42 protein-coding genes, 1 tRNA gene and 2 pseudogenes are annotated in these 55066 nt (G+C 61.6%); 21 read left to right on the top strand and 24 right to left on the bottom strand.

What is annotated here, in order from left to right:
• Positions 1 to 604: 604 nt before the first annotated feature.
• From AC1DS6_RS35800 to AC1DS6_RS35760, 9 genes are all read left to right on the top strand, one after another.
• Positions 605 to 1222: a GbsR/MarR family transcriptional regulator gene (locus tag AC1DS6_RS35800; RefSeq protein WP_441633862.1), complete on the top strand. Its 618-nt coding sequence runs from the start codon at positions 605 to 607 to the stop codon at positions 1220 to 1222.
• A gap of 4 nt (positions 1223 to 1226) precedes the next feature.
• Positions 1227 to 2606, top strand: coding sequence for a cytochrome ubiquinol oxidase subunit I (locus tag AC1DS6_RS35795; RefSeq protein ID WP_441633860.1), 1380 nt, complete (start codon positions 1227 to 1229; stop codon positions 2604 to 2606).
• Positions 2603 to 3625: a cytochrome d ubiquinol oxidase subunit II gene (locus AC1DS6_RS35790; RefSeq protein WP_441633858.1), complete on the top strand. Its 1023-nt coding sequence runs from the start codon at positions 2603 to 2605 to the stop codon at positions 3623 to 3625. The genes AC1DS6_RS35795 and AC1DS6_RS35790 overlap by 4 nt, the downstream gene beginning before the upstream one ends.
• Positions 3626 to 3716: 91 nt before the next feature.
• Entirely contained in the window at positions 3717 to 4649 is a 933-nt protein-coding gene (locus AC1DS6_RS35785) for an oxygenase MpaB family protein (protein WP_441633872.1), read from the top strand.
• Positions 4650 to 4698: 49 nt separating this feature from the next.
• Complete coding sequence (locus AC1DS6_RS35780; RefSeq protein ID WP_441633856.1) at positions 4699 to 5352, top strand: 3'-5' exonuclease; 654 nt, start codon at positions 4699 to 4701, stop codon at positions 5350 to 5352.
• 239 nt (positions 5353 to 5591) lie between these two features.
• Positions 5592 to 6326: a YdcF family protein gene (locus AC1DS6_RS35775; protein ID WP_441633854.1), complete on the top strand. Its 735-nt coding sequence runs from the start codon at positions 5592 to 5594 to the stop codon at positions 6324 to 6326.
• Between the two features lie 315 nt (positions 6327 to 6641).
• Positions 6642 to 7772, top strand: a complete 1131-nt coding sequence (locus AC1DS6_RS35770; protein WP_477104270.1) for an FAD-dependent monooxygenase — start codon at positions 6642 to 6644, stop codon at positions 7770 to 7772.
• A 38-nt stretch (positions 7773 to 7810) separates the two neighbouring features.
• The gene (locus tag AC1DS6_RS35765; protein WP_477104269.1) at positions 7811 to 8659 is read left to right on the top strand and encodes an IclR family transcriptional regulator; all 849 of its coding nucleotides are present in this window, start codon (positions 7811 to 7813) and stop codon (positions 8657 to 8659) included.
• An 18-nt stretch (positions 8660 to 8677) separates the two neighbouring features.
• Positions 8678 to 9496 carry a DODA-type extradiol aromatic ring-opening family dioxygenase gene (locus AC1DS6_RS35760; protein WP_441633848.1) on the top strand — a complete coding sequence of 273 codons (819 nt, stop codon included), beginning with the start codon at positions 8678 to 8680 and terminating at the stop codon, positions 9494 to 9496.
• 113 nt (positions 9497 to 9609) lie between these two features.
• Here AC1DS6_RS35760 and AC1DS6_RS35755 read toward each other — a convergent pair.
• Positions 9610 to 9684: transfer RNA gene (locus AC1DS6_RS35755), tRNA-Thr, on the bottom strand.
• Positions 9685 to 10062: 378 nt separating this feature from the next.
• On the opposite strand from AC1DS6_RS35755, the gene AC1DS6_RS35750 reads away from it, so the two are divergent.
• Genes AC1DS6_RS35750 through AC1DS6_RS35735 form a run of 4 tightly spaced genes read left to right on the top strand, consistent with a single transcriptional unit; the run spans position 10063 to position 15118 of the window.
• Positions 10063 to 10806: a DUF3348 domain-containing protein gene (locus tag AC1DS6_RS35750; RefSeq protein WP_441633846.1), complete on the top strand. Its 744-nt coding sequence runs from the start codon at positions 10063 to 10065 to the stop codon at positions 10804 to 10806.
• Between the two features lie 10 nt (positions 10807 to 10816).
• Entirely contained in the window at positions 10817 to 13807 is a 2991-nt protein-coding gene (locus AC1DS6_RS35745) for a DUF802 domain-containing protein (protein ID WP_477104268.1), read from the top strand.
• On the top strand, positions 13804 to 14451 hold the full coding sequence (locus AC1DS6_RS35740) for an OmpA family protein (RefSeq protein ID WP_477104267.1): 648 nt from the start codon (positions 13804 to 13806) through the stop codon (positions 14449 to 14451). The genes AC1DS6_RS35745 and AC1DS6_RS35740 overlap by 4 nt, the downstream gene beginning before the upstream one ends.
• Complete coding sequence (locus tag AC1DS6_RS35735; RefSeq protein WP_477104266.1) at positions 14444 to 15118, top strand: DUF2894 domain-containing protein; 675 nt, start codon at positions 14444 to 14446, stop codon at positions 15116 to 15118. Before AC1DS6_RS35740 ends, AC1DS6_RS35735 begins: the two co-directional genes overlap by 8 nt.
• 175 nt (positions 15119 to 15293) lie before the next feature.
• On the opposite strand, the gene AC1DS6_RS35730 is transcribed toward AC1DS6_RS35735, so the two are convergent.
• Together AC1DS6_RS35730 and AC1DS6_RS35725 are read right to left on the bottom strand one after the other, a co-directional pair.
• On the bottom strand, positions 15294 to 15629 hold the full coding sequence (locus AC1DS6_RS35730) for a PIN domain-containing protein (protein WP_477104265.1): 336 nt from the start codon (positions 15627 to 15629) through the stop codon (positions 15294 to 15296).
• A gap of 195 nt (positions 15630 to 15824) precedes the next feature.
• Complete coding sequence (locus tag AC1DS6_RS35725) at positions 15825 to 17417, bottom strand: AcrVA2 family anti-CRISPR protein (protein ID WP_477104264.1); 1593 nt, start codon at positions 17415 to 17417, stop codon at positions 15825 to 15827.
• Between the two features lie 974 nt (positions 17418 to 18391).
• On the opposite strand from AC1DS6_RS35725, the gene AC1DS6_RS35720 reads away from it, so the two are divergent.
• Positions 18392 to 18889: a DUF2628 domain-containing protein gene (locus tag AC1DS6_RS35720; protein WP_477104263.1), complete on the top strand. Its 498-nt coding sequence runs from the start codon at positions 18392 to 18394 to the stop codon at positions 18887 to 18889.
• Positions 18890 to 18920: 31 nt separating this feature from the next.
• On the opposite strand, the gene AC1DS6_RS35715 is transcribed toward AC1DS6_RS35720, so the two are convergent.
• Complete coding sequence (locus AC1DS6_RS35715; RefSeq protein WP_477104262.1) at positions 18921 to 20480, bottom strand: amidohydrolase family protein; 1560 nt, start codon at positions 20478 to 20480, stop codon at positions 18921 to 18923.
• Positions 20481 to 20733: 253 nt separating this feature from the next.
• Between AC1DS6_RS35715 and AC1DS6_RS35710 the strand changes: the two are divergent.
• Positions 20734 to 21063 (top strand): annotated as a pseudogene (locus AC1DS6_RS35710) (MarR family winged helix-turn-helix transcriptional regulator).
• Between the two features lie 74 nt (positions 21064 to 21137).
• On the opposite strand, the gene AC1DS6_RS35705 reads toward AC1DS6_RS35710, so the two are convergent.
• Entirely contained in the window at positions 21138 to 22577 is a 1440-nt protein-coding gene (locus AC1DS6_RS35705; protein WP_477104261.1) for a purine-cytosine permease family protein, read from the bottom strand.
• A gap of 267 nt (positions 22578 to 22844) precedes the next feature.
• The gene (locus AC1DS6_RS35700) at positions 22845 to 23573 is read right to left on the bottom strand and encodes a cysteine hydrolase family protein (RefSeq protein ID WP_477104260.1); all 729 of its coding nucleotides are present in this window, start codon (positions 23571 to 23573) and stop codon (positions 22845 to 22847) included.
• A 682-nt stretch (positions 23574 to 24255) separates the two neighbouring features.
• Here AC1DS6_RS35700 and AC1DS6_RS35695 point away from each other — a divergent pair.
• From AC1DS6_RS35695 to AC1DS6_RS35675, 5 genes are all read left to right on the top strand, one after another.
• Positions 24256 to 25560 (top strand): amidohydrolase, encoded by a 1305-nt coding sequence (locus AC1DS6_RS35695; RefSeq protein ID WP_477104272.1) that lies wholly within the window; start codon positions 24256 to 24258, stop codon positions 25558 to 25560.
• 1338 nt (positions 25561 to 26898) lie between these two features.
• Positions 26899 to 27600, top strand: coding sequence for a fimbrial protein (locus tag AC1DS6_RS35690; RefSeq protein WP_477104259.1), 702 nt, complete (start codon positions 26899 to 26901; stop codon positions 27598 to 27600).
• A gap of 362 nt (positions 27601 to 27962) precedes the next feature.
• Complete coding sequence (locus AC1DS6_RS35685; protein WP_477104258.1) at positions 27963 to 28265, top strand: hypothetical protein; 303 nt, start codon at positions 27963 to 27965, stop codon at positions 28263 to 28265.
• 770 nt (positions 28266 to 29035) lie between these two features.
• Complete coding sequence (locus AC1DS6_RS35680) at positions 29036 to 30178, top strand: hypothetical protein (protein WP_477104257.1); 1143 nt, start codon at positions 29036 to 29038, stop codon at positions 30176 to 30178.
• Entirely contained in the window at positions 30175 to 30897 is a 723-nt protein-coding gene (locus AC1DS6_RS35675) for a response regulator transcription factor (RefSeq protein WP_477104256.1), read from the top strand. Before AC1DS6_RS35680 ends, AC1DS6_RS35675 begins: the two co-directional genes overlap by 4 nt.
• A gap of 929 nt (positions 30898 to 31826) precedes the next feature.
• Here AC1DS6_RS35675 and AC1DS6_RS35670 read toward each other — a convergent pair.
• From AC1DS6_RS35670 to AC1DS6_RS35605, 14 genes are all read right to left on the bottom strand, one after another.
• Complete coding sequence (locus AC1DS6_RS35670; RefSeq protein ID WP_477104255.1) at positions 31827 to 32195, bottom strand: hypothetical protein; 369 nt, start codon at positions 32193 to 32195, stop codon at positions 31827 to 31829.
• Positions 32196 to 32207: 12 nt separating this feature from the next.
• Positions 32208 to 33509, bottom strand: coding sequence for a capsule biosynthesis protein (locus AC1DS6_RS35665; protein ID WP_477104254.1), 1302 nt, complete (start codon positions 33507 to 33509; stop codon positions 32208 to 32210).
• Positions 33506 to 34582: a capsular polysaccharide export protein, LipB/KpsS family gene (locus tag AC1DS6_RS35660; protein WP_477104253.1), complete on the bottom strand. Its 1077-nt coding sequence runs from the start codon at positions 34580 to 34582 to the stop codon at positions 33506 to 33508. Before AC1DS6_RS35660 ends, AC1DS6_RS35665 begins: the two co-directional genes overlap by 4 nt.
• A complete protein-coding gene (locus tag AC1DS6_RS35655; protein ID WP_477104252.1) occupies positions 34575 to 35759 on the bottom strand; it encodes a glycosyltransferase family 4 protein in 1185 nt (394 codons plus the stop codon). The genes AC1DS6_RS35660 and AC1DS6_RS35655 overlap by 8 nt, the downstream gene beginning before the upstream one ends.
• Before the next feature lie 28 nt (positions 35760 to 35787).
• Positions 35788 to 36996, bottom strand: a complete 1209-nt coding sequence (locus AC1DS6_RS35650; protein WP_477104251.1) for a polysaccharide biosynthesis/export family protein — start codon at positions 36994 to 36996, stop codon at positions 35788 to 35790.
• A gap of 96 nt (positions 36997 to 37092) precedes the next feature.
• Positions 37093 to 38379 carry a glycoside hydrolase family 99 protein gene (locus AC1DS6_RS35645; RefSeq protein WP_477104250.1) on the bottom strand — a complete coding sequence of 429 codons (1287 nt, stop codon included), beginning with the start codon at positions 38377 to 38379 and terminating at the stop codon, positions 37093 to 37095.
• Between the two features lie 34 nt (positions 38380 to 38413).
• Positions 38414 to 39292 (bottom strand): DUF1796 family putative cysteine peptidase, encoded by an 879-nt coding sequence (locus tag AC1DS6_RS35640; protein WP_477104249.1) that lies wholly within the window; start codon positions 39290 to 39292, stop codon positions 38414 to 38416.
• A 47-nt stretch (positions 39293 to 39339) separates the two neighbouring features.
• Entirely contained in the window at positions 39340 to 41265 is a 1926-nt protein-coding gene (locus AC1DS6_RS35635) for a polysaccharide pyruvyl transferase family protein (protein WP_477104248.1), read from the bottom strand.
• Positions 41262 to 42893: a glycosyltransferase family 4 protein gene (locus AC1DS6_RS35630; protein ID WP_477104247.1), complete on the bottom strand. Its 1632-nt coding sequence runs from the start codon at positions 42891 to 42893 to the stop codon at positions 41262 to 41264. Before AC1DS6_RS35630 ends, AC1DS6_RS35635 begins: the two co-directional genes overlap by 4 nt.
• A 19-nt stretch (positions 42894 to 42912) precedes the next feature.
• The gene (locus AC1DS6_RS35625; RefSeq protein WP_477104246.1) at positions 42913 to 43563 is read right to left on the bottom strand and encodes an ABC transporter ATP-binding protein; all 651 of its coding nucleotides are present in this window, start codon (positions 43561 to 43563) and stop codon (positions 42913 to 42915) included.
• A complete protein-coding gene (locus AC1DS6_RS35620; protein ID WP_477104245.1) occupies positions 43560 to 44357 on the bottom strand; it encodes an ABC transporter permease in 798 nt (265 codons plus the stop codon). The genes AC1DS6_RS35625 and AC1DS6_RS35620 overlap by 4 nt, the downstream gene beginning before the upstream one ends.
• A gap of 5 nt (positions 44358 to 44362) precedes the next feature.
• The gene (locus AC1DS6_RS35615) at positions 44363 to 45520 is read right to left on the bottom strand and encodes a KpsE/RkpR family capsule polysaccharide export protein (protein WP_477104244.1); all 1158 of its coding nucleotides are present in this window, start codon (positions 45518 to 45520) and stop codon (positions 44363 to 44365) included.
• Positions 45520 to 46944 carry a mannose-1-phosphate guanylyltransferase/mannose-6-phosphate isomerase gene (locus tag AC1DS6_RS35610; RefSeq protein ID WP_477104243.1) on the bottom strand — a complete coding sequence of 475 codons (1425 nt, stop codon included), beginning with the start codon at positions 46942 to 46944 and terminating at the stop codon, positions 45520 to 45522. Before AC1DS6_RS35610 ends, AC1DS6_RS35615 begins: the two co-directional genes overlap by 1 nt.
• 677 nt (positions 46945 to 47621) lie before the next feature.
• A complete protein-coding gene (locus AC1DS6_RS35605) occupies positions 47622 to 48281 on the bottom strand; it encodes a LuxR C-terminal-related transcriptional regulator (protein ID WP_477104242.1) in 660 nt (219 codons plus the stop codon).
• A 479-nt stretch (positions 48282 to 48760) separates the two neighbouring features.
• Here AC1DS6_RS35605 and AC1DS6_RS35600 point away from each other — a divergent pair.
• A pseudogene (locus AC1DS6_RS35600) lies at positions 48761 to 48967 on the top strand (Ig domain-containing protein); the annotation flags it as partial.
• A 474-nt stretch (positions 48968 to 49441) separates the two neighbouring features.
• Here the strand turns inward: AC1DS6_RS35600 and AC1DS6_RS35595 are convergent.
• The 4 genes from AC1DS6_RS35595 to AC1DS6_RS35580 all read right to left on the bottom strand — a co-directional run.
• Entirely contained in the window at positions 49442 to 50086 is a 645-nt protein-coding gene (locus tag AC1DS6_RS35595; RefSeq protein WP_477104271.1) for a response regulator, read from the bottom strand.
• A gap of 325 nt (positions 50087 to 50411) precedes the next feature.
• The gene (locus AC1DS6_RS35590; protein WP_477104241.1) at positions 50412 to 53732 is read right to left on the bottom strand and encodes an ATP-binding protein; all 3321 of its coding nucleotides are present in this window, start codon (positions 53730 to 53732) and stop codon (positions 50412 to 50414) included.
• A 124-nt stretch (positions 53733 to 53856) separates the two neighbouring features.
• Positions 53857 to 54723 carry an EAL domain-containing protein gene (locus tag AC1DS6_RS35585; RefSeq protein ID WP_477104240.1) on the bottom strand — a complete coding sequence of 289 codons (867 nt, stop codon included), beginning with the start codon at positions 54721 to 54723 and terminating at the stop codon, positions 53857 to 53859.
• A gap of 218 nt (positions 54724 to 54941) precedes the next feature.
• Positions 54942 to 55066 (bottom strand): IS4 family transposase (locus tag AC1DS6_RS35580; protein WP_477104196.1); only part of this gene is annotated, 125 nt, incomplete at its 5' end.

The raw sequence follows: 55066 nt of genomic DNA, 5'->3' as shown, positions 1-55066 counted from the left end.
ACTGGCTACATCCGTGATTTGCACCCCGGACATAACCAACATGTTTTACTGTGCGAGCACTTTATAACTTGTAAGCTAAAAGACCGAAGTCTTCCGCATCCGCTATCAAGCGCCCACACTTATCGGTTGTTTGTTTGTTAAAGAACTAGYYGCGGYTCGCTTTGCTTACCGCGTCGCTGCGTTTGCWGCAGCAGAGAAACGAGATTATGAAGAACTTTTCAAACTTAATCAAGCATTTTGCGAAATTTCTTTTTCCCGGAAACTTCGCTGACTTCGCCTGATTACTCTCGTTAATCCCCGCAACCATTTTCTGCCRCTCRGTTTGCAGCGGTGTTTCCTGCTGCGGGGGACCGAATACTAAGGGTTTCCCACTAAGCTTGCAAGCTTTTTCTGGGAAATTCGTACAGTGTTCCCGCAGCCACTCAAGCGAATTGAGTGGCCTGGGGCCAGCCCGGCTACGGAACTCAGACAATCACGCTTTGAGCCGCTTGCAGCGAACCCCAAGTCTGGGCAGCGACACCTTGCCGCACCCCTAGAACCCGGCCACGTTCTCCCGTTTCATACTAAACTTTCAAAACTTTCTAAAAATTCAAAACAGACAAGCATGCATCTCTCGCCCCTGATCCAGCGCTTCGTGCTCCATTTCGGCGAAATGGGCAGCCGCTGGGGTATCAACCGTACAGTCGGACAGATCTACGCCCTGCTGTTCACCGCCTCCCGCCCGCTCAATGCCGACGAGATCGCCGAAGCGCTGGGCTTTTCGCGCTCCAATGTCAGCATCGGCCTGAAGGAGCTGGAGTCGTGGAACCTGGTGAAACTGTCGCATCAGCCAGGAGATCGCCGCGAGTATTTCTCGGCGCCTGACGATGTCTGGGCCATCTTCCGCACGCTGGCCGAGGAACGCCGCCGGCGCGAGATCGATCCGACCCTGTCGATGCTGCGCGAAGTCCAGCTGGAAACCCCGTCCGACCCCAACGACCGCCATGCGCAGGAGCGAATGAAGGAGATGTACCAGCTGATCCTGCTGGTAACGAGCTGGTTCGGCGATATCCAGAAGCTCGACGTGGCCACGCTGGAAAAGCTGATGAAGCTCGGCTCCAAGGTCAACAAGTTGCTGGAAGCGAAAGAAAAATTCAGCATCGCCCTCGGCGGCAAGCCTCGCGCCGATACCGCCCCAGCCAGCGTCGTGAAGGCCAAGCCGACCCGCACCCGGAAGGAGTAGTTCCATGTTCTCGTCGCTCGACCCGGTGGTGCTGGCGCGCGTGCAGTTTGCCGCCAACATCACTTTCCATATCCTGTTTCCCACCATCAGCATCGCCCTGACCTGGGTGCTGCTGTTCTTCAAGCTGCGCTTCAACAAGACCGGCGACGACCGCTGGATGGCCGCCTACCGCTTCTGGGTGAAGATCTTCGCCCTGACCTTTGCGCTGGGGGTGGTCAGCGGCATCACCATGAGTTTCCAGTTCGGCACCAACTGGCCGGGCTATATGGAAACCGTGGGCAATGTGGCCGGGCCGCTGCTGGCCTATGAGGTGCTGACGGCATTCTTTCTGGAGGCCACCTTCCTCGGCATCATGCTGTTCGGCATGCGCCGCGTCAGCAACCGCACGCATACCATCGCCACGCTGCTGGTGGCGGGCGGCACCACCTTGTCGGCCTTCTGGATCCTGGCGCTGAACTCGTGGATGCAAACCCCGGCGGGCTTCGAGATGATCGATGGCCGCGCCCACGTGACGAGCTGGCTGGCGGTGATCTTCAACCCGTCCTTCCCTTACCGTTTCGTCCATATGCTGCTGGCCTCGGGCCTGACCGTGGCTTTCCTGCTGGCTGGCATCTCGGCCTACCGCTGGCTGCGCGGCGACCGCGCGCCGGATGTGCTGTCGTCGCTGCGCACCGGCGTGACCATCGCTGCGGTGCTGATCCCGCTGCAGATCGTGGCGGGCGACCTGCATGGACTTAACACCTTGCACCACCAGCCAGCCAAGATCGCCGCTATGGAAGGCATCTGGAAAACCGAGAAAGGCGCGCCGGCCGTGCTGTTCGGCCTGCCCAATGCAACCACGCGGAACAACGATTTCGAGATCGCCATTCCCAAGCTGGCTTCGATCTACCTGACCCATAGCGCGGATGGCGAGGTCAAAGGCATCGACGCCTTTGGCGACAGGCATCCGCCGGTGGCGCCGCTATTCTTCGCCTTCCGCATCATGGTGGGCGTGGGCCTGCTGATGCTGGCGGTGTCGTGGGTGGCGGCGTGGCAACTGCGCCGTGGCGGCCAGCCCGCGCCGTGGATGGCGCGGGCGCTGGTGGCCATGACCTTCTCCGGCTGGGTGGCCCTGGTGGCCGGCTGGTACGTCACCGAGATCGGCCGCCAGCCTTACCTGGTGTACGGCGTGCTGACCACCGCGCAGGCGGCCTCCAAGGTGCCGGCAGCCATGATCGGCGCCACGCTGGCGATGTATCTCGCGCTCTACCTGGCCCTGATCGCCGCCTATATCTCGGTGGTCTTCTACCTGGCCCGCAAAGCGGGGACCGACGCCAATGCAGGCAAGCCCGGGATCGAACCCCTTCAAGCCGTGGTGCCTGGCGAATTGCGGAGCGCAGAATGAACGACCTGACCCAACCCGCCGGCTGGATGCCGCTGGTATTCCTGGCCCTGATGGGCCTCTCGATGCTGATCTACGTGATCCTGGACGGCTACGACCTGGGCGTTGGCGTGCTGCTGCGCCGCGCGGACGATGCCGACAAGGACACCATGATCGCCTCGATCGGCCCCTTCTGGGACGCCAACGAAACCTGGCTGGTGCTCGGCGTAGGCCTGCTGCTCACGGCGTTCCCCATCGCCCACGGCGCGATCCTGACCCAGCTCTACCTGCCGGTGGCGCTGATGCTGGCGGGGCTGATCATCCGCGGCGTGGCGTTCGACTTCCGCGTGAAGGCGCGCGCCCACCATAAGCCGTGGTGGAACCGCGCGTTCTACGCGGGTTCGCTGCTGGCTGCCTTCTCGCAAGGCCTGATGCTCGGCCTCTATATCACCGGCTTCCAGTACGGCTGGCTCGACATTGCCTTCGCGGTGGTGGTGGGGCTGTGCCTGGTGGCGGGCTACTGCCTGCTGGGCGCGGGCTGGCTGATCATGAAGACCAGCGGCAGCCTGCAGCGGCGCGCCATGTACTGGGCGCGCCGCAGCCTGTGGCTGACCGGCATCGGCGTGGCGGCGATCTCGCTGGTCACGCCGATGGTGAGCCAGCGCATCTTCGACAAATGGTTCTCGCTGCCCAACATCATCCTGCTGGCGCCGATCCCGCTGGTCACGGTGGCACTGTTCGTCATCATCGACCGCCTGCTGCGGCGCATGCCGGCCATGCACGACCGCGGCAACGACCGCTGGTGCTGGGTGCCGTTCGCCGGCACCGCGGTAATCTTCCTGATGGCGTTCAACGGCCTGGCGTACAGCATCTTCCCCTATCTGGTGGTGGACAAGATCGATATCTGGCAAGCTGCGAGCGCACCGGAATCGCTCGGCGTCATCCTGGCCGGCGCGGCGGTCGTGCTGCCCACCATCCTGGGTTACACGCTCTACGCCTACCGTGTTTTCTGGGGCAAGGCGACGGACCTGCATTACTACTGAGCCGTGTGTCATCATTAGGGTCGAATCGACACGCAATCACCAGGCTTTTATGAGCGGCTCGCAAGGCCATCCCCCCGGCATTCCCCCCTCCATGTCCCCGCCCGGCGGCCCTCACCGGCGGCTGCTCGACCGCCTGCGCGCCCGGGCGGGCGCGCAGGTGAGGGGTCTGACCCGGAGCAACTCCGGCCTCAGCCTCGACTATGACAACCCGCCCGGCGACCCCGGCCTGTTCGGCCCGGACGCGGTCTGCTGGCGGGTGCACGCCGATTTTCCGGCGATGCTGGCGGGCGGCGTCAGCGCCCTGCTGATGCAGACCATGCATCCGCTGGCGCTGGCCGGCGTGTGGGATCACTCCACCTTCCGCACCGATATGCAGGGCCGGCTGGGACGCACCGCGCAGTTCATCGCCGGCACCACCTACGGCAGCCGCGCCGATGCGCTGGCGCTCATTGACCGCGTCAGGCGCATTCACGCCGCGGTCAAGGGCACCGCCCCGGACGGACGGCCCTACGCGGCGGACGATCCGGCGCTGCTGACCTGGGTCCATGTGGCCGAGGTGTCGAGCTTCCTGACCGCATACCTGCGCTATGTCGGCCCGCTCTCGCTTGCCGAGCAGGACCGCTATTACGAGGAAGAGGCACGTATCGCCGAACTGCTGGGCGCTACCGAAATACCCCGCAGCACGGCAGCCATCGCCGCTTACCTGGAGCGCATGCGCCCGCAACTGGTCGTGAGCGAGCGCAGCCGCGAAGTGGTAAGGCTGGTGATGGCCATGCCGGTGGCCAGCCCGCTGCTGGTGCCGGCTGTACGCATCATGGCCGACGCGGGCATTGCACTGCTGCCGCACTGGGCCCAGCGCGAGCTTGGCCTGCATGGCGCCACCGCGATCCGCCGGCCGGTTTCGCTGGCCGGCATGCGAGTGCTGGCCCCCACCTTGCGCTGGGCGCTCGGCAGCGGACTGGCGGCGCGCGCGCGGCGGCGGGCGGCAAAGCCCGCGCCCGCGACGCTGACACAGTCGTCCTGAGCTAGTGGCCTGGACGGGCAATGAACTAACAAAGATCAAGAGAAACAGTATGCAGACCATTGCGGTTCTGGATTTTGAGACGACGGGACTGTCACCCAATCAAGGCGACCGGGCTACCGAGATTGCTGTCATTCTGTTGCGTGACGGGCAAATCGTCGACCGCTATCAAAGTTTGATGAACGCGGGCAGGCGCATCCCCTCGCAGGTCGTGAACCTCACCGGCATCACGAACGACATGATTGCATCGGCACCTGCCGCGTCGAAGGTGATGCGAGAAGCGGCCCAGTTCGTCGGCAAGCATCCCGTGGTGGCCCACAACGCGGGTTTCGACCGGAGGTTTTGGCAAGCCGAGCTTGCGCACCTGGGCATGTCGTCCGATCAGTCCTTCGCCTGCACCATGCTCGTTTCGCGGCGCGTCTACCCGCACGCGCAAAACCACAGGTTGTCGACGCTGGTCGACATGCTGCGATTGCCGAAGTCCGGGCGTGCCCACCGTGCGATGGCCGATGCCCAGATGACCTGCCACCTCTGGCACCGTCTGCAGCACGATATCGCCCAGACTTACGGCATGAGCCGTGTGGACTACGAACTCATCACCCGCGTACAGCTCACCAGCAGCGCCAAGGTGCCGGCGTTCCTGCGTTCGCTGGGCGAGGGCCAGGCGCGAGGCGATGTGAGCGGGACCCCGGAAGGAAACCAGTGACTGGCACTGTGCCAAGACATCGCAAGCGAGGGTGCTGGTGCGGCTAGCGGCCGCCGGGTCGTTGATTCTGATCTTCGCAGGGATCCCGCTCGCCAACGCCCTGCACGCGCCCCTGCCCCATTGCGCCTTCAACAAAGAAGGCATGCAACTAACCATTTGCCTGGATGAAAGTGACACGCGCAACATTGTCGACTAGCGCTGCCTGGCGGCGCACCTGCCTTGCACTACCTGGCGCACTGATGATTGGCGATGCCTTCGCGCTGATGCTGATGGGACTGTTCAACTTCGGTGTCGTCCTGCCTCTGGCGATCGGCGCGGCCTTTCTCATGCTGTCATGGCGCTGGGAGACAGTGGCGCAATGGCGCACGGCCAGCCGGCGGCGCCGATGGATCTGGGGGATAGGCCGGGCGGCGTTTGCCGCGTGGCTGGTGACATTGGGGATGTTCTTCTATTTCATAAGCGCCGGCATTTCCGAATCCACGGACGCGGGATCGCCCCCCAAAGCCATCCTCATACTGGGCTCTGGCACACCACATTGCGCCGCATCGCCTACCCTGGCTGCGCGGCTGGACGAAGGCCTGGCGCTGGCACGGCAATGGCCAGCGGCGCGAGTGGTGGTGAGCGGCGGCCAGGACTTCGGACTGCGGTGCAGCGAGGCGGATGTCATGGCGGACTACCTGACCACGCATGGCCTGGCGCCGGACCGCCTGATCCGGGAAGACCGGAGTACCAGCACGGAGGAAAACCTGCTCTTCAGCCGCCGGTTGCTGGAGCAACAAGGCGTGAGCGCCGGCGACCCGCTAGTGCTGGTGACCAGTGATTTTCACCTGATACGCGCGAAGCGGATTGCGCATAAGGCCGGGTTCCGGACCGTGTCAGGCGCAGGGGCCGCTACGCCACTCTATTTGCGATACAACGCCTGGTTGCGCGAGTATTTTGCGTTTATCAGTGGTTGGATATTGCGGGAATACTAGCCCCCCAAAAGAAGGCACGCCGCGCCGGCACGCAAAGAGACTGCGCAGTTCAACCTCGTGGGTTGAACTCGCGCACCCGCCGCCTTCAGGCGGACCCACGCACCCGCAGGTTTTCTCCTTCCCTTGAGGCCGCAATGCGGCCTCTTCCTTCGTTCGCCCCCGCGTAAACCCTCGGGTTGACATCCCCTTGCCGCCTTTATATTCTTTTATGAACATTACGTTCATATTTGAACATATCTACCGGCAAGCGCAGCCGCTATGCAGCGAGGCGCACCCCCGGGTACATACCAAGGCGACCCCAAAGGAACAAGCACCATGGCTTCAAGGAAAATTGGCATCAACGGCGCCGGCATCGGCGGCCTCGCCGCGGCGATCGCGCTGCGCAAGCTCGGGCAGGATGTCGTGGTGTTCGAGCAGGCCGCGCGCTTTGCGCGGGTCGGCGCGGACATCAACCTCACGCCCAACGCGGTGCGCGCGCTGGATGGCCTGGGCGTGGGCGAAGCGCTGCGCGAGACCGCCGCGCGGCCTACCCACCGCATCAGCCGGGCGTGGAATACCGGCGAGGAAACCTCGCGCCTGGCCATGTCCGACGAGGCGGAGATCCGCTATGGCGCGCCGCAGCTCACCATGCACCGCGGCGACCTGATGACCGCGCTGGAGCGCGCCCTGCCCGCTGCATGCGTCAGGCTCGGCAAGAAGGCGACGGGACTCGAACGGCATGAGGCCGGCGCAACCTTGCGCTTCGCCGACGGCACGCAGGAAGACGTGGATGTGCTGATCGGCGCCGACGGCATCCATTCGGCGGTGCGCACGTCGCTGTTCGGGGCGGAGCATCCGGTCTTCACCGGCGTGGTGGCCTACCGCGCGGTGGTGCCGGCCGAGCGCCTTGCCTCCGTGCCGAACCTGCAAGCCTTTACCAAGTGGTGGGGCCCCGAGGCAACCTCGCAGATCGTGACCTTCCCGCTCAACCGCGGCCGCGAGATCTTTGTCTTCGCCACGGTGGCGCAGGAAGCCTGGCGCAACGAATCCTGGACCACGCCGGGCCGCGTGGAAGACGTGCGCGAGGCCTATGCCGGCTTCCATGCCGAAGCCCGCGCGCTGCTCGATGCCTGCGACGACGTGCTGATCTCCGCGCTGTACGTGCGCGACCCGCTGCCCGCCTGGTCCGCCGGCACGGTCACGCTGCTGGGCGACGCCTGCCACCCGATGATGCCCTTCATGGCGCAAGGCGCCGGCATGGCCATCGAGGACGGCGTGGTACTGGCCCGCTGCCTGGCCGAGGCCGACGGCAAGGACATCCCGGCCGCGCTCGCGCGCTACCAGGCCGCGCGCCACGAGCGCACCAGCCGCATCCAGATCGGCTCGCGCAGCAACGCCTGGCTCAAGGAAGGCGGCAATGCGGACTGGGTGTACGATTACAACGCCTGGCAGGTGCCGCTCAACTAAGCCGTGCGGTACACCGCCACCCCGCCCAACCGGAACCGATGAGCAAGAACCCCAAGCTGAGCCAGCCCGCACCCGCCGCAAACGAGGCCGCCGATGGCGGCGATGACGACAAGACGCAACTGGTCAGCCCGGTGATCCGCGCCCTGCGGCTGCTGCGCTTTATTGCCGAGGGCGGGTCCACCGCCAACCTGAGCGAGGTGGGCCGGCGCATCGACGTGAACCGCGTAACGGTGATGCGCCTGCTTGCCACGCTGGAGCACGAGGGCATGGTGGAGCGGCTGCCGCAGGGCGGCCACCAGGCCGGCTTCGATCTCGTCAAGCTGGCGGCCAAGGTGCTGGCGTCCAAGGACCTCACCGTGTTCGCGCGCAGTGTGCTGGCGGGACTAAGCCAGTCGCTGCAACTGTCGGCATACCTTGGCGTGCTGGATGGCGGTGACGTGCTTTACCTGTTGCGCGACATGCCGCAGACCACGCTGGTCAGCAACATCCAGGTCGGCAGCCGGGTGCCGGCCCACCTCACCACGCCGGGGCGCATGCTGATCGCCGGCCTGCCGGAAGATGCACTGCGCGAGCGCCTGGGTGAAGAACCGCTGGCCATCGTCACCAGGCAGAGCCCGGCCACCTACGCGCGGCTGGGCGACATCCTTGCCGCCGACCGCGAGCGCGGTTGCGCATGGAGCTTCTCCGCGTTCGAGGCCGGCATCGACTCCTGCGCGGCGCCGGTATTCGATGCCAGCGGCGCCACCGTTGCCGCCATCAGCGTGGCCGGCCCGGAACTCCGCTTCGAGCGGGATACCACGCTGCGCGAGCGCGTCGAACGCGAGGTCAAGCGCGCCGCGCGCGAACTGTCCGGCCTGCTTGGCTACGTTGCCGAGCGGCGCCGCTGAGTCACCAGGAGAGCCAAGATGACAACGCCAGCACTTCCCACATTTTTCATCTCGCACGGCGGCGGGCCCTGGCCCTGGATGGAAGAACAAATGGGTGGCCGTTACGACAGACTCAAGACCGCCCTGCAGCAGATGCCGCAATTGGCGGGCGCGGCGCCCAAGGCAGTACTGATGATTTCGGCGCACTGGGAAGAGCCGGACTTCACGATCATGGCCAATCCGAACCCGCCCATGATCTATGACTACTACGGCTTCCCGGACTACACCTACCAGATCCGGTACGCGGCACCAGGCGCGCCGCAACTCGCCGGGCGCGTACTCGGCCTGCTGGAAAGTGCGGGCATTGCCGCCCGGCTCGATCCGCTGCGCGGCTTTGACCACGGCATGTATGCGCCGATGGCCGTCATCTATCCCGGCGCGGAGATGCCGACCGTGCAACTCTCGCTCAAGCGCGGGCTCGACCCGCTCGCGCACCTGGCGCTCGGGCGGGCGCTGGCGCCGCTGCGGCGCGAGGGCATCCTTATCGTCGGCAGCGGGCTGAGCTACCACAACCTGCGCGCGTTCGGCCCCGCGGGGAAGGAGGCGTCGGCAGCATTCGATGCATGGCTTCAGCAAGCACTCACGGCAACAACCCCGGAACAACGCGCCGCGGCGCTGACGGCCTGGGAGAACGCGCCCGCGGCTCGCCAGGCACATCCGCGGGAAGAGCATCTGCTGCCGCTAATGGTGGCGGTCGGCGCGGCCGAAGACGACACAGCCACACGGGTCTATCACGAGGACAACTTCGCCGGCGGCATCACGGTGTCCAGCTTCATGTTCGGGGGAATGCGTCAGTAGGGCCTGGCACGACGGAATGCGGCGCGGGAACTGACCGATGGAGTGAACCTGACTAGAGCGGCCTGTACGATGGCCGCTAGCCGCGGGGAGTGAATTCGGGGAATGAAAACGGATGGTGCCCATGGGCAGGATCGAACTGCCGACCTCTCCCTTACCAAGGGAGTGCTCTACCACTGAGCCACATGGGCAGTTACTGATCGCAAACTGCAACGACTTGCTCTTTTGCCTGATGCAACGGAGCGGGATACGAGACCGGTATTGTCGCCATAACCCATTGATTCTTAAGGAATTTTTCAGCCTCCCGCCGAATCAATGGACTGCATTATGGACTAATCACCCCTGCTCGGCAACCCCCTGACAAGCGAAAGTTTCCATGGTATTGCGTTCGCAAAGCCTGGCCCGCAAACGGGCGATCATGCCATCGAGCGTGTGGAGCCTGACCCGGTTCGCTTCGCGATTGCCGATGACACCATGTGGCTCTGGCTGCTTGTTAGCGCTTCAATGCGAAAGGAAGTGGGTTCAGCTGCCGCCGGCGTGTAAACTAGCGGGTTTTTGACTCCGCCGGTATGGTGCAAGTGTCACAGCGCACAAGTTTCAGCGGCCCGACGCTCATTCGTTTGCTTGCGCGCCTGACGGACGTCGATGTTCCCGAATCCAGACAATCGCTCTCGGACCGGCTGAGCCAATGGCTCGGCTGGGCCGACGCCATCGAGCTGTCCACGGCCCTGAGCGGCAATCCGCCGGCTGTGGCACCCGGCGCGCGAGCCTTCGGCAGCGCCGAGGAGCGCGATTGCGCACGTGTCCGAACCGCGTTGGCGGATGCCATCGCCGGCGACAGCGCACTCGCCCCCGCCAGGCGGCGCGGACAAGCGCAGCCGCCCGCGCAGGCGGATGCGGTGGATGCGGTAGTGGATTACGCGGTTTATCGTCAGCGTTACCTCTCTCTGCAGCAGGCGATGGAAACGGGCATCGGCAATCTGCGCGGCCGCCTGCGGGCGATGCTGGCCGCCAGTACGCCCGCCATGTCCCGGCTTGCGGTGCTGGATGCCGCCATGGAGCGGGCACTGAGCGCGCGCGAGCGGAGTCTGCTTGCCGCCGTGCCCGCGCTGCTCGAAGGGCACTTCGAGCGTTTGCGCCAGGCCGGGCAGGCGGCGTTGGCCGACGCCCAGGTCCCGGGAGAGCCCGCGGCGGTCACGCCCGGCGCATGGCTGGATGTGTTCCGCAAGGACATGCGGAGCGTGTTGCTTGCCGAACTGGACATTCGTTTTCAACCGGTCGAAGGGCTTCTTGCGGCCCTTCGCTCAAGCTAACCAGGACGCCATGTCCAGATATCTTCTTAATTTCGCCGTCTTTGTGGTGGGTCTGGCCGTCGTGTGCTGGATCGGCGCCGGCTACGCCGGCTCGAACACCTTGGCGCTGGCCGTCACGATGCTGGTCGGCGCCTGCTACCTGGCAGGCGCGCTTGAACTGCGACGCTACCACCAGGCCACTTCCACCCTGGCGCGGGCCGTGGCCGGCCTGTCCGAGCCTCCAGCCAGGCTGGCTGCATGGCTGGAGCAATTGCATCCCAGCCTGCGCAATGCGACGCGCCTGCGCATCGAGGGTGAGCGCGTGGGCCTGCCGGGGCCGGCGCTGACGCCGTATCTTGTGGGCTTGCTGGTGCTGCTGGGCATGCTCGGCACTTTCCTGGGCATGGTGGTCACCCTGAGGGGCACCGGGATGGCGCTGGAAAGCGCAACGGACTTGCAGGCCATCCGCGCTTCGCTGGCCGCGCCGGTCAAGGGTCTGGGATTTGCATTCGGCACCTCGATCGCGGGCGTGGCCACATCCGCCATGCTGGGGCTGCTGTCCACGCTGAGCCGGCGCGAGCGGCTCCAGGCGGCGCAGATGCTGGACGAGAAGATCGCGACGACATTGCGCGTCTACTCGCTGACCCATCAGCGCGAGGAATCCTTCAAGCTCCTGCAGCGGCAGGCCGAGGCAATGCCCAGCCTGGTCGACCGGCTGCAGGCCATGATGGCGGCCATGGAGCAGCACAGCCAAACCTTGCACGAGCGGCAGATCGCCAGCCAGGACGCCTTTCACGGCAAGACCGAGGCCGCGTACACCCGCCTGGCTTCCTCGGTGGAGCAGTCCATGAAGGAAAGCATCGCCGAGAGCTCCCGCGCCGCCGGTGCGGCGCTTCAGCCGGCCGTGGAAGCTTTGATGTCGAGCATCGCGCGGGAGACGGCCTCGTTGAACGACACCGTCACGCAAGCCGTGCAGCGGCAGCTCGACGGGCTGTCGGCCGGGTTCGAGTCCGCGACCACTACCGTGGCGGACATCTGGAACAAGGCGCTGGCGGGGCACCAGCGATCGAGCGAGGCGCTGACGCAGGACTTGCGCACCGCGCTCGATCAGTTCGCCGGCACCTTTGAGCAACGCTCGGCGGGCCTGCTGGAAGGCGTCGCCACCCGCCTGGAAGCCACGGCGGGCAGCATGTCGGAAGCGTGGAACAGCGCGCTGTCCCGGCACGAGCACATCAGCGGGAAACTGGCGGGCGACAATCAAAGCGCCCTGGCGGCGGCCGCGGCGACCTTGGAACAGCAATCGGCGTCGCTGGTGCGCACGGTGGGCCAGTCGCACGCGGACCTGCAGGCGGAACTGGCATCGCGGGACCAGCAGCGGCTGGCGGCCTGGGCCGAAACGCTCGGCTCGATGGCCGCTACGTTGCGCCACGAGTGGGAGCAGGCGGGCGCGCACAACGCGAGCCGGCAGCAGGAAATCTGCGACACGCTGGCGCAAACCGTGCGCGACATCTCGGCCCAGACGCAAGCGCACGCCAGCAACACGGTCGCCGAAATCGACCGGCTCGTGCAAGCCGCGTCCGCGGCCCCCAAGCTGCTGGAAAGCGTCTCCGCGCGCCTGGAAGCCGCGACGGGCGGCGTGTCGGAAGCGTGGAGCAACGCGCTGGCCCAGCACGAGCGCGTCAGCGAGAAACTGGCGGACAACAATCAACAGGCCCTGGCGGCCGCCGCGGCGACCATCGAGCAGCACTCGGCTTCACTGCTGCACACGGTGAACCAGTCGCATGTGGACTTGCAGGCGGAACTGGCAGCGCGGGACCAGCAGCGGCTGGCGGCCTGGACCGAAACGCTCGGTTCGATGGCCGCTGCGCTGCGCCGCGAGTGGGAGCAGGCGGGCACGCACAACGCGAGCCGGCAGCAGGAGATTTGCGACACGCTGGCGCAAACCGCGCGCGACATCTCGGCTCAGACGCACGCACACGCCAACAGCACGCTCACCGAAATCGACCGCCTCGTGCAAGCCGCGTCCGCGGCCCCCAAGCTGCTGGAAGGCGTCTCCGCGCGCCTGGAAGCCGCAACGGGCAGCGTGTCGGAAGCATGGCGCAACGCGCTCTCCCAGCACGAACGCATCAGCGAAAAACTGGCGGGCGACAACCAACACGCGCTGGCGGCGGCCGCGGCTACCCTCGAGCAGCACTCGGCGTCGCTGGTGCGCGCGGTGGGCCAGTCGCACGCGGACCTGCAGGCGGAACTGGCATCGCGGGACCAGCAGCGGCTGGCGGCCTGGACCGAGACGCTCGGTGCGGTGGCTGCCACGCTGCACAAGGAGTGGGAGCTGGCGGGCACGCACAACGCGAGCCGGCAGCAGGAAATCTGCGACACGCTGGCGCAGACCGCGCGCGACATCTCGGCCCAGACGCAGGCGAACGCCAGCGACACCATTGCCGAAATCTCCCGGCTCGTGCAAGCCGCTTCGGAAGCCCCCAAGGCCGCGGCCGACGTCATCGGCGAACTGCGCCAGAAGCTCTCCGACAGCATGGTCCGCGACAACACCATGCTGGAAGAGCGCGGTCGCCTGCTGGAAACGCTGGCAACCCTGCTCGGTGCCGTAAATCATGCCTCCACCGAACAGCGCACGGCTGTCGACGCGCTGGTCGGCACGACGGCGGATCTGCTGGACCGTGTCGGCACCCGGTTCACCGACAAGGTCGAGGCTGAAACCGGGAAGCTGGAAGCCGTCGCGGCACAAGTCACCGGCAGTGCCGTCGAGGTGGCAAGTCTGGGCGAAGCATTCGGTATGGCCGTGCAGTTGTTCGGCGAGTCGAACGACAAGCTGGTGGCCCACCTGCAGCGCATCGAAGCCGCGCTGGACAAGTCCGTCGTGCGTAGTGACGAACAGCTTGCGTATTACGTGGCACAGGCCAGGGAAGTCATCGACCTGAGCATGATGTCGCAGAAGCAGATCGTCGAAAACCTGCAACAGCTCGCCGGCCAGGGGGCGCTCGCCGGCGCCGAAGCGGCATGAGCGAGGACCTCGACGCCGGCGTGGAGCCGACAGCGCCGATATGGGCCGTCTTCGGCGACCTGATGTCGGTGCTGCTGGGCGCCTTCGTCCTGATCCTGGTGGGCGTCATCGGTGTGCAGCTCGAACTCTCGACCAAGCTGGAAGAGGAGGTCAGGCAACGGCAGGAGGAGACGCATCGCCGCGAGGCCCTGGAGAAGGCGCTGGCAGTGCCGCTAGCGGCGGGCCGGGTGACGCTCGTCAACGGACGCATCGGCATCAGCGGCAGCGTATTGTTTGCCCTCAACTCCGATCAGTTGCAGCCTGAAGGCCGGGAAGTGCTGAAGAGCCTGGCCGCGCCCCTGTCTGCTTACCTGCAGGCCCGCGAGGAGATCCTGATGGTGAGCGGCTTTACCGACGACCAGCAGGTGCGGGAAGCCAACCGCCGCTTTGCCGACAACTGGGAGCTGTCAGCGCAGCGCGCATTGACGGTAACCCGTGCGTTGATCGATGCAGGCATCCCATCCTCCTCGGTATTCGCGGCCGCGTTCGGCTCCGAACAGCCCGTGACCACGAATGCCGACGACCAGGGACGGGCCAAGAACCGGCGCGTGGAAATAGCGCCGATCGCCAGACCATCCACCGCAACGGTGAAGCGCCGTGAGTAGTGGCGGGACACACGACGGCGGGACGCGCGACGCCCAGGCAATGCTCGACGCATGGCGCGAGCGAGGCGCCGACCGCCTGGATCCTGTCCGCTTCCGTTTCATCGAGGCGCTGGCGCGGCGGTCGGCCGGCCATGGCGGCGATGCGCGACGCATCCTGGACGACAGGCTGTCCAAACTGCTCAAGGCCTATGCCGACGATCTTGAAAGCACCGCAAGCAAGGCCGGCGATGCGGGCAACGCGGCATCACCATGCGAGCCGGCTCGCGGGCCGCTTGCCGGACTGATCGAATACATCGCCAGCCATGCGCCGGCGGATCGCGGCATCCCCGCAGCAATTCACGCCACGCCCCGCAGCGTCTCCTATCCCGAACCGGCGGTGCTCGATTACTTCAGGGAGACCTGGTCCAGGGTCAGTACCGACCGGCAATTGCGGCAGTCGCTGGAGCAGGTGCCCGACAATGCCGGCCCGCTCAACTCGAACCGCCTGGTGCATCGATCCCTCTCACTGATGCACGAACTGTCGCCCGGCTATCTCCGCCAGTTTCTGTCGTATGTCGATGCCTTGTCGTGGATGGAGCAGATGAACGGCGGCGGTGCCTTGGCGGGAATTAAAGAGCCGCCTCGCGCCGGGAGTTCGAGGAAGAGCGCTCGCGGCAGGCCGCGCTAGTGCCGTGGGGCGGATCGATACCGCGTGGACAGCGTATGGGAAGCGTCTCGGACGAGACGCGTGAAGGAGCCGTGCACAGGGATGCGGTTGCCCCCGACAAAAGAACCGACGATCCTACCCTGATAGCTGAAGGCTCCCTTGGAGCCGACAGGCATTCGCACATGCCGCGCAACGCTCATGCGAACGGGTTTCTCAACGTCAGACTGTCCTCAAGGATCGAACCATGGTGCATATCCTCGGAATATAGCGTCTGGCACCCCTCGATCGAGGCAGCGGCCACGTTGCGGGCGTCGTAGAACGCCAGACCCTGACGCTCGGCCACGCGCAGCGCCAGCTCGTGCACCTCCACGGTCAGGGGCATCACGTGGCACAAGCTCTTCACCACATCCAGGAACTGCCCCACCTCATCCCAGTCCATGCCTAGCTTGCGTAGGCAGACATTCGTGACTTCATTCAGTACCTGCACGCTGATGACCGGCTTGCTACGCATCAGCGCTTCCGAACGAGCCATTTGGCTACTTGCTTTGCCCCTCCTGGATATACATTTTTATTGTATATCTACAAAAATGAGCGCAACCCGGTTGAATCAAGGCCATGTTGGATCCCGGTCTGTTCGACGGTGATCGGAGCCTAGCCGCACTTTGGGCTATGTCAGCCCTAAGTGCGGCACGTCGATTTCTGCGTTGGTCGCTACGGGGCAGCACGCCTATCCGTCGTCGCTCGGCGACTCCGCGGCGGTGAGCCCCAGGCGATCAGCGCGCACGATGGTCGGCCCAATGAAGATCAGTTTGCGCTGAGTGCTATGGACCCCGTGGGGCTGCATCTTGAAGTGGGGCCGCCGCCAATGGGGCGAGATCTCTCTCGGCCCCGTGTCAGCGGGCGCCGATGCATCGGCCTCGATATCCAGCAGGGCCGGCCCTACCACGTACCTGTCGTAGAGCTCCTCGATCTCCTGAAGGCGTTGCGCCCGCTTGCGTTTCCCAAGGCCTGTGAAGTTTCTTGGCGCAAGGGTGTAGGCCTGATTGGGCACCACCTGGGCATCGCGGACCGTCAGATACAGCAACATCTTGATCGCGTAATCCAGCGTATGGCGCCAATGCTGGCGTCTTTCCTCCATCCCTCCGTCTGCGACGAGGAAAGCATCGGTCATCGCATGCCGGACAAATGCTTCATCCAGCAGCTCGCTAATGGTCCGCTCCGGGCGGTCGAGCGGAAGCTCCAGCATTTCCAGTACGTCCGCACCGTCCGCACGCGACCACGTCAGACAACTCACGCTGCGCGGGTTCCGAAACAGGACAATGGCCTCGCTCTCGCCGATGCGCATCCAACGGCTCGACTCTGGGGTGATGCAAATGGTATCCGCCGGCATCGCCAAAGCGCCGATCGGCACATCGTCTGCCACAAAAGCAGAATCCAGCAGGCGGTGCAATGCCGCACTCGGCTCATAGAACACGCCGCCGCGCACATCAAACGCTTGCCAAACCACGCTGGTCAATGCGGTCGAGACCGCCGCGTCGACAGGCCTTCCGCGGTTACCTTTCGGCAGTGTCGCCCGAACAAACTCAGCGACATTGGAACCTATCTGGGTGATGGAGCGCGTCTTCAGTAACTCCGTAAAGTTCATCCCGACCGCCAGCGCATCGACTTCATTGCGTACCGCCTGCCATGCGGCCAGGGCTCCCGTGACGCGATATCTCACGTACGCCGTTAGCCGCGCATAGTCCTTGTGGGTGGCCTGCCCCGTCTTTACCAATGCGTCGAGCAGGAGCTGCCGTATCAATAGCCGCTGGTGCAGCCATCGGCGCCGATGATTGGGCTGCTCGCGCAGAGGTTGCCGCCTGCGATGCCTGGCGTAGTGCTCTGCATCCGCTCCGTCATACTGCACGCGAATCGACATGGCGCCCGGCGGTAGCTGCGCGCGGTCGTCCCAGCCCAACTCAAGCTGGATGCCATAGTCCAGCGTAAACAACTGGCGGCCTCGCGGCGTCGGTGCAGACAGCCATTTGACCAACTCGGGCCTCAACAGGCGCCACAGGTCTTCGAAGTACTGCAGCCTCTCGCCGTCGTCCCAGGGCTCCAGCGTTCCCGTAGACACCGACACCGTCGCACCCGGCACGATCGCTACGCATCGAACCGGCTTGCCGCCTAGCGCCAGTGAAGCATCCAACGCCAATTCCAGCGCATCCTGCGAGCTGTACTCCCGGCCGGTCACCTCGACATGGCCGCCCTTGTAGAACCGGATCGGGGCTCCGTGCGCATCGATCCAACGTGATGACTGAATAGCTAACAACCAATCCATGGCAACACTCTCCGCTCTAACGACGTTCCGTGCGAGCGCAAATCCTGGGCCACGCGCGCGTGAATCTTTCATGGTATCGGCGGGTTGCGCCCTGCGATATGAGACATGTCCGAATCAGCGTGCGAAAGTACTTCTATGGACAGTGGCGGTCGTCATCACAGAGAAGTACGTGAATCTTGTCCTCTACGACGGCAAGCCACGCGGTGCAGCCACGCGTCCCACCTTGCATGCGGCAATGCCTACCTTGTTCGTCCGTTCTGGCAGTCATACTGCGGGGCAAGCACCCTGCATCCGGGGCAATAGAACGCCGAGTGCAATACAACAGCATTGAAAAAATCGTCGCGATCGATCTCATGGAACACGGCGACCCCATCTACGCGGGAATGACCCAGGTCGAGCTCATGTCGTCGGCGCCCAAGCTTGCAGAGCAAATGCCTGCTGATTGTGCACCGCATCAACAGATGCTCACTGAGCCCCGAGAATCCCTATCCGTACTCTGCGGACGCAAGCTGGCTTTGGCGATGTTTGGCCATTCTCTGCATGACGCACGCGGTATACGCCATCCACCTCTTGATGAGGTGGATGGCACGGCGAGTGTCTGCTCTGTTTTCGCTGAATGTGGCTGCTCTGCTTTTTTCTACAGACATGCTTGTGATGGTAACCGGCCTGGCGTCCTTGACGGCCGGCTTGATGGTCGAAAGGCATGCCTTGAATCTAGTCAATGCCTATGTCGGAACATCCGTAGAAGTCGACGCGGTGATGAAGGGTGCTGTGCAAGAGTGTGTTCGGCACCTCGCTAAGCGAGGTTAAACAGGTGAATCCCTCGCGCGGTCTCCGTACTCTGCACGGACGATTCAAGGGCGTGGCTGGCGTCTCCACGTCTTGTCGGGGTAGCCGTTCAACAATCTCAGTGACAGGCGGCCCGACCGGAGGGCAGCCAGTCTCCACCACGCCACACGCGCCTTCTGCTCACCATGCGTAGCTATTCCATCCATCGACACGCGAAAGGTCACCTGGTTGCAGTCGGGGACGGCTGGAGCTGGCCGGCCTTCCTGTATGGCATCTTTTGGGCGCTGTACCAGAGGAACTGGGTTGTGGCTGGCTGTTGTATGGCGCTGCTCCTGGCGTGCGCGGTGCTGGAGCCGCTGAGTCCCTGGTTCGCCAGTTGGTTAAATTTCTGGTTCTCCAGCGTCGGATTCATGATCGCCGTCGCCCTGGGGATAACGGGCAATGCACTGCGACAGCAGACAACTTCAGTGCATGGGCTACAAGAGAATCCGCAACAACGTGGAAGCCGACACAGTGAAAGGTGCGCTGCCTGCGTTCCAAATCGCGCAGGAAGCTCAAAGGGAGAACCGGCGCCGGGCCGCGAACGGCAGGAAGAACGGGGAGAACATAGGAAACGGCGCGGATTCGCCAAGCGCGGACTGGGCACGGACAACCTTTTAACTCCACAAGGTAGATCAGCATGAACATGCCAACCGGGGAAGTGAAATGGCGGCACTAGAGCGCGGCCTTCACGTAGTCCGGAAGATTGATGTTGGCCTTGAGCGCAACATGGAACTGCGCATCATCGACCGCGGTGATCGGCGCCATGGACAAGGGCCTGAGTACTGGCGCCGCTGCCATTACCTTGCTCTGCATGGTCCTGAAGTCTTCGCCCTCATCGAGCTCGAAATCGATGCTGCGCACCTGATCCTCAAGCAAACGGAAAGCCATCGTGTTGGGAGCTGGAGCCTTTGCGGCCAGTTCGGGAAGGCGGGCCAGCCCATCGGTGAGCTTGGCGATCGCAGTTCCGAGCGAGAGGCCGGCCAAGGGGTCGTCACCAGGTTCGGTCAGGTCAAGGGCATAGTCCTTGCCGCCGATCACGAAGCGCTCCTGATGCCGTGCGTCGAAATCGAGAAAGCCCATGCGCCCGTGGCGTGGCCGACCGCCGATGACGACGGCCAGGACCAGGTCTTCACGTGCCATGACAAGTTGCTCGTAGGGGTCCTGGGTGCTGCCCTCGAGTATCAGGATATCGGCCTTCCTGCCACTTTCGATGCTGCCGACCTGGCCTTGCCAGCCGAGCATCTTCGCCGGTGTGGAAGTCACCATGCGGACAAGCTCTTCATCGGTGAACAGGCCGCCTTGGTGCTGGCTGACCAGGCGCGCGATCTTGAGCTCGCCCAGGAGGTTCTTGCTGCCGCTGGGTGACCAGTCGCACCCGAGGGCGATGGGCACCCCCGCCGCCTTTGCTGCGGCCACATTCGCCGTTTCCCCATACAGGAGCAGGTTCGACAGCGGAGACCACACCATGCCGGCGCCGGCCTGCAGACGCTGTAATTGCTCCGCCTTCAGCGCGGTGCAGTGGATCGTGATGAGGTCGCGGTCGATCGCCCAGGTATTGGGCGCGTATTCCAGGTCGAGAAAGCGTTGGCGAGCATCGTCGTCGGTGCCTTCGCTGAGGTGGTAGAAGAACGGCCGATGCTTCTGCAGAGCGGGGACCAGATCCGTCGCGATTTGGTCTGGTCGATAGTCGAGCGTCTGGCCGCCAGCCGCTGGAAAGTCCGGGTCAAGGGGAGCTTCGACGTTCCGGGTCAGCCCCTGGTACCACTTTTTGCCCCCTGTGCCGCTCGAACTCAAGCCCTGGGTCGTGGTGGTGCCTCCCAACAGCGAGCGGCATTCCACAAAGCGGGCAATGCTGCGAGCGTAATCCTGGTCTGTATTGGAGCCGATGACCTTGGCTGGCAGGGAGATGGAGATGTCATAGTCCGGCTCTTGCGTGCGCCATTGGTTTCGGTTGGTGTAACGCCGGGGCACGTTCCACAAGGGCAGGAAGTTGTAGCTCAGGTGGTTGTGCAGTTCGATGAGCCCTGGATAGAGGGTGCCCTGCGTTTGGACCGGCGTCACGTCGGCGAAGCTGGCCGGGATGTGGGCCGGGTCCGACACCACGGCGGCAATTCGATCGTCCTCGATACACAGGGCGCCGTTTTCGTACACGGTGCCGACGTCATCCATGGTGACAATGCGGCCGACCAGGACCCGCCGATTGCCGCCCATCGATACCAGAAAATTCGCCATCTCTGCCTCCGTTGTGTTGGTATTAAGCAGCACCGCAACGTACAGGCAGAAATGTACCGCAGTCCGATGTTTCGAGGGCGCCTCGGCTCAGGATAGCTCGACCGCCAGAGTCCGCCACCCACTCTCCCGGGGGATGGCAGGAAGTTTGCATCCGTGCGCGCGCAGGCCGGAACTTTCTGAATCTCTTGCCAGACCCGACTATCCGAGAAGCACTGGCCTTGTCTTTCTATAGCGCACCGGATCGAACCAGCTTATGCCCTCCCCTTACGACTCATACGATTTTCATGATCAGATCGGCCACCTTCTCCGCCGCGCATATCAGCGTCACGTGGCAATCTTCCAGGATTTCATCCCGGACTCGGACCTCACGGCTGCTCAGTTCGTCATGCTATGCACCGTCAAGAAATGGGGGGGGGGTATTTGCTCGATGACGTGGTGAAAACCACGGCAATCGATCAAGGAACCATCCAGGGAGTGGCTGATCGCCTGAAATCGAGAGGCCTTCTTGAACACTTACGGCGATCTCAACCAGGGCGAGCGCATCGCCCTCCTGTTTCTGCTTCGCAAGATGATGGGTATGTAAGCGAATCGCGCGTGTATGGATACTCATCGCCAATCACGCACGGCCAAGTCGAATCCACGATCGATTCACGCTCTTTATATGGACACATATCGCTTGTTAACAGCGAGGCGCTCATCCGACGCGTCGGCAAAGTAGGTTCGACCTTTAGTTGCAACCGCCAGAGCAACGTGGACCGTGAAGGCGACAGCAAAGCCGATGTACGCCGACAGGCCTGCAAGGATTGGGTCCTTAGCGAAGAACCAGAGCCATGAGGCGACAATCGTACCCGACAGCAGCGCAAGAACACCGACCGGATTGCATGCGCGGATGTGGCCGGTGCGATATTCAATCGGGCCAGTCACGATCTTCAATGCACCGCGGACTACGACAATGTCCGATACGACACAGGCGACCCAGGAGAGCAAAAAGATGCCAGTCCATTCCAGATAGACGGTGAGGTTACCCAGCACGTTGAACCACATCAGGGCGATCGACGCAGCAGTTACCATCAGGAGCCAGAATCGGCGGTGGAGCTTGCGTGCCCCGACGGCTTCGGCCCCGGACGCAAATGCTACGGAACTCACATGGAGATTCGTAAGGTTCACGCGGATTTGCGACACCCATGCCAGCGCAACACCGGGAAGCAGCCCAATCAATCCGATGAAGTAGATCGATGGGTCCACGCTCCCGGTAACAAGCGTGAAATACATACCCAGGGGGATGGCGCCAAAGAAAAGCAGCGCATATGGCAAAACAACGCTGATGAGCGCCTTGCGCTTGAACTCTTCGGCCCGGATGAAGCGATTGTAGTCCGCAGCCTCGAATGGATTGATACCCACCGTCCCCGCCAGCGCCGCAACAATCGCGATGGTGCCGGCGACACCGCCAACCGCCCCCTCGGGCATGGCCGTGAACATGCCGGACGGCATTCCGGGATTCCTGTTCCACGCAGCCACAATCGCGGCTCCAAGGAGAATCACGTAGACCGGCACGGTCCACGCAAGAATCTTTGTCATGGTGTTAATGCCATTCCAGGCCATCGGCAGAAAGATGAGGACAACCACCACATACCAAATCTGCTCCGGTATATGAAAGATCTGGTTAATGGAACGAGCCAGGATCTGCCCCTCAGTCCCGGCATAGATGACAAAGGTGCTTGCATAGATAGCTGAAGGGAGAATCGAACCCACTGCGCCGAATCCAGCTCCCCGGGTCAGCAGTTCGGCGGTCAAGCCTTCTTGCGACGCAGTCCGGCAGACGATGAGCGTGAGGACGACCAAAATCACGAACGAAATGACGAGGCCGGACCAGGTCGCGGCGGCGCCGCTCTTGGCCAGGAACAGCCCCCCGATGAGTACGAAGAAGAAGGCTGTGACGAAGCCAACCAGTACGGTGAGAATCGAGCCCGCTCCACGCTTAGCGTGATCAGGCACTCTCGAACGGGCATAGTCGTCATGTTCGCCGGAAGCGGCATCGGCCCCTGCCGCGTGCGGAATAACCCCGCCACCAGGTGCAGTTTCAGAGGTATTGGACATTTCGCTCTTCCTCCTGGCTTCAGGCCGATTGATTTGGTTGGTCGTACAGCGCAACACATGAGCAGGTAGCTGGGGCCTTGTCGGCCGACCTGTCATACCTGTGCTGGTAAGCTTGCAATCCGCCAATAAAGCGCATGAGCGCGGGGCGAAAAGACGGTCATTCCGCCGCGCGAACCTTCCTCACGCGCCGCGCCGTCGTGCCTCGTATGGCACCTCTGCATGCGTCGAGCGCGTATTCGATTCATTTGGGGTGGCGTGTCTACACGACTACTTGGCGATGCTCGGCAGGGCGTTCGCGGTCATCGAAAGATGAGGCGGGGTCCCAAGCTTCTCCGTCAGTTCGTCCGCAAGCATCAGGTCGACGAAGGTGGGATACAGGTTATTCAGCGTGGCGTTGTGTTCCTCGTCGCTTAGCGTCGCGTTAGCGTCTGCAACGAACACGACGTCATAGTTCAACTGGTGGGCATCGCGCGCCGTGGACTCGGAACAGCAGTTGGTGAGTGTGCCGGTAATGATCACTGTTTCGATGCCGCGCTCCATCAACCGTTCGTGTAGTGAACAGGTTCCGGGCGCAAATGCACTAAAGCGTGTTTTTTCGACGATCCAATCACCCGGCCGGACATCAAGTTCGGGCCAGAGTTGATGCTCTCGCGCACCACTGCGGAAAGCTGCGCAGGATCGGGCGGCGACTTCCGGGCCACAGAACCTTTCGTACCATCTCGTCCACGGGGTTCGCTCATGCGGATCATGGGTGTATCGCAGGAATACATTGACCCCGCCGCCCTCTCGCACTGCAGTACATATCCGGTTGACGTTCGGAACGATTTCACGCGCAACAGGCACTTCTACCGGAGCACCAACTTCCAGAAACCCCACCTGAAGATCGATAACAAGGTGTGCGGTGCGCGTTACATCAATCGGCCTTGGTGTCAGGTGTCCGCCACGCTGGCGTTGGGCGCGCTCCACGATGTGGGGCGAGAGCTTGATTTGATGCATTTATCCCCTCTTGCTGTGCGAGACGGTTGGAACGAGTTCATGCGCCACTTCTACTGATATTGAGTGTCTACACTCTATTTCATAAGAATAAACAGGGAATATAGGTAGATACCATGAGCGTAGTCACTGTATTTACGAGTGATTCCTCGCAAGTATCGCGCTAGGGAAGCCCTCCGACTGCAAGCTGCCGATTGGTAAAAAATCAACGGGGCTGAACTTGCCAAGCGTGTTGCAGCGGAAGGCCTTAGATGACGATGCGCACCAGGCCCCTCGTGCGCATCGTCGTCGGCCTCCGCGTGCGTCTCGCTCTCGATGGGCTCGACTTTGCCGTTGCTACCATCCTGATGCCGTTAGTCCGAAGGCAGGTCACCACGGAGGCCATCGTCGCCTGTGCCGTGGTGGCGCTCCATGATTTTCGAAGCACAGGCCAACGCAGTCGCACTCCCTAATGCCCCATCGACTGTATCGCACAGGCGGCAGCATGTCATGGAAATTGCATTTACATGAATATACTTGTATATACTACCAGGCATCATCGGCGCAAGGCGACTTGGAGGCAAGCCGCGGGACTCGTATTGAGCCAAGGCGCCAACGGTGGTTGCGTACACCTGACATAAGGAAGAAAGGAGATTCCCAAGTGCAAGAAAAACTCTCGCTGGCTTGCCGTGCGACGGCGGCCGCCATGCTGGTTGCCGCGGTGAATGCCGGTGCTGGAACGTTGGCGCAGCCCACCGGGCTTGACGACGGGCGTGCCGCCCCGCTGAACGGCCTTGTGGCAACCATGTATCCCGAGTTGGACGCCTTGTACAAGGATCTGCATGCCCACCCCGAGCTTGCATTCGGCGAGACCCGCACGGCATCGCGGCTCGCCAGGGAGATGCGCACGCTCGGGTTCGAGGTAACCGAGAACGTAGGAAAGACAGGGGTGGTGGCCATGTACCGCAACGGCCCAGGCCCAACCATCATGGTGCGCACCGACATGGACGGGCTCCCCATGGAGGAGAAGACCTCTTTGCCCTATGCCAGCAGGACACTAACCACGTGGAACGGACGCGAGAGCTTCGTGGCACATAGTTGTGGCCATGACCTGCACATGGCAACCTGGGTAGGCGCCGCGCGCGCCCTGGTCGCCATGAAAAACCAGTGGCGCGGCACCTTGATGTTCGTGGCACAACCAGCCGAGGAGATCGGCGCCGGCGCCAGGGCGATGCTGGCCGACGGACTTTTCACGCGATTTCCCAAGCCTGACGCAGCGCTTGCCTTGCACACTGACCCTCGGCCTTACGGCACGGTCAGTTACAGCGTCGGCCCGATGACGTCTGCCGCCAGCTCGTTCGAGATTCTCTTCAAAGGCCGTGGCGGCCACGGCTCCGCACCCAACAAGGCGCTGGATCCGATCATCATAGCCTCCCGATTCGTCATGGATGTACAGACCGTGACGAGCCGGGAGAAGGATCCTATGGCATTCGGCGTCATCACCGTCGGCGCCCTCCAGGCAGGAAGCTCGGGCAACATCATTCCCGACAACGCGGTCTTGCGCGGAACAATCCGCGCTTACGATTCCGGGGTCCGGACACTGCTTGTCGACGGTGTGCGGCGCGTCGCGCGGGCATCGGCAAGTGCGGCCGCTGCCCCGGAGCCGGAGATCACGATCACCGACAATGGCCACGGCGTGGTGAACAGCGAGGCTGTGGTCGCACGCGTCGAGGCGGCGCTGCAATCTGGCCTGGGCAAGGACAAGGTGGCCCGTACGCTCCCTCTCACGACCAGTGAGGATTTCGCGGAATATGGCAGCGAGGGGGTGCCTTCGATGTTCTTTCTAGTGGGAGTGCTTGACCCAGAAGACGTCTCGGCCGCAAACAAGAGCGGCGGCAAGCCCCTGTATTTCAATCACTCCCCCTACTTCGCCCCGGTGCCCGAGCCATCGATCAAGACCGGTGTCACTGCCATGAGCCTGGCCGTGCTTAGCATACTTGCGACGCCCTGAACACGCTTCGCAGTTGGTTCCCCTACCATCCTGATGCCGTTAGTCCGAAGGCAGGTCACCACGGAGGCCATCGTCGCCTGTGCCGTGGTGGCGCGCCATGATTTTCGAAGCACAGGCCAACGCAGTCGCATTCCCTAATGCCCCATCGACTGTATCTGGGATGCCAAAGGATCAACGTCTGGCGGCGGCACGGTGGGCCTCTTCAAAGCACTGTGCCGAAGCGTATCGATTCCGGTTCGATCAACGCCAGATGACGGCCAGCAATTACGCTTCGGTGATGCCCGGTTTTAGATGGAAACGGCCTGGTGCGAGCAGAAGGGGGATTGCGCGCCGGACGCAGGTCGGGAAAACATCAAGGCATCTATCCGGGCCAAGGGCTCAATGGCTACCGCGCCAGCTACGCTGGCGGCCGGCAACGTTGATCAGCTTACCCATCATGGTGCCGGAATGTTTCTAGAGCAGGAGGGTTCCCCCCCTCGAATTGGCGACCAGTGCAGGCGCGCATCGTGCGGGGCAAGGCATGAGCCTCGTGTAGCCCCGACGTAACGTGAGTTCATCACCGGCCAGCTTACATTTAAGGTTTGCCTTATTTCCAGCTGCCCTGTAGTTCGCTACGCTTCATCATACGGGCAGGTGTGGATGCCTGCGTTGTGAGCAGCACGGCAACTCGGTCGGACCCGTATGAGGGACATTGCTGCATATCTTCACTGGAGAAAAAAGCATGTTAAAGAAAGCCGCTTCGATTGCTGCCCTCACGGTTCTGGCTGCCAGCCAGGCGCAGGCAGTGACTCTGACCCAGAGCAACAGGCCCCCGGTCGGCCCTTCCGCCTCAAACAATGCCGCGACCGCACCGACTGCCCCCAGCGGGGCACAAGTTCAGCAACCGACGGCAAGAGGTAGCGCCGCAAATTCAAATCAATTGCCGAGCGGAACTCACGCGTCACTGTGAGTTGGCCAGGTCGAACCGGAATTCGCTGTTGCGATCTGATATGTGCTTCACCGAAGGGATACATGAGAAGTAAGGAAAGAAACCCGCCGGGCTTTGGTGCCTGTGAGAGGCCAGCTCGACAGCTCACGGCGCGCGGGAGGGCCGCCATACAATGGGTGATGCGGATTACGCTGCTACTGCTATGTCTCGTGAAGTGTTCGGGTGCGTGGGCCGGCGTCTGCTCGCTTGTCGTGCCGGCGGAGAGCTGGCAGATTCCCGTTAGCGGCACCATCGCGGCGCCGCGTGATTCTGCCCCCGGCAAAGTACTGGCGACCTTCTCGTACTCTCATGCCGCTGTTGCTGGCCAGGTCGCATCCTGTGGCGCCGGTACTTTTCAACAGGGATGGGGCATGCTCACGACCCCGCACGGAGCCGCGGACAGTAATGGTGTGTTTCCGACCAACGTTGCCGGCATCGGAGTTCTGATAACTACGGCAGGCGGAGCGAAAATCCCGGTATCCCAAACGCTGACCGGGCCTTATGGATTGTATGACACCGGGTACCCAAGTGTCTCCCTGGTCTACAAGATCGTCGTGACCGGCCCGGTCTCAGCCGGCACGATCACCGCGGCAGATTTGCCTAGCGTGCACTACTACTACGATAGCGTAACGTGGTTCCCGCTTACGCCGACAGGTTCCATGACTGTCACTGTGTCCTCTTGCCAGACACCGGATGTCACGGTCAGTCTGGGACCGCACAGGCTGTCCGAGATGACCGGCCCCGGCACATTCACGTCAGCTACCGGTTTTAGCGCAGGGATGAACAGCATCCGGTACGAAATCGACGCGGTCACCACGGTCCTGGCAGGTACCGGAAATTCAGTCGTCACGCTGGATTCTGGTTCCAGTGCGACCGGCATTGGTCTGCAACTGCTCGATGGCAACGGCAATCCGTTAGCGCTGGGCACAAAGGTGCCGTTCAGCGGTAGCTACAGTAGCAGCACCGGAGGCAGCTATACGATTCCTCTCAAGGCGCGCTACTACCAGACCGGACCAACTACTGGTGCAGGCACGGCCAATACCGAAATGGCCTTCCTGATGACCTACCAGTAGCAAAAACTATCAGAGTCCGCGTTATCTGGCCCTGTAACACCGATTTGATGTAGCGCGAACGTCCGGTATCGCGAACCCCGAGCGTCCGGAAGGGGTTGCGGATTCAACCGGTTTGGGTCGACAAGGCGCCGCGTCACCAGCACAACTTGTCCCGCCGGTAGCCGGGGCGACGGAGCCCACGATCTCAATGCATAGTCTCCTACCGCGCTCGGGATTGCGCTGCCATGACAGACCAGCGAAACGCCGGTCCGAAAGATCGCTACGGCACATCGTCAGAAAAGGTGGCATCGACAAAGGCACGCAGCTGCGTCAGGTCAGTCTTGGCATAGGCGGCTGTGGTATGCACCGAGACGAGGATTGAGATGAGCGCTTCGTTCCATCAGCTATGGCACCTCCGCTCGCAAGGCTGGGGTTGCTGCGCGCTCGGCGCATTCGGCGTGGCCGTCCTGGAACCGCACTGGCACGCCTTCCTGCCCTTGCTACTCCCCCGCGACCGCTATTCCCCAGCGCGGGCCTCCCACCTCCTGCACGCCGTGATGCGCGTGCGTGGCGCAGTACCACCGGCGGCCGCGGCACTGTCCGCCACGCCAGCGCTATACGTTACCTATCAAGCGTGGAGTGCACGAGGCGCGTACGGCACGCCGACTTCGCTTTGGCTGCAGTGACCGCGCCGGGCCCACCACACCCCGCGCCGAACTTCGGGTGGGTAAGCCGGATTTCGAACGGCACTGGCGCGACATATTTGCCCTCGCTGGTCTCGAAGAGCTCCTTTGTGCCGCCCGATACTCCTTAACCGGCAAAACTCGTCCATCTCGCCGAGCTCACCCGTCACAAAGAAACCGTCCGCGGTCATGCTTTGCGCTGTCAGTGCCGGATCCCGGTAGCGACCGAGCATCTGAGTAGGCGTATTTGATCAAGAACTCGCCATTGTCCGCGATGCGGCATTGCGCGCTAGGCAGCGCCTGAGCGCTCGGTGACGCGCAATGTTTCGCCCCGCCCCGCCCCACGTCACGTCACGTCACGTCACGTCACGTCACGTCAGCCATTCGACGGCTCGCATCAATTTAAGTCTTTCCCTATGGACCTCACGTGACGATGGCAATACGCTGAATCCTCGAATCTGGTGAGAGGTGTCGCGATCCAAAGATGCACTCCAACTCAGGAGTGGCAACAGATGGCATTTTCCAGAATCTCTCATGTTCTCTACACGAAAAGCAATCGCCCTTAGGCTGCCGCCCGTCCCTCTTCATGGAAATCGGATGCCAGCTAGCCGGAAATGTCTGAAGCAGGGGCTACTAGCCCACTATTCCCGATGACCAGTGACGCCGGGCTAATCCGGGACCTGCACGGGCATTTATGAGTGCGGCATCCGGACCGAGGCCAAGTCCGTTTCCATATCTACCCGTGCATGCAACACTTCCGCCTCATAGTTAGTGTGTCCTTTTTCCTAGCGGTCACCCATGCAGTTGCTGCCGATGGCGTCGCCTTTGCCGGCTTCGCCTACGCCGGCGACGCTCAGCAGATCGCGGCCCGCTTCCCGGTCACGCGACAGGTCGAGGCCGAGCTGACCGCCTCCGGCAGCGCGCCGAACAAGGCCATCAGCCGGTCCCTGGCCGCGCGCCCGCCCGCCAATTTCTCGCTGTCCAGCGACGGCATGGCCAGCTTGAAGAATAGCGACCAGGCTCTCGCTACCGCACTGGCGGTGACCAGCGAGACCATCTCGTCCGAGCGCTTCGGCCGCCTGTACAAAGTGCTGGCTAACGTGCGTGGCCAGGCCCTGGTGTTCGATTTCAAGGCCATGACGGTGCTGCGCGCCTACCCGATCAATGTGACCTGCCTCGACGTGCTCGACCATCAGCCCAGCGAGCGTGAGAAGCGCGACCGCGTCAAGCGCCTGCTGCTCGGCGGCGACAAGCCGGGCCTGTTCGATCGCTACGCTCAGGCCCTGTCGGGCACGAAGCTGCCGTCGTCGGGCACCCGCTACCTGCAGGTGTTGCAAGTCAACGTGGTGCCTGAAGCGTTGGCCCTGTTGCCCGAAGGCCCGAAGACGAATTCCGGCGTGGCCGAAGGCTGGCTCGCCGACATGTTCGGCGAAGCCCCGCTGGATAAGGCAGGCGTCCCGATCCTGCCGTTCACCAAAGGCTATGCCATTGGCAATGCGATGGCGATGCGCTTCGCCGACGGCGAGGTCTTCAACCTCAAGCTGCCTGAGCCCGACTACACCATCCAGGTGGACCTGAAGGGCTTCAAGCGGGTCGAGTACGGCAGCTCTGCGGCCGGCACCAGCTACATCTATGCGGTGTACAGCCACGTCAAGCTGGGCGAGCCGATGTCCGGCAAGCAGTACCTCGACGCCGATTTCAAGAACGGCGAAGTGAAAGCCGTCCCCGTCACGCAGTCAGAGATCGATGATTTCCCGGCTTACGCGGATTCCCTGCGAGCCCTGTTCACCAAGCTGTCCAGTTCGCTGGGCGGCCAGGACAGCGATTGGCTGGCCGCGGCCTCGTCGGGCGATAACGTCAGTAAACAAGTCGATGTCAAGATTATGCTCAACATTTACATGAAGAATCCACTATGAATATCGCCTTCCTCGGCGACGGAGGGCCCATTTCCCTGGGAATTCAATACATACTTTCCGGCGCCAAATTCCAATACTCGGTGTTTGCCGATGGGGGAGACCTTATTCGGCGAATTTGCGACACAAACTATCAATTGCTGTTCATCTGTAGCGGGCTATCGGAATTCTCCCATCTCGATGTGATTCGTGCCGTGCGCAGTACGCGTGCAGGCGATTTGCCGATTTTGGTAATCTCCGGCGCCATCAGGGAGATGGACTTGATCGCATGTCTCAATGCCGGTGCCGATGCCTATGTGGAAGGGCCCATCAGCGGGGGGAGTCTGCTTGCTCACATCGCCGCATTGAGTCGTCGCCCCAGGATTGGCATCCCGTATCGCCAAAAAGCCGTTGCGGCGCTTGGACCGTACGAGCTGTACACCTCGGGCCGCATCGCCAAGATCTCCGGCAAATCAATCTCACTGACACCAAAGGAGTTCGATCTCGCCCTTCTTTTGTTTTCCAACCCAGGGCGCGTCCTTTCTCGTACCCATATTGAATTTGTCGTTTGGGGCCATGAGTTGCCACCCCTATCCCGAGCTCTCGCCGGACTCGTCTGCCGGCTGCGCAGGGTCCTCGAAATTGGAACCCAGAGTGACGTGATGATCTCCGGCGTGCACGGCGTTGGCTACCGCCTGGAAGCGCGAGCCGAACTCGAGCCGGGACGAGGCGTACCCTATTGAGGGTATCGGCTATGGCGGCCAGCGGACCGGGACCGATATCCTGCTACGGAAGCCTCGCGACAAGGTTGCAGCCAAGCGCTTCTTCAGCCGGGCTTTTGCCTCTTGCCCCCAATGCCGCAAGATCGTCACGATCAACCGCGCAGCTATCCGGTGGCGCCGGCCGAAATCCCGGCGTTCACAGAACCCAAACACGTCTTCGTCAAAGCCAGTGCCCGGGGCAACAACCTGGCCCAAGAAATCCATCCGCCTACACTTGAACATGAGCGCCGCATACACGGCTGTCGACTTCCGAACGTGCGCCGGCACTATCGTCGAGCTTCGGGCTGATCCGGCAGTGCTTCGCGCTCAGGCGATATGTCCTGCGCGATTCACCTTTCCGCGTACATTTTGCCGCACGCGTCGACGCGTGGTGCGGGCCTCGCCCAACCATCTTCATTGCTCGATCTCGCGGCGACCACGCATCAACGTGACAAAGCCGTAAGGACCGTCGTCCAGCAGCGGAGCTGGTGAACGCCCAGCCCCCTCACGCGCGCGAATTGTCCTTTTGCTTCGCTCCTCTGAGCGGGATGGGTGTCTCAGTAGCCAGACGCCGAGCCTCCTCCGGAGTCTGGCCGGACTTTGAAAGGCATAGCTGATCTGCGCGACCCGCTCGAGACAGGGTTGCCGTAACAAAGTACCAGAGCCCGTCATCTAGTTCGATGACATCAGCAACCTTGACAGGCTCGAACGTCGAGAACGTTCTCTGTCCTCCCTTGTCACCGTAGCAGAGGAACCGGATACGGTAGCGGTATATGTTGATCATGCGCACACCTTGTTTTGTTGAATAGTGAGCGGCATATCGCCATGCTCCCGCGATACGGCGGCAAAAAAAACGAATGACTCCTGTCCGTCTTCCTGGCCGCGGATTTTGCCTTGGCCAGCACTGCGGCTCATTCGCTGGCCGCATTGATGAGGCACGAAGAACGATACAGCCACACGCCGACAAGACTCCCCGCAGCCGTATTCTCGTCCTGCACTTCACCGTCGGCACGCAATTGGTGCTCGGCGTATCTCGCGGACCGCCGCCAGCAAGTCTCAATCATGGTGGCGCCACGTTCGGCTATACCGCCCCCGAAGGCGGGAACCGCTTCGCCGCCCTTCTGCGCTGGTACCGCTAGCGGCGCCTTGCCCGTGTCGGATTTGCCGCCTCCAAGAAAATGCAAACCTGCGACTGCCAGACCTCCAACGAACAGCAATTTGATCAGAAGAAGGCCAGCGCGTCGCAGGACAAAATAGATGGTCTCTAGAATGCGAAACATAGCGGATTGATCTTACCTTTTGGTCAACGATGTGGCTGATAAATTTGAACACGATCCGGTACACGCCTTCGCGGCATCGTGCGATGGATGCTGAGGCGTTGCGCGTTCCTCTTGAGACAGACCTTCCCACTCGAAGATGCCATAACGAAAGAAATTCCCATTGAGTTGCGTGCTCCGGATAAGGTAAGTGCGAAAGCGCCGATAGAGATCGCGATCCAGCTGGAATGTACCGGACACGCTCCAGAATGCGTCTAGGCAGCCTTGAAAGCTCAGTTCCGGCATCGCATAGGCAGCGTCTCCCAGCACTGCCAGCGGCACGCCATGATTCATGGCCGAAAGGCCCACCGTGCTGTTGATGACGACAACACCGCGCGCGTGATCCAAGAGCGTGGGCAGATGCAGATCATGCAGGTAGATCAATCGTCCGCCGACGGCATAACGCACCGCCAGCGCTCGGATCAGTCTGGCATAACTGTGATATCCACGATCCATCGGGTGATGCTTAATGACTAGCAAATGCTCCGACTCCGCATGAGAAGCGAATGACGCCACCACGTGTTCAATAAATTGGGCAACCGAGTCGAAGGCGGAATGCACTTGCACCTGTGAATCTGTATTGACTTGGAGCGGAACCAGAAAAAAACGCTTTGAAGCGGTACCGCACAGGAGATCCTGGTAATTGCGCTCGCTCACGCGATAGCACAGCTTCCGCCATGGACTGCGAAGCCAGGGAATCGCCTCACGAACCGACAACGGCCGATGATGGCGATAATGCGGGAATTTACGGGAGAAGGCGATCGCGGCAAGGTAATATAGGAAGGCGCAGCAAGCCGCGTGCCAGAACGTATTGCCAACCGCTCGCTCCGCCGGCAACTCGATGTCGGACAGACATCGATAGAATCCCGCTTCGCGCGGCAAAGACGAGTGGTTATTTACCCCCGATCTCTCCAACGTAACGAAGTCGGGCCGGACGTAGCCCTCCTCGAACACCCACACCTCCACATCCCGCAGTTCGGCAATGCCGCGTACTGGCATGTGAATCTCGCGGCAGTCTCCAAAGAGGAAGATGGTGTCGATGCCGCGTTCCGCGACCATCCGTTCGAGCGTCTGCGGCCAGTCCGCCATCGTCCCGCGGTAGCTGGTTGCGCCAGTAACGTAGAAGAATTGGTCCCCTCCGTTGAAATTGACTTTGTGCACGCTGGCCGCGCCCGCACGGCGCAGCGCCGCGGCTAGTCGCCAGAAGAACGGTCCAACTGGTCCCTGCAACAGCAACACTTTGCGCCCGGCAAATCTCTTCCATCCTCTCTCGATCATCGCTGTCCCATCAAGGCGCGCAGCGTGAAGCGCAGAGCCGCGCGCTGCAGGGTCCGCGCGAACTTGCGAGCAGCCGTTTCGCCGCGGCGGCTCTCGCGCCAAGCGATCAGCGCGTCCAGTGCCTGCTCGGGAGTCACCAGGTCTCCGCTTCCAATGCTGACGTAGCGGGGATACAGGATCAAGGCGGCTGCCACCAGGGCATCCAGCGTCAGGCGGCGAGTTCGCCGCGGCTGCATCAGTGCGTCTCGGGTCAGGCCCCAGCCGGCGTAAAACGGCCGTCCATAGGTTGCTACCTTGCGTCCTCTTAGCAAGGCCTCGAATCCCGCCAGAGATGTGAGGACATGGACTTCGTCGACCTGGTCGATGAGCCGGTCCATCGAAACGTTCATGACGACCTCATCGCACCAGCGATTCTCCAGCCAGGCATCCCGGCCCGCTGCCCGAAGCCCGGCTTGTACATCCGGGTGCGGCTTGTAGACCAGATATGCGTCCGGACATGCGGTACGCACGGCCTGGAGCAAGCCGAGATTGGTATGCACGTGCGGGGCACCGTATCGCAACGCCGCGTCGCTTTCCACCTGGCCAACTGCGACTACAACCTTCCGCCCAACCATCGGCCGGCACCAGTTCTCCGTGCCAACGTTGTACTTGGTGATGCGCGACTCCACGATCCTGGCTCGCAGCCGGGCGGCGCGGAGCAACAGACCGGCGTCGAAGTGGGCGCATTGTAGAAGCGACTCGAGATCCGACGGCCTGCTGGCATCGTAGTACATGCCTTGACCGTCGACCGCTAGCGACAGCGGTTGCGTAAGGTCGGCCCCCAGGCCGACCGAGCGGAGAAATCCGTCCTCTATACGTAGAATACGCCGGCCGGCAAGCTGCTCCGTGCCGATGTTCCCATTGCCCCAGACAGCTATCGTGGCGCTTGGTGGCACTGTGGCAGCGTTGCGCACAAAATGTACCTCGGCGTCGGCGAGAAAACGCCTGACGATGCCACGCTTCCTGCGCGAGAAGCCCAGCCCGTAGATCACGTCACGGGCAGCCGTATCGGCCCGCAGCGGCATGCTATGCATGAAACCCTCCAGCTACTTGATCCAGCAAATCGTCCACAATTGCGTAGTGGCATTCCCAGGTTGGCGGATCGAAATGACGCGTACGTTCGAGCTGCAACGCGCGTCTACGGCTCCCCGCAGTGGCAAAATCGGCAATGGCATCTCTCCACCCCGCTCCGTCGCGCGGGTCCAGGTAATCGGGAATGTCACCGGCGATCTCGCGGAACACCGCAAGGTCGCTCGCTATGACAGGCGTGCCCATCCCCAGTGCCTCCACCAGTGGCAGACCATAACCCTCCACGAAAGACGGAAACAGCAGCGCTCGCGCATGGCGCAACCAGGTGGCGAGTTCAGCGTCGCCACAGACCGGGCGCCGGACGACCAAGCGCCTCAACACGTCAGAGTGACTCAGCAATCTGTCGATATGCTCTGTATCCCAGCCTCGCTGCCCGATCAGCACGAGGCGCGGTACCGGCCCTGTCTGCCTCCGTTCAGCGAGCCCGAGCCAGGCCTGTAGAATCAGGGCGTGATTCTTCCGTGGCTCGACGGTGCCCAGCATGACAAAATACGGTTCGCTCATTGCTGGTGTTGCCGCACCACTTGGCAGCAGGGTACCCGCGAGAGGTGCAGCTACCGCGGGAGGCATGGCAAGCCTGAGCTTGTCCGCATGGCCACGCAGCATCTCCAGCGTCGCTGTCGAGTTCGCGATCACTCCCGCCCCGAGGCCAAGCATGGCTGCAATGCGCTGCTCGTGGCGCCGGCGCTCCCCCTCGCGGCAGTATTCTGGATGTGTAATCGGAATCAGGTCGTGCACCATGAATATGGGCAGGACCTGATTGCGGCGTAGCCAACGGCCGTACGCTGGCCGATCGAGACCACTATGACCCACATTGAGTAGAATGCTCCCTGGCCGCAGCGTTTGCGCGACCGGCATCGGCAGAGAACGCGCTATCAACGTGCTCAACTTCCGCACAAGACCCCTGGGCCTTGACGCCAGCAATCCGAACAATTCGCGTGAACAGGCGAGAGACAGGACCTTGCCCAGACCGAATTTATGCAAGACAGCGCGGGCAGTACCGTAGCGCATGGCATAGCTGAGGCAAACTCGATCCACGCCCGTGGGCAGACGCCCCCGCATCGCACGGATGACCAATCGAGTTACGTCGATCGATATATCGGGTACCGCTACTTCATCCATTCTGGCTTCCGCCCCGCGTCGATTGGAGTTACCGCGTCATATTGATGATATTGAGAATCGGGTACGCACCCGATAACACAATGTTCAGAAACTTCTGGAGTTCAGCAGTCGGCGCATTCGCCACATACAAGACATCCTTGTCCTTGATGGGAAAGCGCTGTGCGACGAAGAACGATGCAGGTTCCTTCAGGTTCACCCGGTAAACGACCGGAATCCCGGCTTCGCGGGTACGATTGGCCGTCACGGCTCCGCCCTTCAGCAATAGGGGATCCTCAAAGCGGAAGATAAAGACCCCCGTGGCGTCGGCCCGCGCATCCTGCACGCCGCCCGTCCTGGCCAGCGCCTGCGCGAGCGTGATGCCGCCCGCTTCGAAATTGATCTCTTCGTTCTTTCCGGTCGCACCCAGGGCAGTGAAACTCAGCGGTTGATACAGCACGGTCAGAACGTCGCCTGCGCGAAGCAGTACGTTCTGCCGGGGATCGTCAATCACCGCCTCCAGCGGCATGGCATAGCTCCTGTCGGCTCGCGTAAGCCGCACGGTGCTCTTGTTGACTGGCTGGTTTGGACCACCCGCCGTAGCCAATGCATCCAATACACGTTCGCCGCGTGGAGTCAGCGGCATCCGTGCGCTGCTCTTGACCTCCCCGACGATGGTGACCTGCGAGGACGTATTGTCGGCAATCCGCACTAACACCTGGGGCTGGTTTGCCTTTCCCTTCAGCCGCCGTGCGATATCAGCCTCAACCTCTCGGGTCGACCGGCCGGCAGCCATTACCGTACCAATAAAGGGAACCATGATCATCCCGTCGGCGCTCACCATCTGCGCGGGCAGTTCATTCGCCCGCGTGGGCGCCGAAAGCACGGTACCGTCCGTAGGCACGCCCGCTGGGCTCGCGAAGAGAACTGCCGGCGGTGCTTCCCAGATCGAGATTGCAAGGGTGTCGCCCCGGCCCACCACATAGCGCACGCCGGAGGACCCACCGGCCGCATCCGAAAGCTGTTCGTGATAGCGCGCATCCAACAGGGATTGCGCAAGCTCATTGGTAACATCGATGACAACAACAGCCTGGGCCGTGCCCCCTTTTTGATCCACGCTCGCCTGGACTTCGCGGGCGCTTGGCCCCGATGTCGGGAGTATTCCGGAACAGCCACCAGCCAGCAGTGGGAGAATCGCGGCCGCCATCAGCTTCGCGCGGATAGGGCGCTTTCCATCGGTGATCGAAGGTAGAACAGTCATAGTAATTTCATTACGCGACGATGCGAACCTGAGTATGGGCATCAAGGCCCGCCGCATCGCCGATGGGAGGAATCCCCTGGCAGGGAACTGCGAAGATCAATCCCGCATGGCGTCCTCAAGGCTCGCCGGTGGCCTGCGCCCTTCGTGCAGGTAGCGCGCCGCACGCCCTGTGACACGGAGATACCAGTCCTCCGCCAAGGCGCAGCCGTCTTCGTCAAGCGTGACGGTATCCACGCCCGCCAGCGACTGCGCTCTCGTCTTCACTGTCGGAAACAGCGCGGTCCCTTCATCCACTTCGTCGAACATCGCGCCATACAGCGATGTGACGCCAGCCCCAAGCAGGTTTGCGGCCTGGCGCCAGAAGAACTTGCCGCACTGCCGTGGAATCAAGTTGAGTTCGGCGTTGCGGGCAATGCCCCGATTGCGCATCAGGTTGTGCCACGAGAAGCCGGGGAAGACAACGGGAACATAGCCAATGCCAAGCCGCTGCGCTTCCGCGAGATCTGGCACGACCACGTCTCGCAGGAAGGCATCGGCGCTCGCCAGATCGCGGTAGCGTCCAACGCTCCACGGGCTGATAACGTCGTAGCTGCGGTACACGGCCGCCCACCCGGACTCAGTCCTGGAATCCCCATCGAGCGTGCGCCAGGTCGTCGGCACACCGCCGATCACGGTGACCGCGGCAAGACCACCTCGTCCGGCCTTAAGGTCGTCGATGAGGTGAGCCACCTCGGACGGCTCTCCTGGATGCCCGACGAAGCCAAAGCCCCACAACTGGAGCACCGGCTTGCCGTTTTCCTGCAGGTAAGCAGCGCTCTGTGTCAGCTTGAGATCCTCGACGACATGGCGCCAATCCCGGCGAATCGTCGCAACGACACTTCGCGCGTCCGCGCCACTGATGTCGTAGGCAAGATAGAAGACACGCTTGTTGACCTCAGCGGCACTGCGCACGTTGGCCATCACACGATCACTGCGCGCAAGCTTGCGCGTATCCTGAATTCCGGCGACAAACCGCTGCACAGCGGCCCCATCGATGGCGTGCTGTTTCATCCAGCTGAAGTGGCGCTGCACAATCCCGGGGTTCTGCGCGGAGTAGAGCTTCACATGCTCGCCGTCGCTACTCAGAAGGCCGGTATCGCACAGGTCATCCGCGGACACATCCCTCAACACAGGCAGCAGGTCAACCGTCACGAATTGAGGCTGGACAGCCTTGACGAACCAGTGCTGCCAGTCTCCGTTACCGGGGACATCGCCCGGGCATCCGAACCAGCCTTGATAACCGACCAGCATCCGTCCCGCAAGGCCGGAGTCAGCGAAAGCGGCAGGGGGCAACAATCCCAAGAGGATCGCGCTAAATATGAGAAGACCGCCTCTAATGATCATGGATATCGTGGGTGGGGCCTGATGGGTCTCTTTTTCAGGCAAGAGAGCTACCGTCGCGCCTGAGCATGTACATCTTGATGAGCCTGCCAACCATGATCTCATCGCTTGATTCTTCAAAATACAAATCTCTCCAGGCCGAGGTGGCATGGTAGTGGAAGACTCTGAGGGTGTCGCCCGGTGTGGCTATTACTTCCACGCGCGGAACGAATCGTTCGCCGTCGGAAACGAGAATAGCGATGAGCCGGTGTTTGCCCGATCGCGCACGCAGTACCTGATCCAGTCTCGTTAGCTGAGCCACGGCTTCGGGACTGAAGTGGCGGTGCATTACAAACGTCGTGTACTCTCCCGAGTCCAACTGTTGTCTCAGCCGTTCCACGCAGCGGCGCAGGTAGGCGTAGTCATCGACGAGATGGACGTCATGATGATTGAAAACAAAGTCGACGCCGAAATGCTTCCGATAGAACTCGTGCTGTACGCGATTCACCGTTGGGCCGTGCTTTCGCTCGGCAAGCGGCACGGGAACGTAATAGCGCCGATCGAGGAAGGTATTGAAGTCATCCTCCACGCAGTGCGTCGTCATTGGTATTGAGGAAAAGACCCAGTCGAGCGGTCCGGACCACGATTTCAGATCGAGCCGCTTGAGCAACGTGCTCGTGAAGCATGCGGTCCCCAATGAAACCAGCGCTGCCGGCGCGCCGTTTCCCGTGCGCGCCAGCGCGAGCCGTGCGGCATTCACTCGGACGGATTCATCCGAGGACAGGATGCTCGAAAGTACATTTGCTAGTGTGTCGTTGCCAGAGACGAGCCGCGATGCGTGACTCGCCAAGCCTGACGGATCCGGTTGCCGGCGCAGGATCGCCTGGTAACAGGCGCCGACAAAGCCCTCAGGATCAAATTGCATTTTGGATGACATAAAGCACTTTCTCCTCTCTTCTCTCTTGCCGAAAGACGCACTGACGCTCAGATATCGAACCGGAGTGACTCCGGCTTGAATGCGGACAAGTATTCCGCGAACCGGACCCTCAATGTCTTGATGGCATCAGCTTCCCGCGGCCGCCAGGACCGGGAAAATTTCAGCACCGAGGCGAGATCCGCGAGGAGTTCGTTCGGCGTAGTCGCGTACGCACCGGGCAAACCAAGCTCCGACGACAGCGCGCCAATCTTCTCCTGCGAAAACCCAAGGAAGCGGCAACCGGCAAGCGCGGCGAAGATCGCGCCGTGGTAGCGCATGGAAACCACTACGGAAGCCGCGTGGATCCAGGCCAGCAAGTGCGAAAGTGCACTGACATAGAGGATCCGATAGCCCGGAAAGAACGCCTCGATCTCCTTGTCGAGCCGAGGCTCGATGCAGAGGATCTGGTGGCGCGCCGCGGGCGCGGCATCCAGATACACCTTGATTTGACGCAGAAAATCCTGATCGCTCTCAGAGTTCGGATACTTGAGGATCCAGAGCACGTCGATGGCTCCCGGCACAAGCGCGCCCTCCAGATCCAGCGCGGTTAGATCACTGAGCGCAGCGCTGCACAGGATGGGATCCGCCACTGTCTCGATGTCATTCCTAAGCCCACGAGCAGCAGCCGTAGACGAAAGGTCTCTGGCCGAAACGGCCCAGGCCCGATTCAGCAAGGTAGCGCAATCGCGTGTGACAGCCGGGCCGCATCCCAGCCCCGTCATCAGAATGGGGACAGAGATATGCTTCACCCACTCGCTCCCCTCCAGCGGCTCATGAGGATGTGAGAGCAGTCCCCCGCCCCCGATTGCAAGGCAATCGAAGGCGTTGACCAGATCCGGATCCAGGATGCTCCGCGCTGGAAGCTTGCACTCCGCCGGGAACGGATAGTCCGCCTGGTCAATCAGGCTGCAGGCGAAGATTGCATTCGCGTCGAGATTCCACTCTCGCATCAAATGCGCTCGCAACGCCAGTGCCTGGTAGGCATCACCAAGGTTGCCGTTTCCGTAAGCGCCAAACAGGAGCACGCGGGGTGAGCCGGAGCAAATGGGAATACGCGAGCCAAGCACATCCTTCAAGACTTTGCCGAGGGGCTCCTTCCTGCCGAGGCATGCTGCTAGCTCACCTCGGCTGGCCACCCTGCCCCGGAAGCGCTGGAAGGTACTGTCGATGAACCTCAGATCGTCTGCGCAGTCCACGTCCGCAGTCCTTCCGAAGGCTGGGGGGGCGTTGTCCGAAAGCCGACGATACTCATCCGATTGCACGACCAGCCGGATAACATCCTTCAGGCCGTCAACGCTCGTCATCAGGTTACCGTAGGCATTCAGGCCGCTTTCGTCGGCCTTTCGTCCAAGCAGCGCCTCATACACGGCGTGAAGAAGCTCGCCACCATGAAGCTGGATCTGCGCATTCCAGAAGGACGTCCCGGACTTCACCGCCGCAATAGCGGCACCGACACCTCCAATGTCGTCGATGGCTGCGAGCGGCGCGCACTCATCCGGCGCCAGGGAGCGGCCCAGCATCGCGCGGCCTATCTCCTCCAGCAAGCTCTTGGCATGGCGCTGCATGAAGTTCTGGCGAAACTCATCGGAGTCGCGAATGTCTGCGATGATCGCAGAAATCGCCCTCGTGGCCAGCAGAACGCGGGAATACTCCGCCAGACCGGTGGCGTCCGCCGGCCTCGCCAGCATCCCGAGGAACACTTCGCTCACAACAAGGTCGGAGTGCCGTGCGAGCATGTCCAGCCAGTATTCCGGCGACGCCGAGATCTGCCTCAGCAATGCAGCAAGATCGCCGTCCCGCGCAAGGGTCTCGCTGTGATCCGCGACGCTTTCCGAGTCAGGCGCATGTGTAAGCAGGCCTCGGTGCGCCTCACGGACTATCTGCGGCGATGCAATCCGCATAGCCTGGCGCAATAGCACTGGAGGCAATCTCACGCCGTATTCCTCGATCCGGACGCGGGAACAGGCAGGGCAACGCCGTCGGTGATCATTGCCGGCTTGCCCTGGCCATGCTCCCGCCGAACGCGTGCGAGAAACCGCTCCCATTGTGGAAGGATTGCCTCAGGAACATACCGGGCCGCTATCTCCTTGCCACGGACCCGGAACTGTTCCTGGAGCAGCTCCGCTCCCGGTGCATAGACCATCTTCTTGATGGCCTTTACCAGGCTGCTTGTCGAGTAGGGGTCAAAATACTCCGCAGCGTCCTCATAAATTTCCCTGTGCACGGGAATATCGGAGGCGGCAACAATCCCGCCGCTTCGCATGGCTTCCGCCCCCGAGAAATCGAAGCCTTCGCCAAGGCTCGGACACACCGTGACCGTCGCATGGCGGTAGAGCACCCGCAGGTCTGGCGCCGGCACGGCGTTCAACATGAACAGTTCGCCCCGATCAATCCAGGACTGGAAGCCCGGTAACATCTGCCGGTAGTCCCAGCCAAGAGTACCAACAATGACAAGCTTCATTTCCGGATCGACCTCGGCCTTGATGACTTCCCACGCAGCCATCAGGCGCGTATGGTTCTTTCGAGGTTCGATCGTGGAAACGATCAGGAGATAGCGAAATGGCGCACTGCCCAGATGCCGCCGGTAGAAATTCTCCTTCTCGCGCAAGCTAAGAAAATCCGGCAGCAGGCGCGCCCCTTTCTCGGGGTCGCCTTCGTACAACCGCGAGCGGATGATGCCGGGAATCTTCGCCACCGCGGCGGGCTCTTCGAAATAGTGATGCGAGACCATGTTGTGGATCGTAACCGCGCGATTCTCCACTTCAGGAAATAGCTTCAAGAGATCCTGGCGTGTCGCTTCCGATACACACGCAAAGTAAGCACCCGATCGCACATTGCTCATCAGCGCATAGAAGTGCGTGGCCTGATGCATGGACTTGTCGGAAATGGTGTGCGGCATGAATACCGGAATGGCATCGTGGTACCGCACGATATAAGCCGTCGACGAGCCAATTCTTGCAGGGTATGGCGTCTGACCGATGAAGATATCGATTTTCTTCGTGTCCAGCTTCGGATACCTCGGAGCCGAGAAAATGTTAAGTGAATTCAGCCCTGCCACGTGCATGATATGCCATGGTGTCGAGCAAATGCGCAGGTTCGCCGTGGTCACAAGCTCGAAATCCGAGGCTGGCAAGGTCCGCGCGAAGAGCGTTCTCCAGATAAAATCCTCGAAGTGTAGCGCGCGGAGCTTCGATAGCCTTACCTTCTTAATGCCAAGCAGCGTCCCTATCGTAAGGTCCGCCGCTATCAGACGACGTTCAAAGAAATCAAGAACCTTGTCGATCAGCGTGTTATAAGGCTTTTCCGCCGCTGAAATTATCACGCGCGAATAGCGATTTATCTTTCGGCTTTCCGAAAGCCGATCTTCACTGGCAAACAGACCGCTGTCAACGGTTCCCTTTGCCAGTATTCTTGTGGACGCCTGGATCATCCCCTCGGTCTCGAAACCGTCGAGCATGCGCAGCCCGCGGAACAGCAAGCGGGTTTCCTGCGGGATTCCAGCGAATCCGTCCATTGCCGGGCGCATCTCCAGCAGTATCCGTGGCTTCTTGCTCGTCTTCACTTTGACATCCCGTTAATAACTAGCGTGTTCCGTAATAGTGGTAGGCCTGGTCGATGTCATTAAAACCATCGTGCAAAACTCCCTCGTGCAGAACCAAGGCCCGATCGCAACGTTCGCGAATAATATGCACATCATGGGAGACCATGATCAGGGCACGGTCCCGGCGTTTTTCGAATAGCTCGTACTGGCACTTCTCATGAAAGCGTTGGTCGCCCACCGCGATCACTTCATCGATCAGGAAACAATCGAACTCAATGGCCATGGACAGGGCGAAGGCGAGGCGCGCGCGCATCCCCGCAGAGTAATTCCTCACGGGTTCCAAGAGATATTCCCCGAGCTCCGTGAAATGGTGGACAAAGGCAACGGCTTCACGAATCGCCACGCCGTATACGCGGCAAACGAACCGGACGTTATCCAGGCCCGTCAGGCTTCCCTGAAAGCCGCCGGCCAACGCCAGTGGCCAGGACACCGACATCTGCCGGGAAATCTGGCCGGTAGTGGGCAATTCCGCACCGCTGATCAGCCGGATCAAGGTGGATTTCCCCGCGCCGTTGCGCCCGAGAATACCGATCTTTTCGCCGCGCCGGACGCTCAACTCAACACCATGCAAGATTGTCCGCATGCCGTTCCGGGTCTGATAGTGCTTGCCGACATTGGTGAGCTTGATCATTCCCCCTCCACACGCTTGGCGATATCTCGCACCAGTGCCAAGCCAAGCAACGTCAACGCGACATTGACGAAGACCAGGTATAGCATGCTGTAATGGGCCTTGACTTGCGAGCCATAATATCCGTCGCGCAAGATTTCGATGCCGTTTACCATCGGCACCCAGAGCGCGATCTCCTGCATCCTCTTCGGCAACCACTCGACCATGAAGACGGAGCCGGAGAATGGAAAGATCAGGTAGGTGATGGTGTGCCAGACCCTGTCCAGGACCTCCGATCGCTCCGAGATCGATCCGATGACCATACCTAGCCCGGTTGCAAACCACGCCAGCATGGCCCAGCCAAGTATCATGGTCAGGAGGTCGCTTGGAAACGACATCAACCCGGTGAAGATAAAGACGGAAGAGAGCACAACGAGCGAGGTCGTCGCTCCCGCTATCTCCAGGCACAAACGCGCCGCGAAGAAATCCAGAACGCGGACGTTCCGATGAAATAGCAACGCCTTATTGGGCTCTACCGCATTGGCACAACGATTCGCGCCATTTCTCCATAGCAGGACCGACGAGTAGCCCGTGACAGCGAATGGAACGATGGGCAGTTGAGAGCCGTGGGTCGCCTTGGTCGCGGACCATAGCGCGGCAATGCCAAGCGTAAACAGCATCGGCTCGAGGAACAGCCAGAGGAATCCGACGTTGTGGCGCCCATAGCGTGTAATCACCTCGCGCAGCAGCAACGCGCCCACAACCCGACGCTGTATCTCGAGTGATCGCCGAAATCCCGATTCGTTGAGCTTTCGCATGGCGTTCAGTCCCTGTGCTCGCGTACACCCGCTATCAGGATGCTCAGCACGCCCCAAGCGATCAGGCTCATCGCCAGGGTCGCCAGTATGCCTCGCAGTCTGCGCGGCTCGATCGCCTTATCGGGAACCGCGGGCTGGACTACGCGCTCAAGGTAAAGCTGTTTTCGGTCCGCGTCGTTGCGTGCCTGCTGCAATGAGGCCATGGCCAGTGCAAGCTGCTTATCCGCGATATCCCGGTCGAGCATCAAACGTTCATATTGCACGGCCTTGCTTGCAAGGGATCCGCGCTTGCCCGTGATGGCCGCAGTCTGCCGATCTATTTCCGCCTGGAGGCCCTTCTCTTCCAGCATCAACGCAGGAAGCTGGGGATTATCCGGCGTGAAGGCGCGGAAGCGTGCAAGGTTCTGCTTCACAACAATCAGGGCCTCCTGCAGCTTGGCGATGCCCTGTAACTGAAGCGTCGCTTGCCGCTCGGGGTCCGAAACCACGTTTGCATCCCTGTAGCCGGCCAGCGCCAGCGCCGCATCCCTGGCACGCTGAACGGCTACCTCGGCCTCCGCGGAGGCAAAACGAATCAGGTCCTTCCGGCCACGCTCATTCAGTTCGTTGACGCGCTGCTCGGCGAGTTCGAGCAGCGTCTCATTCACCTTGGCGGCCTGGCTGGATGTAGCGCTCTTCACAGTCAGGGTAGAAATGGATGACGCCGTATCCGTGTCAAGCTGGACGCGTGACTGGTAGTAACGATAGCGCCCTTCGAAGCTGTCGGCATATCCCCACGCCGACATGCGCGTGAACATGTCGAGGCCTGCCTCTCCAAGGAACCCTGAATGTGGCCATCGCGCGTCAAGCTGGAGCAACGCATCGCGAGACACAAGGAATTCATTGACGGCATAAACGTCATCCGTCGCCTTGCTGAAGCCCGTGAGCCCTGCCCCTTGCAGCAAGGCGCCAATGCCGCTTGTGCCCTGGCGCTGCGGACTGCGCACGACAAAACTGGAAGTGGATACAAAGACGTCTGGCGCGAGGGCCGTGAAGTAGATCGTGGATGCGAGAGTGGGAACCAGCACAACGGCTGCGAAGAATGCATGCCTGCGCATCTTTCCCGCGACTTTCCCGAACAGATCTCTAGCTTGCACCGTGGCGGTGCTTTCAGCGGACATCATCAGCAGCGCCCATAGACGTCCTGGAGTCGGACAATATCGTCTTCGCCCAGATACTCGCCGACCTGCACCTCGATCATTACCAGGCCAAGGATCCCGGGATTCTCGAGGCGGTGCTGATGGCCCGCCGGGATATAGGTCGATTCATTCTTGTGCACCAGCAGATTCTGCTCGCCGTTCGTGACGCGCGCCGTGCCGCTCACAACAATCCAGTGCTCGCTCCGGTGATGATGCATCTGCAAGCTCAAGCTCGCGCCGGGCTTGACCTCGATGCGCTTGATCTTGAAACCGCCCCCGCCTTCCAGCACCGTATAGGTTCCCCACGGCCGGTGTACGGTCCGGTGTTGCCTGTACAACTCATTGCCCTGCGATTTCAGGTCGGTGTAGATCTGCTTGACGCCCTGGGCTCGGTCGCGGCTGGCCACCAGAAGTGCGTCGGGAGTGTCGACGACGATCAAGCCCTCCACCCCGAGCACACCAATCAGGCGATCGCTACTTTGTACGTAGCAATTGCTCGCGTCGTGAAGCACCGCCTGCCCGTCAATACGGTTTCCCTGTTCATCCGGCTCGATCAGGTTGCTCAGCGCTACCCATGATCCTATGTCGCTCCAGCCTATCTCACACGGTACGACTGCGACGTGCTCGGACTTCTCCATAACGGCGCAGTCGATGGAATCCTCGGGGACCTTGGCAAAGAGATCGTCATTCAGGACCGCCCCGGCGCCGCGCCTACCCGAAATCGCTTCCGATTTCGCAACGCAGTCCTGCACCGCCTTTAGCAGTTCGGGGCAGTGAACTCGCATCTCCCGCAGGACGGCACCGACACTGAAGCGGAACATGCCAGAGTTCCACAGGAAGCGCCCGGATTCGACATACTCGAGGGCCGTCTCCTTCGAGGGCTTCTCGACAAACCGACGTACCGCATTGCCTTCGTGCTCGATGTAACCGTAGCCCGTCTCGGCTTCAGCCGGCCGGATGCCAAACGTCACGAGCTTGCCGCTGCCGGCCAGGCAAGCCGCCCGCGCAATCGCGCTGACCAACGCAGGCTGATCCGCGACAAGATGATCCGCGGGCAAGACTAGCATCTGGCTTTCCTCTCCATATAGCTCGCATATCCACTCTGCTGCAGCCGCGACCGCCGCCGCCGTGTTCCTGCCAAATGGTTCGAGCAGATACGACACCGCGATGCCGGCTGTATTCACCTCGGCGATCTCCTCCTGCATGCGCAGATAGAACTCGCGATTGGTGACAATAAGGATTTCATCGACGCCGGGGAGGACTGCCCCGCGCAGGAACGCCTTCTGCAACAGGCTCTGGCCATCCGCCAGACGAATAAACGGCTTAGGTGACGTCTCACGAGACACTGGCCACAGACGGGAACCGGAGCCACCGCACAACAAAACGGGGAAGAGACTGGCTGAGCTCATTGACTTCACGCTATTGACTTGAGGGTGTGGACGGACGGTCGTTCCAGACCCGTCGTTGACTACCGACAGGGCCGCGATAGCCCCGCAATGTAAAGCCGGACAACCGTGTCAGGCTCCCCGCTTCTGTCATGCTCCAGCAGAAAAAAAAAGCCTGCCCGAAAGCAGGCCAAACGGGGTGCCTTCGCGGCGGGGTCAGCCACGAAAACGGGCGAGGGCATCCTGCCCTTACCGAGATACTCCCACGCTCAGATCGGGAAAATAATCAGGGATTACTTAAATTCCTCGTTTCATTTCTTCGGGGTCTCGGTCCTTGCCATTGCGTCGCGGCACCCGACGGAGCGCACCTTGTACTCTCCAAATTCATCGATCGGACGTCAGCGGCACCGAACTCCTCGTACCGGACGGGCGGCGCGCAAGCACACCTGACGCGAGGCGAGGCTGGCCTTCGCCATCCCCGCAGTAGTGCACCTGTTAGAAATGCCGCCCGTGATCGAGCCCGCTGCCTCAACCGAGAGACTGGCCAAGCAGATCGGCTTCAGCCATGGCCGCCGATGCAAGGACTGCTGCAAGGACGCCCGCCCTGTCCCGCATCGGTGACTGCTCCGATCAGTTCAATAGTTCATCCCATTTCCCGAATCCGAAGCGTCTTGTTCCTGTCTACGTCATGTTGCAGGACATCAGAGCAGGCCATGCTGAATGGAGAGCGCGGCCAACTGGACATCGTTCTCCACCCTCATTTTGCGCATCACGCTCTTCTTCTGCGAGCTGATAGTGGTGACATTTCGCCCCGTCTCGCGTGCAATCTGGGAAACCGGCTTGCCGGACAGGTATAGACGCAGCACCTCCAATTCGCGCTCCGACAGTTGTTGCCGCCAATACGGTGCTGTCATCGCGTTGTTGCGCCATTGCCCCCACACCAGTTCGCAGGCGTTGGGAGACAACGAACTCATGCCCAGGCGCGCCATGATTGCTGCCTGAATCACCTCGTTGGCATCGTCACTCGAGCTCACGATGTTCTGCACGCCGATGTCAAGCAAAGCCTGCAACTCGGCGCGGCTCGCCAGGTCCGCGAACAACACCACCCTCACCGTTCCCAGCGCAGCCATGAGCCGGCTCAGATCAGCGGTGCCCGGCACCCCGGCACAGGATCGGGAATCGAAGATCGGCAAGCCCAGGACAACAATGTCACAACTGTCCTTTTTCAATAACCACAATAGGTCAGCCTGGCTCTCCGCCTGGCCAATCAGATCGATGCATGGGCTGGCAACCAACTGCAACTCCATCGCTTTCCGCACCATTGCGCGGGAGTCTGCGATGATCAGCCTGATTTTTTCCATGGCCCTCCTTCTGTATAAGGGCAACGCTTTTTCTTGGGGGCGACACTATGTGTTTATCGTTGATGTTCAGGGATGGATAAATAAGGCATGGTTTAAAATCTGCCCGCATTATTTCGAAAGTGATTTGAAAGGATTGTTGAATTCTCACCGGCATTAGCCTGGGGGAAACTCTGATTAAAGCGGTGCGCGGGTCACGCGGCATGGGATGAACGCGTTGTCATAGGCGTATCGACCGATTCACTTCTACCAGCCTACCAGTCCGTCATTCGTAGCGGCCGGCCTAGGTTGGCCTAGGTGCCAACTACATGTTCCAGGTCAAGGTCACGGATGACGCAGGCCGGAACGCCATCAGTCGGTTCACACCATTTTGGGTCCGACACCGCGCCGATCCCCGACGCCGTTGGTCCCCAAGAATACGGTAGCCAGCAAAAACACCGACGTTCACAGCCACCGCAAGCAACGCGGAAAAACAGCCAGGGCTATTCTTCGCCGCCGGCCTGCCCGCCGGCGCGACCTTGGATCCGGCAACGGCCGTATTCACCTGGAGCAACGCCGGCCCGGCAGGTCACTATACGTTCACCATCTCGCCCGGCGATGGTGCGTTCAATCGTGCCGCGCAGACGGTGAAGGTTACTGTTGTGCAACCAACGGAGGTGGTGGGGCGATCGGCTTGCCCGAAGGGCTGATCCTTCTCCCGGCCGCCCTGGCCGCTCTGCAACTGGACCGGCGTCAGCAAGTGAACCGCAGCCAGTGCTAAGGGAAACGATGCTTCACCTAAGCGCGCCAGCAACGGCCGCCGGGGTGATGGAATGCATCTGCCTACGTACCGGCTACAGGCCGATATCTCTCGCTGGGGTTGCCGGAAGCCCGCGCGCGAGCACGAATAAGACATCGGCGCTGGACACGGGTCGGCTCGGATACGCAGAATCACCCGCTTGATATCACGACCGGATCTTCGATTCCCTAAGACGGGAATTTAAGGGTACCCTTAAAATATCCCATCCAATTATTTATTTAATTGACTTAAATCAATAATTAATTATAATCACAACCATTTCTCAATAGCTCGTTGGCAGACTCTATTCAGGTGCGATAGCCGACTGGAACGAGACCTCCATCGCCGCAAACGCGACGTAGCGCGCCGGAGGCTTCCATAGCCACTATTGCGCGCCGCTGATAAGGCCATTGGCGATGGCGTACTGATACAACTCGAAATCGCTGGTAAGACCCAGTTTCTTCATTGCCACGCTCTTTTGTGCGCTGATGGTTTTGCTGCTCCGGTTGGCCAGCCTCGCGATTTCCACCACAGGAACGCCCGCGGCACACTGTCGCAGCACTTCCAGTTCACGCTGCGAGAGCCGCGGCTTGGGCTCGGCGGTATCGGCCCCTGCCTCCGCCAGCATTTCCTGCACCGACGGGGTCAGGTAGCTCAGACCGCTGAATGCCGCCCGGATTGCCGGCAGCAGGTGATGCGGTGGATCAGACTTGCTCAGGACAACCGATATGCCAACCTTCTGGATGCTGCGTAGGAGAGCCGGATTGTCGAGCATCGTGATCACCACAATGCGCGTGGCCGGATACCGCCTGCGCAGGGTCTGCAGCATGGGTAGGCCGTCACCGATTTCGCCACCGGGCATCGCGTAATCGGTCACGATGACATCGCAACCAACGCTGTTGAGCGATTGGACGAGTTCGGTGGAATTCCTCGCCTTGCCCACTATAGTCACGCCGACTTCGTTGGTCAGCACTTGGGCGATGCCATTGAGCACCACCGGGTGATCGTCGGCAATTAGTACCTTAATCATCACTACCCCTTCGCGGCCGGGTTTTCCATAGCGGATCGCGAAGCTCTCCTGGAATACACCCTTCCAACCCCGTGTTATTTTCTATTGATAATAGAATTATTACAGATCGGCAAGCACTAGGCGAAGCCTTAAACTCCCATGCAAATCTTCGGGGAATTTCCACGACAGGGCCGTCGTATCGGCCTCCAGGCAGGCTTCGAGCTATGGTTTCAGTTCGTCAGTCGAGCGGAGGCATCGGGCCATTTTCGGTACGCTGTGGTGCGAGAAAACAACACACAAAAATGATACGCATTAAGCACACTGGATTCGACGCAGCAGCGCATCGCTAATGCGTCGCCGCGCCACAACCGACTGTTTGGAAAGCCGGCTCCTCGTAGTGGGCTATCACACTCAACAGGAGCGTGCGAAGTGCCTGCCACTCGTGCGTGATGGCCTGGAACCCCGACTTTTTCACCGCCGCCTCAAACCAGCGGCACGCCCGGCTCTCCCCCCCGTGCCCAAGCGTCGCCAGCGCACCGGACAACGCGTGTAACCGCTGGCGGAATCGGTTGGCATCACCCTCCTCCTGCGCATTTGCGAGTTCAAACAAATCATCGCGCAGCATGTCTGCTACTGAACGATCGACCTGTGTTTCCCCTTGCCTATGCATGAAGTGGTGATTCGAAGCGGGTGGCGGGATACTGTCCAGCATTTCGCGCAGCGTCGACAACAGCGCTGGCTTGGTCAGGCAGCGGCTGATGCCGGCCGCCTCGCAGGGTCCGCGCACATCATTGCCGACACTGGCCGTGATGGCGACGATGGGCACGGTCAGACCCTGGTCCCGCAAGCGGCGGGCCAGCGTGTAGCCGTCCATCCCCGGCATTTGCAAATCCGTCAGAATCAGGTCGTATTGCCGCGCCCCGGCAAGCGCCAGCGCTTCCTGGCCGTGGCTGGCGAGGTCGACCTTCTGGCCAAGCCATTCCAGTTGCTGGCGCATTACCATCTGATTGACCGGATGATCCTCCACAAGCAATACGTGCAGCCGGTGCGTGGCTTGCCGTCCGTCTGCGGCCCCTGCCAACGGCTCCAACGAATCCAGCGGCTGCTCGAGACCAGCTGCCACCGAAATGGCGCGCAGCAGCCCACGCCACGCGTATTGGGACACGCGAATCGGCGTCTCCAGCGGGTCCGGCTCCACCGGCGCCATGGATTCGATCACCACGTCGGCATCCCCGCACCGCGCCCAAGCGTCTTCGTCGCAGACCAGCACATCCACCGGAGTGACAGGCGGCGATTCGGGATCGAACGTCACCGCCCGGGCCCCGTGGTACTGCAGCAGTTGCTCCACCGCATGGTGGAGCTCCCCCTGCGTCACGCAAAGCCCGACCACAAGCCGGTTCAATAGCGGAGCCGGCATCCGCTCAGGCACGGACTCCGGCCGGTTCAGCGGCAAGCGCACAATAAAGCAGCTACCCAGTCCCGGTTCGCTGACCAGACGGACTTCGCCGCCCATCAGTCCGACCAGCCTCTGGCAAATCGAGAGTCCCAGCCCCGTGCCACCGTAGCGTCGCGTGTCGGACTGCTCCACTTGCAAGAAGGGCGAGAACAGTCGGTCCTGATCTTCGCTGGCAATTCCAATGCCGGTGTCGATGACACGGATCTGCAGACTCATGCGGCCCGCCTGCGCCACCTGGCTCACCGCCACTACCACCTTGCCCTGCCCGGTGAACTTCACCGCATTGCTCACCAGGTTACTCAGCACCTGCTCCACCTTGAGTGGGTCGAGCAGCACCGGTTCGCTGAGTGCCGGATCTACCATGCACAGCAGTCGCAGCTTCTTGCGCGCGGCATCGGGCGCGAATCGGCGCACGGTCTCCTCCACCAGCTCGTCAAGCTGGCAGGCCCTCGGCTGCACCGACATCTGCTCGGCCTCGATCTTGCTGAAATCCAGGACGTCGTTAATGATCTGGATCAGCGATTGGGCAGCGTGCTGCGTCACCGCCAGCTGGTCGCGCTGCCTCGGATCGAGGTGGGTCAGCCCCAGGAGCTCGATGCTGCCCAGCATGCCGTTAAGGGGGGTGCGTATCTCATGACTCATCGTCGCCAGGAAGGAAGATTTCGCACGGTTTGCCGCATCCGCCGCGTTGATCGCCTCGCGCAGTTTCGCTTCGCTCTGTTTGGCCGCGCTGACATCGTTTAACGCGCACAGGAGCGCGGCCGTTCCCTGGTACGTCGTCTCGACCAGCCTCACCTCAAGATGGCACGCTTGCCCGTTGGCCTGAGCCATCTTCAGCGCGAGACTCTGCGGCTCCGACTGGCCGGAGGCGATCGCGCCGGAAGCCAGTACCTGGCAACACTCCTGATATATGCGTTCAGGCTCTCCCGGCAATGCACGTTCAACGAGCTGGCGGGCAGCATCGTTGGCCAGCAGAACACCGCAGGTCTCTCGCGCAATGATCATCAACCCGACACCCGCCGCCTGGATGACCGTCCGGCCAAGCGCCTCGCTTTCCTGCAGGCGCTGTGACTGCATCTGGGTCGGCTGCATGATGCGGCGGTCGACCAACCAGACCCATCCCAGCATCAGCACACATGACAGCCCGGTCAGGCCAAGCAACCACAGCGTGTTCTCGCGGAAACGTTGCCACAGCGCGCCTATTTCGACCACGTCGAGCGTGCGCCAGCCCCAGGCATCCAGCTGGTATTCAAACACGGCGCTTTGCGGCAGCAGGCCCTCCCGAATAAAGGACGATCGCGCCCCGGTCGCATTCTCGCTACGCTGGGCCAGCAGCTTCAAGAGTTTCTGGTCCAGGGGGCGATCAGACTGCCTTTGCGGCAGCAGCTGCGTGCCTGCCCGGGTCAGCACCATGAACCGGTCCGACAAGCCCTGGCCGGCGGGAAACAGCGTCGATACCGGGAAATCCAGTGCCAGCACCGCGACAGGCTCTCCGTTCACCTGCACCAGGGTCGCCAGCGTCACCACCTCGATGCCGCTCACCCAGTCATGCGCAGGCTCCAGCATCACCGCCTTCTCCGGCGCAGCATAGAGCTGCTCCATCAGGGCTTTGCCTCGCAGGCGTGCCTTGGTGTCGTCCATGAAGCGTTGATAAGCCTCTTCCTTGCTCAGGATATCGCGCGCCGGGGTGAGCCGTCGCGGAATCACGTAGAGCCGGTCGGCATGCACATCCATCAGATAGGCATTCTGGACATTGCGCGACTGGAAGTTGTTCACGCGGAAGGAAAAGCTCAGCATGCCAGCAAGCGCGCTCAGCCTCTCGCCCGCCGGGATGGCTTCATGCCCTGCGGATACCGGCAAGGCGATGTATGGGCGATCGCCGCGCTGTTGCAGCCGACTCACCCATTCCGATGTGTTGACCCGCGCAAGCTGCTTTTCCACACCCAGTTCCATGACGCGCACCAATGCGCCCTGGACGCGCAGCGCGAATCCTTCCGCCGCGTGCAGGTTGCCCTGCAATTGCTCCGTCTGCGAGCGGAACAGGATCTCTTGCCGGTCCAGCGCCTCGTGCACCCGATACTTCAGGAGAACGCTCCACGACAGCAACACCAAGACGAAGAAGCAGCCTGCGAACACGTAGACCAGATAGCGGATCTGCCGAATGCTAAGGGAGAGCGCCGGCCATTTTCTTGCCTTAATCAAACCAATCATTGCATACTTCGCTTTCCCGCGGCGGCGCGCAAGCGCACCGGACGCGAGGCGAGACTGGCCTTCGCCATCCCCACATCAATGCGCCTCGTAAAAATGCTGCCCGTTATCGGACGTGCTGGAACTTTCAACCGAAATACTGACTAAGCAGATCGGCTTCATCCATGGGCCGCCCGTAGAGAAATCCTTGTACCCGATGGCAGCCCAACTCGATCAGGCAAGCCAGATCTCCAGTGCTCTCCACGCCCTCGGCTACTACTTGCCCGCCGAGCGCTTCGACCATTCGGATCACGCCACCAAGCAAGGCCGCCGCCCGTGGCGCATGCCCGATGCCTTGCACCAGCGAACGGTCCAGCTTGACCACATCGCATTCAAGTTCGCGCAGCAATTGCAGGGAGGAGTTGTCCACACCGAAGTCGTCGATCGCCACGCAAAAACCGGCAGCACGCAATGCGCGGACCGCGGCAACCGCGGCCGCCCTGTCCTGCATCGGCGACTGCTCGGATAGTTCAACGTGCAGGCTGCACGGTCGGATACCAAATTGCGCGCACACGGACCGCATTGCGACCAGCAGGCGCCCGCTCTCCACGCACGGCCATTCCGCGTTGATGGAAACCGGGAATTGCCGGCCGGCCAGTTGCCACCGTTGCACGGCCGCGGCCGCCTGCCAAAGCATCAGCATCGTCAGTTGCGTCAGCAGGTCGTGTCCGCGCAGGCTGCCCAGAAAGTGCGCCGGCGCAATCAAGCCGAGCACAGGGTGGTTCCAGCGCGCCAGCGCCTCCACGCCGCACAATTTCGCACTACGCAAATCGTACTGGGGCTGATAGAAGGCGATGAAATCTCCATGATCCAGTGCCGTCTGCAGGGCAATCTTGTCCAGCCACTTCGCGCCGTGCTCGTTTGCTGGCGGGGCATGTCGCGCTGCGGAAGGCTTCAGCGGGAGTGAGCTACCACGCGTCTCTCCTGCAGCGCTCTCATCATGAATCAGTAGCATGTTTGTTCACTCCCAAGTCTGGTGGTCAGGCATCAGGGCAGACCGCTCCGCGATTTGATGGTGCGGCTGGCCGGACGTCGTACTCAACTGCCACGGCGACCAGATCGGTACTCGGGCTGGTAACCCATTACTGCTCCAGTGATTGCAGCACATTGAGTGATGAGCTGCCGCCTGAGTATTTCCACAATCCCCCCATAACGCATCTCCTTATACAGAAGTCATGAGTCCTCAGCCCGTAGCGCCAGGATCATGAACGCAGCATCCATGGTTCGCTGCATGCCGATCCAGATCGTTTTGGCGCCGGGCTCGCCATCACTCTTGCGGCCCAGGAAACCACCCAGTG

The sequence above is a fragment of the Cupriavidus sp. 05L310 genome (genome assembly GCF_056398185.1).
This window is presented reverse-complemented; position numbering and strand designations above follow the sequence as displayed.

Excerpts from the sequence above, each read along its gene's own strand:
- AC1DS6_RS35800 (WP_441633862.1), top strand. The coding sequence starts at position 605 with ATGCATCTCTCGCCCCTGATCCAGCGCTTCGTGCTCCATTTCGGCGAA.
- AC1DS6_RS35795 (WP_441633860.1), top strand. The coding sequence starts at position 1,227 with ATGTTCTCGTCGCTCGACCCGGTGGTGCTGGCGCGCGTGCAGTTTGCC.
- AC1DS6_RS35790 (WP_441633858.1), top strand. The coding sequence starts at position 2,603 with ATGAACGACCTGACCCAACCCGCCGGCTGGATGCCGCTGGTATTCCTG.
- AC1DS6_RS35785 (WP_441633872.1), top strand. The coding sequence starts at position 3,717 with ATGTCCCCGCCCGGCGGCCCTCACCGGCGGCTGCTCGACCGCCTGCGC.
- AC1DS6_RS35780 (WP_441633856.1), top strand. The coding sequence starts at position 4,699 with ATGCAGACCATTGCGGTTCTGGATTTTGAGACGACGGGACTGTCACCC.
- AC1DS6_RS35775 (WP_441633854.1), top strand. The coding sequence starts at position 5,592 with ATGATTGGCGATGCCTTCGCGCTGATGCTGATGGGACTGTTCAACTTC.
- AC1DS6_RS35770 (WP_477104270.1), top strand. The coding sequence starts at position 6,642 with ATGGCTTCAAGGAAAATTGGCATCAACGGCGCCGGCATCGGCGGCCTC.
- AC1DS6_RS35765 (WP_477104269.1), top strand. The coding sequence starts at position 7,811 with ATGAGCAAGAACCCCAAGCTGAGCCAGCCCGCACCCGCCGCAAACGAG.
- AC1DS6_RS35760 (WP_441633848.1), top strand. The coding sequence starts at position 8,678 with ATGACAACGCCAGCACTTCCCACATTTTTCATCTCGCACGGCGGCGGG.
- AC1DS6_RS35750 (WP_441633846.1), top strand. The coding sequence starts at position 10,063 with ATGGTGCAAGTGTCACAGCGCACAAGTTTCAGCGGCCCGACGCTCATT.
- AC1DS6_RS35745 (WP_477104268.1), top strand. The coding sequence starts at position 10,817 with ATGTCCAGATATCTTCTTAATTTCGCCGTCTTTGTGGTGGGTCTGGCC.
- AC1DS6_RS35740 (WP_477104267.1), top strand. The coding sequence starts at position 13,804 with ATGAGCGAGGACCTCGACGCCGGCGTGGAGCCGACAGCGCCGATATGG.
- AC1DS6_RS35730 (WP_477104265.1), bottom strand. The coding sequence starts at position 15,629 with ATGGCTCGTTCGGAAGCGCTGATGCGTAGCAAGCCGGTCATCAGCGTG.
- AC1DS6_RS35725 (WP_477104264.1), bottom strand. The coding sequence starts at position 17,417 with ATGGATTGGTTGTTAGCTATTCAGTCATCACGTTGGATCGATGCGCAC.
- AC1DS6_RS35720 (WP_477104263.1), top strand. The coding sequence starts at position 18,392 with ATGCGTAGCTATTCCATCCATCGACACGCGAAAGGTCACCTGGTTGCA.
- AC1DS6_RS35715 (WP_477104262.1), bottom strand. The coding sequence starts at position 20,480 with ATGGCGAATTTTCTGGTATCGATGGGCGGCAATCGGCGGGTCCTGGTC.
- AC1DS6_RS35705 (WP_477104261.1), bottom strand. The coding sequence starts at position 22,577 with ATGTCCAATACCTCTGAAACTGCACCTGGTGGCGGGGTTATTCCGCAC.
- AC1DS6_RS35700 (WP_477104260.1), bottom strand. The coding sequence starts at position 23,573 with ATGCATCAAATCAAGCTCTCGCCCCACATCGTGGAGCGCGCCCAACGC.
- AC1DS6_RS35695 (WP_477104272.1), top strand. The coding sequence starts at position 24,256 with ATGCTGGTTGCCGCGGTGAATGCCGGTGCTGGAACGTTGGCGCAGCCC.
- AC1DS6_RS35690 (WP_477104259.1), top strand. The coding sequence starts at position 26,899 with ATGCTCACGACCCCGCACGGAGCCGCGGACAGTAATGGTGTGTTTCCG.
- AC1DS6_RS35685 (WP_477104258.1), top strand. The coding sequence starts at position 27,963 with ATGAGCGCTTCGTTCCATCAGCTATGGCACCTCCGCTCGCAAGGCTGG.
- AC1DS6_RS35675 (WP_477104256.1), top strand. The coding sequence starts at position 30,175 with ATGAATATCGCCTTCCTCGGCGACGGAGGGCCCATTTCCCTGGGAATT.
- AC1DS6_RS35670 (WP_477104255.1), bottom strand. The coding sequence starts at position 32,195 with ATGTTTCGCATTCTAGAGACCATCTATTTTGTCCTGCGACGCGCTGGC.
- AC1DS6_RS35665 (WP_477104254.1), bottom strand. The coding sequence starts at position 33,509 with ATGATCGAGAGAGGATGGAAGAGATTTGCCGGGCGCAAAGTGTTGCTG.
- AC1DS6_RS35660 (WP_477104253.1), bottom strand. The coding sequence starts at position 34,582 with ATGCATAGCATGCCGCTGCGGGCCGATACGGCTGCCCGTGACGTGATC.
- AC1DS6_RS35655 (WP_477104252.1), bottom strand. The coding sequence starts at position 35,759 with ATGGATGAAGTAGCGGTACCCGATATATCGATCGACGTAACTCGATTG.
- AC1DS6_RS35650 (WP_477104251.1), bottom strand. The coding sequence starts at position 36,996 with ATGACTGTTCTACCTTCGATCACCGATGGAAAGCGCCCTATCCGCGCG.
- AC1DS6_RS35645 (WP_477104250.1), bottom strand. The coding sequence starts at position 38,379 with ATGATCATTAGAGGCGGTCTTCTCATATTTAGCGCGATCCTCTTGGGA.
- AC1DS6_RS35640 (WP_477104249.1), bottom strand. The coding sequence starts at position 39,292 with ATGTCATCCAAAATGCAATTTGATCCTGAGGGCTTTGTCGGCGCCTGT.
- AC1DS6_RS35625 (WP_477104246.1), bottom strand. The coding sequence starts at position 43,563 with ATGATCAAGCTCACCAATGTCGGCAAGCACTATCAGACCCGGAACGGC.
- AC1DS6_RS35620 (WP_477104245.1), bottom strand. The coding sequence starts at position 44,357 with ATGCGAAAGCTCAACGAATCGGGATTTCGGCGATCACTCGAGATACAG.
- AC1DS6_RS35615 (WP_477104244.1), bottom strand. The coding sequence starts at position 45,520 with ATGATGTCCGCTGAAAGCACCGCCACGGTGCAAGCTAGAGATCTGTTC.
- AC1DS6_RS35610 (WP_477104243.1), bottom strand. The coding sequence starts at position 46,944 with ATGAGCTCAGCCAGTCTCTTCCCCGTTTTGTTGTGCGGTGGCTCCGGT.
- AC1DS6_RS35605 (WP_477104242.1), bottom strand. The coding sequence starts at position 48,281 with ATGGAAAAAATCAGGCTGATCATCGCAGACTCCCGCGCAATGGTGCGG.
- AC1DS6_RS35595 (WP_477104271.1), bottom strand. The coding sequence starts at position 50,086 with ATGATTAAGGTACTAATTGCCGACGATCACCCGGTGGTGCTCAATGGC.
- AC1DS6_RS35590 (WP_477104241.1), bottom strand. The coding sequence starts at position 53,732 with ATGATTGGTTTGATTAAGGCAAGAAAATGGCCGGCGCTCTCCCTTAGC.
- AC1DS6_RS35585 (WP_477104240.1), bottom strand. The coding sequence starts at position 54,723 with ATGCTACTGATTCATGATGAGAGCGCTGCAGGAGAGACGCGTGGTAGC.